This is a genomic window from Kocuria sp. KKT182 (assembly GCF_055635395.1).
On the sequence record NZ_CM145757.1, the window covers coordinates 2,473,195 to 2,528,277 of the forward strand.

The 55,083-nt window shown below is 73.8% G+C and carries 56 protein-coding genes (2 of these 56 cut by a window edge); 22 read left to right on the forward strand and 34 right to left on the reverse strand.

The genetic code is table 11. The features are described 5' to 3' along the window. Together ACZ2G1_RS11615 and ACZ2G1_RS11620 are read left to right on the forward strand one after the other, a co-directional pair. On the forward strand, positions 1-382 hold the 3' portion of the coding sequence (locus ACZ2G1_RS11615; protein ID WP_017834996.1) for a hypothetical protein. 257 nt of this gene lie to the left of the window's left edge; the window shows 382 of its 639 coding nt (coding positions 258-639); the start codon falls outside the window, past its left edge; it ends in the stop codon at positions 380-382. A gap of 79 nt (positions 383-461) precedes the next feature. After that, positions 462-620, forward strand: a complete 159-nt coding sequence (locus ACZ2G1_RS11620) for a hypothetical protein (RefSeq protein ID WP_017834997.1) — start codon at positions 462-464, stop codon at positions 618-620. 50 nt (positions 621-670) lie between these two features. Here the strand turns inward: ACZ2G1_RS11620 and ACZ2G1_RS11625 are convergent, their stop codons facing one another. The 4 genes from ACZ2G1_RS11625 to sigK form a co-directional block, all read right to left on the reverse strand. Further along, a complete protein-coding gene (locus tag ACZ2G1_RS11625; protein ID WP_017834998.1) occupies positions 671-1,624 on the reverse strand; it encodes a PI-PLC domain-containing protein in 954 nt (317 codons plus the stop codon). Between the two features lie 88 nt (positions 1,625-1,712). Next, positions 1,713-2,582 (reverse strand): hypothetical protein, encoded by an 870-nt coding sequence (locus ACZ2G1_RS11630; protein ID WP_052132781.1) that lies wholly within the window; start codon positions 2,580-2,582, stop codon positions 1,713-1,715. A gap of 129 nt (positions 2,583-2,711) precedes the next feature. Continuing rightward, a complete protein-coding gene (locus ACZ2G1_RS11635; RefSeq protein ID WP_470376834.1) occupies positions 2,712-3,482 on the reverse strand; it encodes an anti-sigma factor in 771 nt (256 codons plus the stop codon). Then, entirely contained in the window at positions 3,479-4,087 is a 609-nt protein-coding gene (sigK, locus tag ACZ2G1_RS11640) for an ECF RNA polymerase sigma factor SigK (protein WP_158279186.1), read from the reverse strand. Before sigK ends, ACZ2G1_RS11635 begins: the two co-directional genes overlap by 4 nt. Before the next feature lie 293 nt (positions 4,088-4,380). Here sigK and ACZ2G1_RS11645 point away from each other — a divergent pair, with 293 nt between their 5' ends. The 3 genes from ACZ2G1_RS11645 (at position 4,381) to ACZ2G1_RS11655 (ending at position 6,846) form a co-directional block, all read left to right on the forward strand. Then, entirely contained in the window at positions 4,381-5,151 is a 771-nt protein-coding gene (locus ACZ2G1_RS11645; RefSeq protein WP_470376835.1) for a hypothetical protein, read from the forward strand. Between the two features lie 21 nt (positions 5,152-5,172). Then, positions 5,173-5,877, forward strand: a complete 705-nt coding sequence (locus tag ACZ2G1_RS11650; RefSeq protein ID WP_470376836.1) for a class F sortase — start codon at positions 5,173-5,175, stop codon at positions 5,875-5,877. Positions 5,878-6,009: 132 nt separating this feature from the next. Then, the gene (locus ACZ2G1_RS11655; protein ID WP_017835004.1) at positions 6,010-6,846 is read left to right on the forward strand and encodes an alpha/beta fold hydrolase; all 837 of its coding nucleotides are present in this window, start codon (positions 6,010-6,012) and stop codon (positions 6,844-6,846) included. Positions 6,847-6,959: 113 nt separating this feature from the next. Here the strand turns inward: ACZ2G1_RS11655 and ACZ2G1_RS11660 are convergent, their stop codons facing one another. The 6 genes from ACZ2G1_RS11660 to ACZ2G1_RS11685 all read right to left on the reverse strand — a co-directional run bounded on the left by ACZ2G1_RS11660 (position 6,960) and on the right by ACZ2G1_RS11685 (position 13,794). After that, on the reverse strand, positions 6,960-7,322 hold the full coding sequence (locus ACZ2G1_RS11660) for an antitoxin (protein ID WP_017835005.1): 363 nt from the start codon (positions 7,320-7,322) through the stop codon (positions 6,960-6,962). Between the two features lie 61 nt (positions 7,323-7,383). Beyond that, entirely contained in the window at positions 7,384-8,781 is a 1,398-nt protein-coding gene (locus ACZ2G1_RS11665) for an FAD-binding oxidoreductase (protein ID WP_470376837.1), read from the reverse strand. Positions 8,782-8,987: 206 nt separating this feature from the next. After that, entirely contained in the window at positions 8,988-10,535 is a 1,548-nt protein-coding gene (locus ACZ2G1_RS11670) for a gluconokinase (protein WP_272026448.1), read from the reverse strand. Next, positions 10,535-11,557 carry a zinc-binding dehydrogenase gene (locus tag ACZ2G1_RS11675; protein WP_272026447.1) on the reverse strand — a complete coding sequence of 341 codons (1,023 nt, stop codon included), beginning with the start codon at positions 11,555-11,557 and terminating at the stop codon, positions 10,535-10,537. The genes ACZ2G1_RS11670 and ACZ2G1_RS11675 overlap by 1 nt, the downstream gene beginning before the upstream one ends. A gap of 81 nt (positions 11,558-11,638) precedes the next feature. Then, positions 11,639-12,406 carry a glucose 1-dehydrogenase gene (locus ACZ2G1_RS11680; RefSeq protein ID WP_115163304.1) on the reverse strand — a complete coding sequence of 256 codons (768 nt, stop codon included), beginning with the start codon at positions 12,404-12,406 and terminating at the stop codon, positions 11,639-11,641. An 8-nt stretch (positions 12,407-12,414) separates the two neighbouring features. Beyond that, positions 12,415-13,794 carry a GntP family permease gene (locus ACZ2G1_RS11685; RefSeq protein ID WP_470376838.1) on the reverse strand — a complete coding sequence of 460 codons (1,380 nt, stop codon included), beginning with the start codon at positions 13,792-13,794 and terminating at the stop codon, positions 12,415-12,417. Positions 13,795-13,918: 124 nt separating this feature from the next. On the opposite strand from ACZ2G1_RS11685, the gene ACZ2G1_RS11690 reads away from it, so the two are divergent. From ACZ2G1_RS11690 to ACZ2G1_RS11705, 4 genes are all read left to right on the forward strand, one after another. Further along, complete coding sequence (locus ACZ2G1_RS11690; protein ID WP_051063850.1) at positions 13,919-14,647, forward strand: FadR/GntR family transcriptional regulator; 729 nt, start codon at positions 13,919-13,921, stop codon at positions 14,645-14,647. A gap of 51 nt (positions 14,648-14,698) precedes the next feature. Next, complete coding sequence (locus ACZ2G1_RS11695) at positions 14,699-15,460, forward strand: YoaK family protein (protein WP_017835012.1); 762 nt, start codon at positions 14,699-14,701, stop codon at positions 15,458-15,460. 29 nt (positions 15,461-15,489) lie between these two features. After that, positions 15,490-15,993: a nucleoside deaminase gene (locus ACZ2G1_RS11700; RefSeq protein WP_109221561.1), complete on the forward strand. Its 504-nt coding sequence runs from the start codon at positions 15,490-15,492 to the stop codon at positions 15,991-15,993. A gap of 137 nt (positions 15,994-16,130) precedes the next feature. Next, positions 16,131-16,331, forward strand: a complete 201-nt coding sequence (locus tag ACZ2G1_RS11705) for an antitoxin (protein ID WP_017835014.1) — start codon at positions 16,131-16,133, stop codon at positions 16,329-16,331. A 56-nt stretch (positions 16,332-16,387) separates the two neighbouring features. Here the strand turns inward: ACZ2G1_RS11705 and ACZ2G1_RS11710 are convergent, their stop codons facing one another. The 7 genes from ACZ2G1_RS11710 to ACZ2G1_RS11740 form a co-directional block, all read right to left on the reverse strand. Beyond that, positions 16,388-18,892, reverse strand: coding sequence for an ATP-binding cassette domain-containing protein (locus ACZ2G1_RS11710; RefSeq protein WP_115163642.1), 2,505 nt, complete (start codon positions 18,890-18,892; stop codon positions 16,388-16,390). Positions 18,893-18,993: 101 nt separating this feature from the next. Next, complete coding sequence (locus ACZ2G1_RS11715; RefSeq protein WP_272026439.1) at positions 18,994-19,824, reverse strand: FAD:protein FMN transferase; 831 nt, start codon at positions 19,822-19,824, stop codon at positions 18,994-18,996. After that, positions 19,821-20,039, reverse strand: a complete 219-nt coding sequence (locus ACZ2G1_RS11720) for a hypothetical protein (protein WP_017835016.1) — start codon at positions 20,037-20,039, stop codon at positions 19,821-19,823. Before ACZ2G1_RS11720 ends, ACZ2G1_RS11715 begins: the two co-directional genes overlap by 4 nt. Positions 20,040-20,127: 88 nt before the next feature. After that, the gene (locus ACZ2G1_RS11725) at positions 20,128-20,541 is read right to left on the reverse strand and encodes a hypothetical protein (RefSeq protein WP_126349613.1); all 414 of its coding nucleotides are present in this window, start codon (positions 20,539-20,541) and stop codon (positions 20,128-20,130) included. Between the two features lie 237 nt (positions 20,542-20,778). Beyond that, on the reverse strand, positions 20,779-21,144 hold the full coding sequence (locus tag ACZ2G1_RS11730; RefSeq protein WP_272026433.1) for a hypothetical protein: 366 nt from the start codon (positions 21,142-21,144) through the stop codon (positions 20,779-20,781). Positions 21,145-21,400: 256 nt separating this feature from the next. Further along, the gene (locus tag ACZ2G1_RS11735) at positions 21,401-22,081 is read right to left on the reverse strand and encodes a YqjF family protein (RefSeq protein ID WP_470377726.1); all 681 of its coding nucleotides are present in this window, start codon (positions 22,079-22,081) and stop codon (positions 21,401-21,403) included. Positions 22,082-22,130: 49 nt separating this feature from the next. Next, positions 22,131-22,394: a hypothetical protein gene (locus tag ACZ2G1_RS11740; RefSeq protein WP_470376839.1), complete on the reverse strand. Its 264-nt coding sequence runs from the start codon at positions 22,392-22,394 to the stop codon at positions 22,131-22,133. 192 nt (positions 22,395-22,586) lie between these two features. Here ACZ2G1_RS11740 and ACZ2G1_RS11745 point away from each other — a divergent pair, with 192 nt between their 5' ends. Further along, positions 22,587-23,465: a serine hydrolase gene (locus ACZ2G1_RS11745; protein WP_272026429.1), complete on the forward strand. Its 879-nt coding sequence runs from the start codon at positions 22,587-22,589 to the stop codon at positions 23,463-23,465. A gap of 17 nt (positions 23,466-23,482) precedes the next feature. On the opposite strand, the gene ACZ2G1_RS11750 is transcribed toward ACZ2G1_RS11745, so the two are convergent. Further along, on the reverse strand, positions 23,483-25,171 hold the full coding sequence (locus ACZ2G1_RS11750) for an ABC-F family ATP-binding cassette domain-containing protein (RefSeq protein ID WP_470376840.1): 1,689 nt from the start codon (positions 25,169-25,171) through the stop codon (positions 23,483-23,485). 231 nt (positions 25,172-25,402) lie between these two features. Between ACZ2G1_RS11750 and ACZ2G1_RS11755 the strand changes: the two genes are divergently transcribed. After that, the gene (locus ACZ2G1_RS11755; RefSeq protein WP_470376841.1) at positions 25,403-26,362 is read left to right on the forward strand and encodes an AraC family transcriptional regulator; all 960 of its coding nucleotides are present in this window, start codon (positions 25,403-25,405) and stop codon (positions 26,360-26,362) included. Positions 26,363-26,367: 5 nt separating this feature from the next. After that, positions 26,368-27,342, forward strand: a complete 975-nt coding sequence (locus tag ACZ2G1_RS11760; protein WP_017835024.1) for a helix-turn-helix transcriptional regulator — start codon at positions 26,368-26,370, stop codon at positions 27,340-27,342. Here ACZ2G1_RS11760 and ACZ2G1_RS11765 read toward each other — a convergent pair. Both ACZ2G1_RS11765 and ACZ2G1_RS11770 read right to left on the reverse strand, forming a co-directional pair. Continuing rightward, positions 27,339-28,034 carry an SCO1664 family protein gene (locus ACZ2G1_RS11765; RefSeq protein ID WP_109269052.1) on the reverse strand — a complete coding sequence of 232 codons (696 nt, stop codon included), beginning with the start codon at positions 28,032-28,034 and terminating at the stop codon, positions 27,339-27,341. The two genes, ACZ2G1_RS11760 and ACZ2G1_RS11765, sit on opposite strands and share 4 nt — an antisense overlap. 10 nt (positions 28,035-28,044) lie before the next feature. Then, positions 28,045-28,689, reverse strand: a complete 645-nt coding sequence (locus ACZ2G1_RS11770) for an MSMEG_4193 family putative phosphomutase (RefSeq protein WP_017835026.1) — start codon at positions 28,687-28,689, stop codon at positions 28,045-28,047. A 130-nt stretch (positions 28,690-28,819) separates the two neighbouring features. Between ACZ2G1_RS11770 and ACZ2G1_RS11775 the strand changes: the two genes are divergently transcribed. Both ACZ2G1_RS11775 and ACZ2G1_RS11780 read left to right on the forward strand, forming a co-directional pair. Then, the gene (locus ACZ2G1_RS11775) at positions 28,820-30,235 is read left to right on the forward strand and encodes a magnesium chelatase ATPase subunit I (protein ID WP_035924417.1); all 1,416 of its coding nucleotides are present in this window, start codon (positions 28,820-28,822) and stop codon (positions 30,233-30,235) included. A 70-nt stretch (positions 30,236-30,305) separates the two neighbouring features. Beyond that, positions 30,306-32,294, forward strand: a complete 1,989-nt coding sequence (locus ACZ2G1_RS11780) for a vWA domain-containing protein (protein ID WP_095650067.1) — start codon at positions 30,306-30,308, stop codon at positions 32,292-32,294. Positions 32,295-32,315: 21 nt separating this feature from the next. Here the strand turns inward: ACZ2G1_RS11780 and ACZ2G1_RS11785 are convergent, their stop codons facing one another. Continuing rightward, on the reverse strand, positions 32,316-33,425 hold the full coding sequence (locus ACZ2G1_RS11785; protein WP_109244475.1) for a DUF808 domain-containing protein: 1,110 nt from the start codon (positions 33,423-33,425) through the stop codon (positions 32,316-32,318). Between the two features lie 224 nt (positions 33,426-33,649). On the opposite strand from ACZ2G1_RS11785, the gene ACZ2G1_RS11790 reads away from it, so the two are divergent. Further along, the gene (locus ACZ2G1_RS11790) at positions 33,650-34,369 is read left to right on the forward strand and encodes an alpha/beta hydrolase (protein WP_115163293.1); all 720 of its coding nucleotides are present in this window, start codon (positions 33,650-33,652) and stop codon (positions 34,367-34,369) included. Positions 34,370-34,487: 118 nt separating this feature from the next. Here ACZ2G1_RS11790 and ACZ2G1_RS11795 read toward each other — a convergent pair whose 3' ends face one another. The 6 genes from ACZ2G1_RS11795 to dnaB all read right to left on the reverse strand — a co-directional run bounded on the left by ACZ2G1_RS11795 (position 34,488) and on the right by dnaB (position 41,942). Continuing rightward, a complete protein-coding gene (locus ACZ2G1_RS11795) occupies positions 34,488-35,225 on the reverse strand; it encodes a gamma-glutamyl-gamma-aminobutyrate hydrolase family protein (protein WP_470376842.1) in 738 nt (245 codons plus the stop codon). A 505-nt stretch (positions 35,226-35,730) separates the two neighbouring features. Next, positions 35,731-36,768: an alcohol dehydrogenase catalytic domain-containing protein gene (locus ACZ2G1_RS11800; protein ID WP_470376843.1), complete on the reverse strand. Its 1,038-nt coding sequence runs from the start codon at positions 36,766-36,768 to the stop codon at positions 35,731-35,733. A gap of 39 nt (positions 36,769-36,807) precedes the next feature. Next, positions 36,808-37,755, reverse strand: coding sequence for a helix-turn-helix transcriptional regulator (locus tag ACZ2G1_RS11805; protein ID WP_290467679.1), 948 nt, complete (start codon positions 37,753-37,755; stop codon positions 36,808-36,810). A 185-nt stretch (positions 37,756-37,940) separates the two neighbouring features. Next, entirely contained in the window at positions 37,941-38,681 is a 741-nt protein-coding gene (locus tag ACZ2G1_RS11810; RefSeq protein ID WP_290467680.1) for an alpha/beta fold hydrolase, read from the reverse strand. Between the two features lie 23 nt (positions 38,682-38,704). After that, entirely contained in the window at positions 38,705-39,169 is a 465-nt protein-coding gene (locus tag ACZ2G1_RS11815) for an ester cyclase (RefSeq protein WP_470376844.1), read from the reverse strand. A 172-nt stretch (positions 39,170-39,341) separates the two neighbouring features. Continuing rightward, complete coding sequence (dnaB, locus tag ACZ2G1_RS11820; protein ID WP_109244488.1) at positions 39,342-41,942, reverse strand: replicative DNA helicase; 2,601 nt, start codon at positions 41,940-41,942, stop codon at positions 39,342-39,344. A 150-nt stretch (positions 41,943-42,092) separates the two neighbouring features. Between dnaB and ACZ2G1_RS11825 the strand changes: the two genes are divergently transcribed. After that, positions 42,093-43,523: an amidase family protein gene (locus ACZ2G1_RS11825; protein ID WP_290467681.1), complete on the forward strand. Its 1,431-nt coding sequence runs from the start codon at positions 42,093-42,095 to the stop codon at positions 43,521-43,523. A 166-nt stretch (positions 43,524-43,689) separates the two neighbouring features. Beyond that, complete coding sequence (locus ACZ2G1_RS11830; protein ID WP_470376845.1) at positions 43,690-44,664, forward strand: ABC transporter substrate-binding protein; 975 nt, start codon at positions 43,690-43,692, stop codon at positions 44,662-44,664. Here ACZ2G1_RS11830 and ACZ2G1_RS11835 read toward each other — a convergent pair. After that, a complete protein-coding gene (locus ACZ2G1_RS11835) occupies positions 44,661-45,776 on the reverse strand; it encodes a patatin-like phospholipase family protein (protein ID WP_109268905.1) in 1,116 nt (371 codons plus the stop codon). The two genes, ACZ2G1_RS11830 and ACZ2G1_RS11835, sit on opposite strands and share 4 nt — an antisense overlap. A gap of 475 nt (positions 45,777-46,251) precedes the next feature. Then, positions 46,252-46,560, reverse strand: a complete 309-nt coding sequence (locus ACZ2G1_RS11840) for a hypothetical protein (RefSeq protein WP_017835045.1) — start codon at positions 46,558-46,560, stop codon at positions 46,252-46,254. 98 nt (positions 46,561-46,658) lie between these two features. On the opposite strand from ACZ2G1_RS11840, the gene ACZ2G1_RS11845 reads away from it, so the two are divergent. Then, positions 46,659-47,276, forward strand: a complete 618-nt coding sequence (locus tag ACZ2G1_RS11845; protein ID WP_017835046.1) for a class I SAM-dependent methyltransferase — start codon at positions 46,659-46,661, stop codon at positions 47,274-47,276. Positions 47,277-47,381: 105 nt separating this feature from the next. Here ACZ2G1_RS11845 and rplI read toward each other — a convergent pair whose 3' ends face one another. The 5 genes from rplI to ACZ2G1_RS11870 all read right to left on the reverse strand — a co-directional run bounded on the left by rplI (position 47,382) and on the right by ACZ2G1_RS11870 (position 49,842). Next, the gene (gene rplI, locus ACZ2G1_RS11850) at positions 47,382-47,831 is read right to left on the reverse strand and encodes a 50S ribosomal protein L9 (RefSeq protein WP_017835047.1); all 450 of its coding nucleotides are present in this window, start codon (positions 47,829-47,831) and stop codon (positions 47,382-47,384) included. Positions 47,832-47,850: 19 nt separating this feature from the next. Then, on the reverse strand, positions 47,851-48,087 hold the full coding sequence (rpsR, locus tag ACZ2G1_RS11855; protein ID WP_017835048.1) for a 30S ribosomal protein S18: 237 nt from the start codon (positions 48,085-48,087) through the stop codon (positions 47,851-47,853). Positions 48,088-48,165: 78 nt separating this feature from the next. Continuing rightward, positions 48,166-48,816, reverse strand: a complete 651-nt coding sequence (locus ACZ2G1_RS11860) for a single-stranded DNA-binding protein (RefSeq protein WP_017835049.1) — start codon at positions 48,814-48,816, stop codon at positions 48,166-48,168. A gap of 111 nt (positions 48,817-48,927) precedes the next feature. Continuing rightward, a complete protein-coding gene (gene rpsF / locus ACZ2G1_RS11865) occupies positions 48,928-49,233 on the reverse strand; it encodes a 30S ribosomal protein S6 (RefSeq protein WP_017835050.1) in 306 nt (101 codons plus the stop codon). A gap of 186 nt (positions 49,234-49,419) precedes the next feature. Then, positions 49,420-49,842, reverse strand: coding sequence for a TM2 domain-containing protein (locus tag ACZ2G1_RS11870; RefSeq protein WP_133409643.1), 423 nt, complete (start codon positions 49,840-49,842; stop codon positions 49,420-49,422). Positions 49,843-50,088: 246 nt separating this feature from the next. Here ACZ2G1_RS11870 and ACZ2G1_RS11875 point away from each other — a divergent pair, with 246 nt between their 5' ends. From ACZ2G1_RS11875 to ACZ2G1_RS11890, 4 genes are all read left to right on the forward strand, one after another. Further along, a complete protein-coding gene (locus ACZ2G1_RS11875; protein WP_470376846.1) occupies positions 50,089-51,117 on the forward strand; it encodes an extracellular solute-binding protein in 1,029 nt (342 codons plus the stop codon). A gap of 89 nt (positions 51,118-51,206) precedes the next feature. Further along, positions 51,207-52,805 (forward strand): ABC transporter permease, encoded by a 1,599-nt coding sequence (locus tag ACZ2G1_RS11880; protein WP_470376847.1) that lies wholly within the window; start codon positions 51,207-51,209, stop codon positions 52,803-52,805. Further along, entirely contained in the window at positions 52,802-53,986 is a 1,185-nt protein-coding gene (locus ACZ2G1_RS11885; protein ID WP_470376848.1) for an ABC transporter ATP-binding protein, read from the forward strand. The genes ACZ2G1_RS11880 and ACZ2G1_RS11885 overlap by 4 nt, the downstream gene beginning before the upstream one ends. Before the next feature lie 23 nt (positions 53,987-54,009). Beyond that, positions 54,010-55,083: the 5' end (the start) of an AMP-binding protein gene (locus ACZ2G1_RS11890; protein ID WP_470376849.1), read on the forward strand. Its footprint extends 1,485 nt past the window's final position; the window shows 1,074 of its 2,559 coding nt (coding positions 1-1,074); it begins with the start codon at positions 54,010-54,012; the stop codon falls past the right edge of the window.

A 55,083-nucleotide genomic window follows, 5' to 3' on the forward strand; every position in this document is an offset into this window, starting at 1 on the left:
GCCCACCACCGTTTTCGCCGCGGCCGAGGGCGGCTACGACGTCGAGCTGGCCAACCCGAACGGCTCCGTGGACCCGGACCGCGCGGGCCACTACGACACCCTCGAGGACCTCGCGGCGGACCTGGACAGCCTCGAGGCCTGGCGCGTGCCGGCCGACGAGTACGTCCTGCCGGACGTCCCCGCCTTCTCCGCGGACACCCCGTGGGCGATCTGCCAGCTCTGGGCCGGCGGGATGATCGACCACTGGGAGCTCGCGGCGGACCTCATCCACTTCCCGTACGAGGAGACCGAGGAGGGCTTCGCCGCGGTCGAGCGCGCCCACCGGACCGGGCTGATCCCCGCCCAGCTCTACGCCGCGATCCGCGCCGGCCGCGCCGCGTAGCCGGATCCTCTTGTCGGGGCCCCGGGCCCGGCGTAGCGTGAGCCGGGACCATCACCCTGCTGAGCGCACGAGGAGCGGCATGAGCGAGACGACCCCGGACCCGGCCCGGAACAAGCCCTCTCAGGCCGAGGGGGACGTGCCGGAGGACCAGAGCGTGCAGTCGGCCGTCGACCCGGACGGCAACAAGCCCTCCCAGGCCGAGGGGGACGCCCCCGAGGACGCGCCGGGCGACGACTGATCCCCGGCACTGGTCCCGGGCGCCCCGCCGAGAGCGGCACGCGCCCGGGATCAGTGCCGGGTCAGCCCCCGGTCGTCCCGGGCGGAGGCGTTCTTCGGCGCCCACGCGGACAGGCCGAGGAGGTCGGCCACCTCGCGGTAGTGGCTGGTGGAGAGGATCCCGAAGCCGGCCTCGACCGCGCGGCGGTAGTAGTGCACGTCCAGGGCGTCGGCCGACAGGTTCTCGTCGTAGCGGTGCAGCTCCAGGCGCATGGGCACGTTCCAGCTCCGCATCCGCAGGCTCTCCTCCATGTCCGGGACGTAGTGGCCGGCGAAGCCGATCACCCGGCGGAGGTCGGGCACCTCCCGTCGGACGTCGTCGACCGTGGGCAGGCCGTCCGGGTGGGTCGGGACGAAGTAGACGAGGTCGGGGGCGATCCTGCGGTAGACGGCCAGCTCCGTCAGCCCGTGCACGCTCACCACCACCTGGCCCTCGGCCCGGTGCGTGCGGACGAGCTCGACGACGGCCTCCGGGGTCACGTTCTTGACGTCGAGCCACAGCACCGCCCCGGCCAGCACCGCCCAGGTGAGGAACTCGCCGGCCTCCCGGATGGGGAACCGGGTGACCTCGCCGTAGTTGTCCACCAGGTGCTGGCTGAGCACGTAGTCGGCCGACTGCTCGCTCACCGGGCCGGCGCCGGTGCTCCCGTGCCCCATGACGGCCTCGTGCAGGACCACGCACCGGCCGTCGACCGTGGTGCGCAGCTCGATCTCGATCATGGTGCGCGCCCGGGTGGCCAGGACGTTCTGGGCGGACTCGAGCGCCGAGCAGGGCCAGGACCCGTCGGGGTGGAACCCGGCGCGGCGGGCGAGCAGGAGGGGCCCGTCGGCGGACAGGCGGTCGTGGCGGGTGTAGGCGGCCAGTTCGGCCGGCGAGTCGAAGACGATCGAGTGCCCTGCTGCGCGCGCCGGCACGTCGGCTGCGACGTGGTCCGGCGAGTCCGGGCGGCGGTAGTTCTTCGGCATGGGAACTCCTGGGGGGATGGGAGCGCGGACAGCGGCCGTGGGGGGACGGCCGGCGGACGGGAAGCGGGGGAACTGCCCGTCCACGTGCTCAGGGGCCCTCGGCCACCCGTGCACGCTCCAACTCTTCCACGTCCGAGGCCGAATACGTGGCTGCGATCTGCATGTCGTTGCCCCCGCGCAGGACATTGCGGGTGCTGAGGCCCCGGAAGAGCGTCCTGGGGATGGGCCGGTAGGCGGTGCGGCCGTCTCCGACGGGCCGGACGCCGGTCCCGTGGCGCAGGGCGACGGCGTGCAGCCACACGTCGTCGGCCATCGGCGCGCACGCGGTGAACGCGGTGCCGAGCTCGCGCAGGGCGTCGAGCAGGTGCGGCGGGTAGAGCACGCCGGAGGTGCCCGTGGCGAAGGTGCGGACGGACGCTCCCGCCGGGGCGCCGGGGCTCCACGTCGCGTAGGGCAGGATCCGTCCTCCGCCGAGGCGGATCCGGTGGGTGCGGTGGGCGACCACGTCGTGCGGGTGCCGCGCGTGGACCGCGAGCAGCTCCTCGAGCCACGCCGGGCCGTAGAGCACGTCGTCGTCCGCGATGACCAGCGGCAGCTCGTGCCGCGCCCGGGACCGGACGTAGGGGTAGTACTTCTGGTGGGGTCCCCAGTCCTCGGTGCACCTCAGCTCGAGGCCCCGGCGCACCAGCCGCGCCAGCGGCGCGGGCGGGTCCGCCACGACGTCGGCCTCGCGCAGCCACAGGATCAGCCGCTGCGGGCGCACGGTGCCGTGCACCATCGACTCGACGGCCAGGTGCACCGCCCGGATCCGGCTCCCGTAGGACGTGAGGCTCACGACCACGGGCGCGTCCCCCCGCACGGGCGCGTCCGAGAAGCGGTTCCGGACCCGGAAGTACAGGGCGCTGCGGCTGGTGCGGAACGAGCGCAGCCAGTCGAGGACCAGCTCCCGGGACAGCACCCACCGCAGGGGGTGCCGGCGCCTCCCGCCCGGCCGGGGCCTCACGACGGGCGTGCCGGGGCCGCCCGGGCCGCGCCGCCGCCGGAAGGTTCTGCCTCGGTCATGAACTCATTCTGGCAGGAGCCGCGCTCAGATCTCCGCGGCGGCCAGCACCGGCAGGGTGGGCGTCTCGGAGCCGCCGGCGGGCTCCACGGTCATGGCCACCGCCCCGGCCCGGTCGATGTCGCCGTCCAGCCAGACCTGCACCTGTCCGCCGCCGAAGCGCACGTCCGGCACCGGGGTCTCGTCCTGCACGAGCCACAGCTGGTACTCCCGGCCCTCCCCCGGTCCAGCGAGGTCGGAGGCGACAAACAGCGCCGCGTCCGCCTGCGCCGAGACCACCAGGGTGGCCGGCCGGCCGTCCACGTCGAGCTGTCGGGTGGTGACGTCCGGGGCGCTCAGCAGCCGGTTCTGCCGGTCCTGCTCCTGGGCCACGAGCTGCTGCTCCCGCTGCTCGGTCTGCGTGCCGACGGCCCAGCCGCCCAGGGCCGCACCGGGCAGGAGCACGGCGGCCGCGGCGGCGGCCAGCCAGCGGCGCCGGGGCGGGCGCCGCTGGGCCAGGGACACGGGCGCGTCCCCGGCCCGGTCCTCGGCCCGTTCCTCCGGCCGCCGCTCCTGGGGCGTCCCGCGCACGGCCGCGAGGACGTCCCCGCGCAGCGCCGCCGGCGGCGGCTCGGCCACGGCGGCGGCGAGGTGCGCCCCGACCTCCCCGAACGCGGCCACCTCCTCCCGGCAGGCGGCGCAGCCGCGCAGGTGGAGCTCGAACGCGGCGCGCTCGCCGGGCTCGAGGGCGTCCACGGCGTAGAGCGCCGCGTCGGCGTGGACGTCGCCGGCCCGGTCGTCCCCCTGGATGTCCTTCACTGCCGCACCCCCAGTGCCGATCTCAGATTGGTGAGTCCGTCGCGGATCCTGGCCTTCGCCGTGCCCAGCGGGACGTCCAGGTGCTCCGCGACCTGCCGGTGACTGTACCCCCGGTAGTAGACCAGGCAGACGGCCTCCCGCTGGAGCGGGCTGAGCCCGCCGAGCTCGGCCCGCACCTCCTCGGAGTCCAGGGACTGCTCCACCTCGCTCCAGGTGGAGTCGGAGGGCGTCTCGGCCCGCCGGACCTCGTACTGCTGGTCCCGGTCCCGCTCCCGCTGGCTCTGCCGGATCCGGTCCACCGCGCGGCGGTGGGCCATGGTGCACAACCACGCCAGGACCGTGCCGCGGCCGGCGTCGAAGCGCTCCGCCTGCTGCCATGCCATCAGGTAGACCTCCTGGACCACCTCGGCGGCGAGCTCCGGGGAGCGGAGCAGCCGCAGCACGAGTCCGTGGACCGTGGACGACGTCGCGTCGTACAGCTGGGCGAAGGCGTCCTCGTCACCGCCCGCCACGCGGCGCAGCAGCTCGACCTGTTGTTCGGTCCGCCCGGGCACGGGGACCGGGGCCCCGGCTCTCCCGCTCCGGCCGGTCGGTCCTGGGCTCACGCGGTCTCGCTGTTCCCTCGGAGAGCGGCGCCCCGCCCGGGGTCCGGGCGGGAGCAGTGTCGCACTGCACCTTGCCACACCGGGTCGATGTGATGCCATCGACACACTCGTCGTCTCCATGACCGTTGTTCGTCGCGGGGCCGGCACCGGACGGGTCGGCGGTCCGTTCCGGCGCGCCGGAAACTTTTCTGCCCCCGCACCCGTCCGGGCCCGTTCCGGCGCCGAACTCACCGTGCGCACACCGAAAGTGCGCACCCGGCACGACCCCCCGGTACGACACAGGAGAGAATCTGATGCGCAAGTCCATGCTCCTCACAGTCCCCGCCCTGGCCCTCGGCGCGCTCACCATGGCCGCCGCGCCCGCCGCCGCCCACGACTCCGACATGTGGCCCGCCCAGGCGGCGCTGAGCACCCTGAACAACTCCGGCACCACCGGCGAGGTCATGGTCGACGTCCACGGCACCGAGGCCACCGTCACGATGAACGTGAGCGGCGCGGCCGAGACGTTCATGGACGGCCCGTTCCCGCACGCCCAGCACATCCACATCCACGGCCAGGGCACCTGCCCGGGCCCGGAGGCGGACGCGGACGGCGACGGCGTGGTCAACACCACCGAGGGCCACCCCTTCTACGGCATGATCGGCACCTCGCTGACCACCGAGGGCGACACCAGCCCCGACTCCGGCCTGGCCGTGGAGCGCTTCCCGGGCGGCTCCGCGTACACCTACGAGCGGACCCTGCAGCTGGACGAGGCCACCGCCGAGTCCCTGCAGAACGGCACCGCGGTCGTCGTGGTCCACGGCGTGGACCCGGCGAAGATGCCCGCCGCGGCCGCCGAGAAGATGAGCGACCTCGACCCGGCGCTGCCCGCGGCCGCGACCCTCCCGGCCGCGTGCGGCACGCTGACCGCCTCGCAGATGGGCGCCATGCCGGAGGGCGGCGCCGACACCGGCGTGGCCCAGGAGACGGGGTCCACCGCCCAGACCGCGGCCCTCGGCGGCGGCGTCCTGGCCGCCGCGGCCGGCGCCGCGTGGGCCCTGCGCCGTCGCGCAGCGCGCGGCTGATCCGACGGGACGGTTCCTGCTGTGACGGGATCGACCTCCGGTCGTCGCGGAGGCCTGCTGGCCTCCGCGACGACCGCCGTCCTGCTCGCCACCGGCTGCGCCGCGTCCGACGACGGCGCCGCGCCGGCTGCCGGCAGCACCCCGCCGACGGCCTCGAGCACCGCCTCGCCGTCGAGCACCTCGGCGCCCTCGGTCGCGGCGTCCGCCCCGTCCGCGAGGGGGAGGCAGACCGCCGCCGCAACGGACAATCCAGCGGACGGCCCCGCGGTCCTGGGCGCGTCGGAGCCGGTCTCCCTGTCCGTCCCGGCCACCGGCACCGAGTCCGAGCTGCTGCGCCTGGGCCTGCGCGAGGACGGCTCGCTCGAGGTCCCGCCCGAGGGGCCCGGCTCCCCGGCGAGCTGGTACACCGGGTCCCCCACCCCCGGCGAGCGCGGCCCGGCCGTGCTGCTGGGCCACGTCAACGCCACGGGCGGCGGCCCCGGGGTCTTCGCCGGGCTGCGGGCCCTGGAACCCGGCGACGCGATCGAGGTGGCCCGGGAGGACGGGTCCACGGCGGTCTTCGCCGTCGACCGCGGGGAGCAGTACGGCAAGGACGACTTCCCCACCCTCGAGGTCTACGGCAACACGGAGGGGTCCGAGCTGCGGCTGATCACCTGCGACGGCTTCGACCCGGCCACCGGGGAGTTCGACGACAACTACGTGGTCTACGCGTCCCTGGTGCCCTGAGCGGCGCAGCCCTGGGAACGAGCGCTGGTGCCCACCGCCCCGGCCTCGCGCGGAGAACGACCCTTCCCTAGGCTTCTGCGCAGGGAACGGCCGTTCTCTGCATCTGTCGCACCAGCGAGAGGAAGAGCCTCCATGGGTCACATCACCGTCGGCACCGAGAACAGCACCGACATCGAGCTGTACTACGAGGACCACGGCAGCGGTCAGCCCGTCGTCCTCATCCACGGGTACCCCCTGGACGGCTCGTCCTGGGAGAAGCAGACCGCCGCCCTGCTCGGGGCCGGCTACCGCGTGATCACCTACGACCGCCGCGGCTTCGGCCGCTCGAGCCGGCCGACGACGGGCTACGACTACGACACCTTCGCCGCCGACCTCGACACCGTCCTGAGCACCCTCGACCTGAACGACGTGGTCCTGGTGGGCTTCTCCATGGGGACCGGGGAGGTGGGGCGCTACCTCGGGACCTACGGATCCTCGCGGGTGGCGAAGGCGGCCTTCCTGGGCTCGCTCGAGCCGTACCTGCTGCAGACCGAGGACAACCCCACGGGCGTGCCCCAGGACGTCTTCGACGGCCTGGCCGCCGCCGTGACCGCCGACCGCTACGCGTTCTTCGCCGAGTTCTTCGGCAACTTCTTCAACACGGACACGTTCCTGGGCACGGACCGGCTGAGCCAGGAGGTCGTGGACGCCTGCCGGAACATCGCCGCCCGCTCCGGGGCCGTGGCGTCGGTGGCCGCCCAGCCCGCGTGGCTGACCGACTTCCGGGCCGACATCCCCAAGATCGACGTGCCGGCCCTGATCGTGCACGGCACCGCGGACAACATCCTGCCCATCGACGCCACCGGCCGGCAGTTCCACCAGGCCCTCCCGCAGGCGGAGTACGTGGAGATCGAGGGCGCCCCGCACGGGCTGCTCTGGACCCACGGCGCGGAGGTCAACGAGGCGCTGCTGGACTTCCTCGCCCGGTAGCCGCCCCCCACCCCCGGCGGGACGGCCCTCCGCCGGACGACGACGGACCCCGCCTGCCGTGCGCTCGAGGCGCGGCGGGCGGGGTCCGCTCCGTTCCCGGGGCCCGGGAACCGTCAGTGGCGGGGGCCCTCGTGGCCGGGCACGTCACCGGGGCGATCGGTCCCGGCCGGTCCTCCCGGCTGCCCGTCCGGGCGCTCGCCGGCGGCGGGGCCGCCCGTGGTCGGGCCGCCGGTCGCCGGGCCGCCCGTGCTGGGGCCGCCCGTGGCCGGGCCGCCGGAGGTCCGGTCGCCGGGGGCGCGGCCCCCGCCGAGGAACTGGCGGGCCTTCTGCTGGACCGTGTCCACGTGGCGCTCGTACTTGCGCCCGGTGCGCTTGTCCACGAAGCTGCCGGCCTGGTCGAGGACCTTGTCGACCTTGTCCGGGTTGCGCTGGGCGAGCTGCTTGGCCTTGGCCGTGAGCCCCTTGAAGTTCACCATCACGTCTCCTTCCGAGAGTGGTCACCGCGCGCGGGAGCGCCGCGGTGCTGCCGCCAGTCCATCACGCGGAGCTGTCCGCCGGCTGGCCGAGGCCGGGAGGCCGGCGCTCCTGGCCGACCACGTGCTGGAAGCGCAGCAGGTTGTCCGGGTCGTAGAGCGCCTTGGCCCGGACCAGACGGGCGTAGACCTCCTCGGACCACGCCCGGGCGTGCTCGGTCTCCCCGCCCGGGACCCCGTGCATGTTCACGAAGGCCCGGCCCGTGGACCACGGGGCCATGGCCTGCAGGATCTCGGCCAGCGCCCGGGGCGTCGCCGCGGCCACGTGGGGCGCGAGCCAGCCGATGAGCTCCAGGAAGAACGCCGCGTCCCGCCCCGAGACCGCGTCCTCGACGCCGTCGGTCCGGGCGAAGGCTCCACCCATCAGCCGGATCCCCACCTCCGGCAGCGGGCACCGGCTGCCGGGCCCGGCACTCTGCAGCAGCGTCATGACCGCGGCGGCGTCGAACTCCCGCAGGAACTCCCCGGTGAGCACGTAGAGACCCGGCTCGGTGGCGTCCATGTGCACCTGGTCGATGTCCCGGTAGTCCATGGGCCCCACCAGGTCCAGGACCGGCCGGGAGACCGCCCGCATCGGCTCGAGGACCCGGGCGCCCTCCTCCTCCGGACCGACCCAGCAGAAGCGCAGGTGCACGAGCATCCGCTTGTGCAGCTGCTCGGGGACGGTCGGGTCGTGCGGCATCCAGCGCAGGGCCACGGACGTCGAGGCGCGCTCCGGCAGGGTGGGCGCCCACCGGCTGAACGCGCTCAGCACCTCCTGGGCGTCGGTGCCGGGGTAGAAGATCCCGCCGCCGTAGAGCTCCTCCAGGGGGACGAGGCCCATGGTCATCGCGGTGACGAGGCCCAGGTTGCCCTTGCCCCCGCGCAGCAGGGCGAACAGCTCCGGCTCGTGCCGGGCGTCCACGTGGCGAAGCCGCCCGTCGGGGGTCACCACCTCGAGGCCCAGCAGGTGGTCGGCGGCGAAGCCGAAGATCCGCCCGAGCACCGGCAGCCCGCCGCCCAGGGTGTAGCCGACCGCCCCGGCGTCGCTGGCCGAACCGGTGAGGACCGCGAGGCCGTGGGGCGCGACCGCGTCGATCACGCGGCGCCACCGCACGCCGGCGCCGATCCGAGCGGTCCGGCGGCGGGGGTCGACCTCGATCTCCTGCATCCGGTGGGTCGTGACGAGCACGCCGCCCTCCATGGGCTGGTCCGCGCCGTGGCCCGTGGACTGCACCCCCACGGGCTCGTGGTGGGCGGCGGCCCACCGCATCACGGCCACCACGTCGGCGGCGTCGGTCACGCCCGCCACCGCGTCCGGGTGGTGGACGGCGGCCAGGTTGAAGCCGGCGACCTCCTGCGCGAAGCCGGCCTCGTCCGGCAGCAGGACCGGACCGCGGACCTGCCGGTGGAGTTCTTCCACGTCCGTTCTTGAGATCATCGCGGGCCCCCTCGGCACCGGCGATCCGCGGTGCGGGGCCGCTCGGGCCCGCAGGCGCCGCAGAACAGGTCCATTCTCCCACGCGGGCCCGCCGGTGCGCCCTCCGGAGCGTGCACGGAATCGTCACGGGGCGCCGGCCGGCACGGCCCGGACGGCACGGCCGGAACGGGGCGGGGCCGCGGGGAGGGTCAGTCGCGCTCGAGCGGCAGGGCGGGCGCCAGCCGGCGCAGGGACGTGAACGTGGGCACGAGGGCCTCGTAGAGCTGCTCGAACACCGGCTGCAGGGACGCGTGGACCGCGGCGTCGGCGGCGTCCGGGCGCACCACGGACTCGACCTCCACCAGGTCCGCGGCCACGTCGACGGACTCGATCAGCCCGAGCGCCTGCATCCCGAGCAGCGCGGCGCCGAACCCGGAGCCCTCGTGGCCCGAGGCGAAGGAGATGTCCGTGCCGAGGACGTCGGCGAGCAGCTGCCGCCACAGCGGGCTGCGGGCGAAGCCGCCGGTGGCGCGGATCTGCTCCACGGCCAGACCGGCCGAGCGCATCGACTGCAGGACCAGGCCGAGCTGCTGGCACACCCCCTCCAGGGCCGCGCGCACCAGGTGTGCGCGGCGGTGGGCGCGGGTCAGCCCCACGTAGGCGCCCTTGGGCAGGGAGCTCCAGTGCGGGGCGCGCTCGCTCAGCAGGTAGGGCAGCATGAGCAGCCCCCCGGACCCGGCCGGGACGCTCCCCGCGAGCGCGAGCAGCTCCTCCTCCGGCTCCTCCCCCAGGTCGGGGGCGAGGGCGTCCCCGGCCCAGCCCAGGACCACGCCGCCGTTGTTGATCGCCCCGCCGACCACCCAGCGCCCCGGGGTGAGGGCGTAGCAGAAGACCCGTCCCAGCGGGTCCACCACGGGACGGTCGACGACGACGCGCAGCGCGCCGCTCGTGCCGATCGAGCAGGCCGCCACCCCGGGCCGGACCGCGCCCAGGCCGAGGTTGGCCAGCGGGCCGTCGCTGGCCCCCACCACCACGGGCACGGTGGCGGGCAACCCGGTGGCCCGGGCGCCCTCGTGGGTGAGCCCGGGCAGGACGTGGGTGGTGGGCACGAGCTCGGGCAGCTGCTCGGGCAGGATCCCGGCGAGGGCGAGGGCCTCGCCGTCCCAGGCCAGCTCGTGGATGTTCATCAGACCGGTGGCCGAGGCCACCGAGTGGTCCACCACGAGCGCGTCGCACAGCCGCAGCAGCACGAACTCCTTGATGCCGGCCCAGAAGGCGACGCGCTCGCACAGCTTGGGCTCCTGGTCGTGGAACCAGACGAGCTTGGGCAGCGGCGACATGGGGTGCACCGGGGTGCCCGTGCGCCGGTGCAGGGCGAGGCCGCCCGCGCTCGCGCGCAGCCGTTCCGCCTGGACGCTGGCCCGGGTGTCGGCCCAGGTGACGAGCGGGGTGAGAGGCTCGCCCTCGGGCGAGAGGCCGAGCAGGCTGTGCATCGCGGCGCTGAAGGACAGCCCGGCCACGCGCTCCGCCCCGACCTTCCCGACCACCGCGCGGACGGTGTCCAGCACCGCCTGCAGGATCAGCTCTGGGTCCTGCACGGCGTGGCCGGGGTGCGGCTCCTCCAGGGGGTAGCCGGCCGAGGCGGCGGCGAGCTGCTCACCGCCCACGGCGAAGGCCACGGCCTTGGTGCTCGTGGTGCCGATGTCGACGCCCACCACCACGGGATCCGGGTGCCCGGTGCCGGCCGGCCCCGGCATCAGCGCGGCTCCCCGGCGGCCAGGGACACGAGGACCTTGCCGGAGACCGCGGAGTCGCGGGCCGTGGCGAAGGCCTCCACGGCCCGGTCGGCGGGGAACTCGTGCGTGACCACGTCCTCGATCCCGGGACGGTCGGCGAGCAGCCCGATCGCCTCGTCGATCTCGTCGTCGAACCGGAAGGACCCGCGCAGCTGGAGCTCCTTGGAGACCAGCGGGGCCAGGTTCACGGGCCGCGCCTCGTCCGGCACCATCCCCACCTGGACGACGACGCCGCCGCGGCGGGCGCCCACCAGCGCGGGGCTCACGGCCGCGGGCACGCCGGAGCACTCGAGCACCACGTCGAACGCCCCGGACGGGATCTGTTCGGCCCCCACCCGGACGGTGCCGTGCACGCCGAGCGCCCGGGCCCGCTCGAGCGGGCCCTCGAGGACGTCGGTGGCCACGACCTCGGCTGCGCCCCGTGCCAGGGCCGCCGCGGCGGTGAGCAGGCCGATCGGCCCGGACCCGGAGACGAGCACGCGCCGGCCGGTCACGTCCCCGGCCACGGTGAGCCCGTGCAGGGCCACGGCCAGCGGCTCGGCGAGCGCGGCCCGGCGCAGCGGCAGGCCGGCCGGGAGCACCCGGACCATGTCCCGGCGGACCAGCAGGTACTCGCTCATCCCGCCCTGGGTGTGCGGCCGGGTGGAGGCGCTGCCCAGGTAGGCCCCGCCGGGCCAGAGGTGGCGCCGGTCCTCGATCCCGGGCTGGGGCGTGCCGAACGTGGCCGGGTGGACCGTCACCGGGGTGCCGGGGGCGAGCTCGCCGGCGGGGTCCAGGTCCACCGTCCCGGAGACCTCGTGCCCGGGCACGAGGGGCTCCCGGACCACGTACTCGCCGTTGGCGCCCTCGGCCCAGTAGTGCAGGTCCGACCCGCACACCCCGCCGTAGGCGATCCGGAGCCGGACCTGCCCCTCGGCGGGCTCCGGGGTGGGCACCTCCTCGACGCGCAGGTCGTCCTTGCCGTGGATCACGATGGCCTTCATGAGCTCTCTTCCTGGTGCGTCCCCGGGCGCCGCGGTGCGGCGCGTGCCGGGTGGGACTGCGGGTGGTGCGGCGGACCCGGGTCAGAGGACGGAGGTCATGCCGCCGTCGACCAGGACGTTGTGCCCCGAGACGAAGCTGGAGGCGTCCGAGCACAGGTAGACCAGCGTGCCCACGAGCTCCTCGACCTGCCCCCAGCGCCGGGCCGGGGTGCGCTCGACCACCCAGTGGTTGAACGCCTCGTCCTCGATCAGCGCCTGGTTCATCTCGGTGGCGAAGTACCCGGGCGAGATCGCGTTGACCTGGATGTTGTGCCGGGCGAGGTCCGCGGCCATGCCCTTGGTGAGCATGACCACCCCGCCCTTGGTGGCCGAGTACGGGGCGATGGTCTGCCGGGCGAGCACCGACTGCACGGAGCCGATGTTGACGATCTTGCCCGAGCCGCGCTCCTGCATGCCGGGGACCACGGCCCGGGACACGTGGAACACGCTCGAGAGGTTCGCCGCGACGATGTCCTCCCAGTCGTGGGCCGCGAACTCGGCGAACGGGGCGCGGCGCTGGATCCCGGCGTTGTTCACCAGGATGTCCGGGACGCCGTGCTCGGCGAGGACCGCGTCGATCCCCGTCCGGACGGCCTCGGCGTCGGTGAGGTCGAAGGCCGCCGTGACCGGGGCGGTGCCCGTGCCGGCGGCGATCTCGTCGCGCACCCGGGCGAGGGCGTCGGCGTCGCGCCCGTGCAGGACCACGCGGGCCCCCGCCTCGGCGAGGCCCGTGGCCAGGGCCCGCCCCAGCCCCCGGGAGGAGCCGGTGACGAGGGCGAGCCGGCCGGTGATGTCGAAGACGTTTCGCATCCGGGGCCTCAGGCGATGTAGAAGATGACGAGGACGACGGCGAAGCCGAGGACGGACTCGAGGGCCTGCTGGACCGTCCAGGTCTTCAGCGTGGTCTTGACGTCCATGCCCATGAGCCGGCCCACGAGCCAGAAGCCGGAGTCGTTGACGTGCCCGGCGAAGACCGAGCCGGCGGCGGTGGCCAGGACCACGGCCGCGACCTCCACGGAGTTGAAGTTGCCCGCGGCCACGGCCGGTGCCATGAGCCCGGCGGCGGTGACGAGGGCCACGGTGGCCGAGCCCTGCGCCAGGCGCAGGACCACGGCGATGATGTAGGCCGCGAAGATGACGGGCAGCCCGATGCCGTCCAGCGAGGACGCCAGCGCGTCGCCGATGCCGGAGGCGCGCAGGATGCCGCCGAACATGCCGCCGGCGCCGGTGATGAGGATGACGGAGGCGACCGGGCCCAGGGAGGAGTCGATGACCTTCTCCAGGGCGGTGCCGTGCTCGCCGCGGCGGGTGCCGAGGACGAACAGGGCCACGAGGACCGAGATCAGCAGGGCGACCGGGGACTCGCCGAGGGCGGAGAGCACCTGGAACCACTCGGCGTCCTCGGAGACGGCGCCGGCGGCGCGCAGGAAGTCCAGGCCGGTGTTCATGAAGATGAGCACCAGGGGCAGCAGCAGCAGGGCGATGATGGTGCCGACCCGCGGCGGGTTGGCGGGCTGGTCGTCGTCGACGTCGCCGAAGAAGCCCGGGACGGGGAGGACGTACTTGGTGCCCACGCGCTTGCCCCAGAGGTACGCGGAGACGTACCAGAGCGGGAACGCCAGCAGCAGGCCGATGAGCAGGACCATGCCGAGGTCGGCGCCGTAGAGCTCCGTGGCGGCCACGGGACCGGGGTGCGGCGGCACGAAGACGTGCATGACCGAGAACGCACCGGCGGCGGGGATGCCGTACAGGAGCACGTTGTTGCCGCTCACCCGGCGGGCGACGGCGAAGATGATCGGCAGCATGACCACGAGGCCGGCGTCGAAGAAGATCGGGAAGCCCATGATCAGGGAGGCGATGCCGAGACCGAAGGGCGCGCGCTTCTCGCCGAAGATGTCCACGAGCTTGTCCGCGAGCACCCGGGCGCCGCCGCTGTGCTCCACGAGCTTGCCGAGCATGGCGCCGAGGCCGATGAGCAGGGCCACCGAGCCGAGCGTGCCGCCGAAGGCGGTGACCGCGGTGTTCACGATCATCCCCGTGGGGATGCCCGTGGCGAATGCCGTCAGCAGCGCCACCAGGATCAAGGTGAGGAAGGCGTGCAGCTTGAACTTGATCACCAGGACCAGGATCAGTGCGATGGCGGCTGCCGCGATCGTCAGCAGCGGCGCGGTGCCGAGGGTCTGTGTCCAGTCTTCCACTGAGTTTCTCCGTTGATCTCGTGCCTGCGGGCAGGCCCTGGGGTCTCGTCGTGAGCCACGACACACGCTAGGCTGACAGAAAGATCATACTTTTGGCAACAGGGTGGGCGCGACCGCGCCGCACATGACGGACGGAGCGTCCATGCACGGGGTGGAGCAGCACAGCGGGGTGCTGGACCGGCTCGGCGAGAGCATCGCCTCCGGGGCGCGGGCGCCGGGAACGGTCCTGACGCTCGCGGCCCTCGAGGAGGAGTTCGGGGTCTCCCGCACGCTCGTGCGGGAGGTGGTGCGCGTGCTCGAGTCCATGGGGATGGTGGAGTCCCGGCGGCGGGTGGGCGTCACCGTCCGCCCGCCGCGGGACTGGAACCCGTTCGACCCCCGGCTGATCCGGTGGCGGCTCGGCGGCCCGGGGCGCGACGAGCAGCTGCGGAGCCTGACCGAGCTGCGGACCGCCATCGAGCCCGTGGCCGCCCGGCTGGCCGCGGTCCGGGCCGACGGGCCCACCCGGCGGCGCCTGGTGGAGCTCGCCGCCCGGCTGCGGGAGCTCGGCGAGGCACGCCGCGGCACCGACCCCGAGTACCTGGAGGTGGACACCGCCTACCACGCGCTGCTGCTGGAGGCGAGCGGCAACCCGATGCTCGCCGCCCTGCAGGACGTGGTGGCCGAGGTGCTCTCCGGCCGCACGGCGCTCGGGCTCATGCCCCGCTCCCCGGACCCCGGCGCGCTCGAGGACCACGAGGCCACGGCCGCCGCCGTCGCCTCCGGAAACGCGGCCGAGGCCGAGGCGCGGGCGCGCGCCGTGGTGGTGGAGGTGCTCGAGGGGGTCGTCGACGTGACGGAGAACACCGCCTGATCTGGCCGATGGTCTGCTGGGCCCGGGCCGCGCCGTTCCTAGGCTGAGCGCATGGCCACACCCGTCACCGGCTACCTGTCCCGGGTCTCGGGGCCCCGCCGGAGCCCCCGTTACGACCTCCACCTGGCCTGCCTGCTGATCCTCGTGGCCGGCATGCTCAACTCTGCGGGCTTCGTGGCCGTGGCGCTCTACACCTCCCACATGACCGGCCTGACCGCGACCATGGCCGACCACCTCGTGGACGGGGACGTGGAGCTGCTGTCCCTCGGCGCGGTGGGACTGGGCGCGTTCGTGCTCGGCGGCATCTGGTGCTCGCTGCTCTTCACCTGGGGCCGGCGGCGCGGGCTCGGGTGCCGGTTCGCGAACGTGCTCGCCTTCGAGGGCGCGCTGATCCTGGTGTTCAGCCTGACCGCCGAGGCCGTCGAGGACGACCACCGCGGCCTCGTGCCCGTCGCCGTCCTGTGCTTCACCATGGGGATGCAGAACGCGCTCCTCAGCAAGGTCGCCGACATCCCCGTGCGCACCACCCACGTCACCGGGATGGTCACCGACATCGCGATCGAGCTCGGCAGGATGCTCTACCCCCACCGCACACCGGGTCCGGAACCGGTCCGGGCGGACCGCAGGAAGCTGCGGGTCCTGACCACCCTCGTGGGCCTGTTCTTCCTGGGCGGCGTGACCGGGACGGTCGGCTACCTGGCCGCGGGGTTCTCCTTCCTGGTGCCGGTCGCCCTGCTGCTGCTGGTCCTGGCCTACCGTCCGGTGGCCCGGGACCTCTCCCGCAGGCGCCCGCCCGCCCGCGCGTTCCTGTGAGCCGGCGCCCCCGCCCGTAGGCTGGGCCCATGGGCATCTCGGAGACCGACCGCGGACACCTGCGACGCTGCGTGGAGCTGGCCCGCGAGGCCCTCGACGCCGGGGACGAGCCGTTCGGCTCGGTGCTGGTCTCGGCGCGGGGGGAGGTCCTGTTCGAGGACCGCAACCGGGTGGCCGGCGGTGACGCGACCCGCCACCCCGAGTTCGAGATCGCCCGGTGGGCGGCCGCCCACCTGACCCCGGAGCAGCGCTCCGCGGCCACGGTCTACACCTCGGGCGAGCACTGCCCCATGTGCTCGGCGGCCCACGCCTGGGTGGGGCTGGGTCGCATCGTCCACGCCTCCTCCTCGGCGCAGCTCGGCCGGTGGCTGGACGAGCTCGGCGCCCCGCCCGCCCCCGTCGCGGCGCTGCCGATCACCCAGGTGGCCCCGGGGGTGCCCGTGGACGGCCCCTGCCTCGAGCTGGCGCCGGCGGTGCGCGACCTGCACCGCCGGCTGCACCTGATCCGGACCGACCCGCGAGGTGGCAGCTGACGGGCACCGCGCCCGGCCGCGTCGCCGTCAGCCGCAACCTCGGCGCGGGGTGGCCAGGGGCCCCGTCCAGGGACCAGGATGGAGGGGTACCCCCGGTGGGCCGCGCCCGCCGGAACCGTTCGACGAGAGGAACGATCATGGTGGACATGGGAGGATTCGCGGACAAGGCGAAGGACCTTGCGGACCAGCACCCGGACAAGGTGCAGCAGGGCATCGACCGGGGCGGCGACGCCGTCGACGAGCGCACCGGCAACAAGTACGAGGGCCAGGTGGACCAGGCCCAGGAGAAGGCCGGCGGCTTCCTCGGCGCCGACGAGAAGGACCAGCAGCAGAACTGATCCGCGCCCGCTGACCTCGGCCCCGCCCGCCTCCCGGCGCGCGGGGCCGCGGCCTGTCAGGCCAGCGCTGCGGCCAGGTAGGGCGCCGTGCGACTGGCCGGGCACGCGGCGACCTCGGCCGGGGTGCCGGCGCACACGATCCGCCCGCCGGCCTCGCCGCCGGACGGGCCCATGTCGATCACCCAGTCCGAGGACGCCACCACGTCCATGGCGTGCTCCACCACCACCACGGTGTTGCCGGCGTCCACCAGGCGGTTCAGCTGGCGCAGCAGCAGCTGCACGTCCTGCGGGTGCAAGCCGGTGGTGGGCTCGTCCAGGAGGTACAGGGTGTGGCCGCGGCGGGCCCGCTGCAGCTCGGTGGCCAGCTTGATCCGCTGCGCCTCACCCCCGGAGAGCTCGGTGGCCGGCTGGCCGAGCCGCAGGTAGCCGAGCCCCACGTCGAGCAGGGTGCGCAGGCTGCGCGCGGCGGCCGGGACGTCCGCGAGGAACTCCGCGGCGGTCTCCACGCGCATGCCCAGGACGTCGGCGATGCTCCGCCCCCGGTGGGTCACCTCCAGGGTCTCCGGGTTGTAGCGGGCGCCCTGGCAGTCGGGGCAGGGCCCGTAGGTGCCGGGCAGGAACAGCAGCTCGACGGCCAGGAAGCCCTCGCCCTGGCACGTCTCGCACCGGCCGCCGGTCACGTTGAAGGAGAACCGTCCGGCCCCGTAGCCGCGGGCCCGCGCCTCGTCGGTGGCGGCGTAGAGCTTGCGGACCGCGTCGAACAGTCCCGTGTAGGTCGCCAGGTTGGAGCGCGGGGTGCGGCCGATGGGCCGCTGGTCCACCCGGATCAGCCGGTCCAGGTGCTCCAGGCCCTCGACGGCAGCCACCCGTGCCCCGGCGGCGGGCGCGGCGTCGTCCTCGGCGTCGGCGGGCGCCGCCCCGCCGTGCACGTGCCGGCCGACCGTCTCGGCCAGGACCTGGCTGACCAGCGTGGACTTGCCCGAGCCGGAGACCCCGGTGACGGCGGTGAGCACGCCCAGGGGGATCTCCGCGTCGAGGTCCACCAGGTTGTGGCGCGTGACGCCGCGCAGCCGCAGCCGCCGCTCGACCGGGCGCGGCGTGCGCTCCGCCGTCGTGCCGCCCGGAGGGTCGTCGGGCGAGCCGTCGGAAGAGCCGTGCGGGGGGCCGTCCGGGAACAGGAAGGGGCGCGTGGCGGACTCCGCCACGTCGGCCAGGCCGGGCACGGGGCCGCTGTACAGCACCGCGCCGCCGCGGTCCCCGGCCTGGGGCCCCACGTCCACGACCCAGTCGGAGCGCCGCACCACGGCCATGTCGTGCTCCACCACGAACACCGAGTTCCCGGAGACCTTCAGCTCCTCGAGCACGGCCAGCAGCGGCTCGGCGTCGGCCGGGTGCAGGCCCGCCGAGGGCTCGTCGAGCACGTAGACCACGCCGAAGAGCCCGGAGCGCAGCTGGGTGGCGATCCGCAGCCGCTGCATCTCCCCCGGGGAGAGCGTGGGCGTGGACCGGTCCAGGCTCAGGTAGCCGAGTCCCAGGTCCAGGAGCACCTGCAGCCGGGCGAGCAGGTCCTTGGCAATGGTCACCGCGGCCTCGCTGCGCTCCCCCGAGGACACCGCCCGGGAGGCGGTCCCGGCGTGCTCCAGGGCGGCGGTGGGCCGGACCACCTCGGCCAGCTCGCCGAGGGACGCCCCGTTGAGCTCGGCGATGCTCCGGCCCGCGAAGGTCACGGCGAGCGCCTCGGGGCGCAGGCCGCTGCCGGCGCACGCGGGGCAGGGTCCCGTGACCACGTACTGCAGCACGCGCTCGCGCATCTGCTGGCTCGCGGAGTCCGCCAGGGTGTGCAGGACGTAGCTCTTCGCGCTCCAGAACCGGCCCTTGTACGGCTTCGCCACCCGGTCCCGCTGCGGGGTGATCTCCACGACGGGCTGCTCCTCGGTGAACAGGATCCAGTCGCGCTCCTCCCGCGGCAGCTCGCGCCAGGGGACGTCGACGTCGTGGCCCAGGTGGCTCAGGATGTCGCGCAGGTTCTTGCCCTGCCACGCGCCGGGCCACGCCGCGACGGCCCCGTCCCGGATGCTGAGCCCCGGGTCCGGGACCAGGGAGGGCTCGGTGACGTCGTGCACGGTGCCCAGGCCCGAGCACCGGGGGCACGCGCCGGCGGCGGTGTTGGGCGAGAAGGCGTCCGAGTCCAGGCTGCCCGCGGCGGAGTCCGGGTAGGTGCCCGCCCGGGAGAAGAGCATGCGCATCGAGTTGGACAGCGTGGTGAGGGTGCCCACGGTGGAGCGCGAGCTGGGCGCGCCGCGCCGCTGCTGCAGGGCGACGGCGGGCGGCAGCCCGGTGATTCCCTCGACCGCGGGGTTGTGCCCCTGCTGGATCAGGCGCCGTGCGTAGGGGGCCACGGACTCGAGGTAGCGCCGCTGCGCCTCGGCGTAGATGGTGCCGAAGGCCAGGGAGGACTTCCCGGACCCTGAGACGCCGGTGAAGGCGACGATCGCGTCGCGGGGGACGTCCACGTCCACGTGGCGCAGGTTGTTCTCGGAGGCTCCCCGGACCCGGACCATGCCGGTGCGGGTGGTGCCGGGGACGGTGTCGGGGGCCGGGTCGGTGTCGGGGTGGGTGCTCACCGCCTCCACCCTAGCCACCGGCGGGGCCGTGGGCGGACTCAGCGGGCCAGGTGGTGCTCCCGGCCGATCGACCAGGCCGTGTCCGCGGGGGCGGGGTCCACGCCCCAGGCGGACCACTCGTCCAGGCCGGCGAACCAGCGGGCCCCGTCCCGGCCGGCGACCACGAGGGCCGTGGCCAGCACTCCGGCGAGCCGTGCGTCCGGGCCGACGACCGTCGCGGACCGGGCGCCCGCGGCGGGCCGTCCCGTGCGCGGGTCCACGACGTGCGCCGGGCGCTCGGCGGTGCTCGAGGTCGACACCGCGCCGTTGCCGGGCAGCACGGTCCAGGTCACCGCGCCGGCGTCGTCGGGGTGGCGGATGCCCACGGTCCAGGGCCTCCCGGGTCCGGCGGACCCGCGGGTCACGACGTCCCCGCCGGCCTCCACGCAGACGTTCGCGCACCCGGCGCGGACGAGGTCGTCGGCGATCCGCTCCACGGCCCACGCCGTGACGTAGCCGGAGGGGTCGAAGCCGCCGCGCACGGCCCACGGATCGAAGCAGCCGTCGGTCAGCTCCCGGGCCTCGCGGCAGCGCCGGAGCACGTCCAGGAGGGCGCCCTGGGCGGCGTCCCACCGGCTGAGCCGGCGCTCGTCGAGCAGGCCGGAGCGGAGCGCCGTCACGAGCGAGTCGGGGCGGTAGGTGGAGAAGACGGCGTCGACCCACCGCATGTTGGCCACGGCCGTGTCCAGCGCGTGCTGCACGGCGGGCTCGGGGGGCAGCCCCTCCTCGCCGGCGCGGACGTCGACGGTCACGGAGGTGCCCCAGACGGGCTCCCGGTGGCGGTGCCACCGGCCCTCGGGGCGGCGCAGCTCGACGGCGGGGGCGCTCACAGCCCGGCCCGCTCGAGGAGCTCCCGGCAGACCGTGCGGTAGCCCTTCACGGCGGGGGCGGCGCCGCTCACGACGTCGACGCGCGCCGGCCGCCTCGTGAGGACCTCCTCCTGGAGGACGGGGACGGCGCGGTCGTGGAGCCGCTGCGGGGGGCGTGGGGGGAGAGATGTGCGGTCGATGACTTCGACTATAGGACCGGGGGTGGTGCCGGTCACTGGACTTTCGGGCAGAGTTCCGCAGCCGGGGACGCGGGACGGGCCCGCTCCTGCGCCGGCGCAGGAACGGGCCCGTCCACCGGTCCCGCTAGTCGGCGATCTCGATGACCTGCAGCGGCAGGTTCGTGCCGGTCCCGCAGAACTCCGCCTGGCACTCCTGGATGAACCCGGAGAGCACGGCCGGTCCCTCGTCGAAGGCCATGTTGAAGGCCACGGCCTGGTAGTCCAGCTCGACCTCGCCGCCCTCGCAGACCCACTGCTGGAAGTAGCTGCCGTTGGCGATCCGCCCCTCGGAGACCCGCTGGGTCACGCTGAGGGAGACGAAGATGTTGCTCCCCGCCGTGCACGAGACCTTGTAGGTGCCCTCGACGGCCGCCCCCTCGGCGATCCGCGTGGCGTCGCTGATCTCGTAGATCTCCATCGCCTGCGCCGGTGCGGCGGCGACGAGACCGATTCCTGCCGCGAAGGCGGCGGCCGTGACTGCCCTGGTGGTTCTTCTCATGGTTCTGTCCCATCCGGTGGAGAAGCGAGAAGCGCTTCGCGACTGGTGCCGGCCCGCAGCGCATTCCCCCGAACGCCCCCGGGCCCCGTGTCTGGTGCGACGTCACCAACGTAGGCGCAGGTCAGGGTGCATCGGCCACCGTGCGTGAAGATGACGGACACGATTCGGACACGGTGCCGGTGCCACCGCGGCCGCCGGGCACCGGCCCGGACCGGGAGGCGCCGGACGGGGCGCCGCTCAGAACGCGTCGTCGATGGGGACGGGGCGGCCGTGCCGGTCGTAGTAGTAGACGCCCTGCGTCTCCGGTGTCCCGTCGGCGGGGTCCTCCGGCGGCTCCGCCGGGAGGGCGCCGCCACCGCCCCGGGCGCCGAGCGCGAGCGCACCGACGGACACGAGCAGCAGGAGCACCACCGTGAGCAGCGGCCCCAGGGGCACGGCGCGGACGAGGACGGCCAGGACCACGGTCAGCGCGAGGAGCAGGAGCAGGGCGCCCGTGGCCGCGGGCTCGAACGCGCGACCGGGGCGGGCGGCCCCCGGCTCGGCCGAGGACCGGCCGGAGAAGTCGGGCAGCTGGGGCAGCTCGGGAACGAGCGGAGTGGTCACGGCGGGCCTTTCGCGTGCGGCTCCCCCGGTGGAACGGTCCCGGCGGTGAGCGGCTCCGGGAGCGACCTCGACCGGAGTCCCCCCGGTCGCTCCTGCGGGAGTTGGTTCCATCCTGGACCTCCCGCGCGCTCCGGGCCTGCCCACTCTTGTGGGGCTGTCGGGCGCCGGGCGGCACGATCCGGGGGACGGAGTCCCCGGACGGCCGCGGACGGTGCGCGGGCAGGTGCGGTCCGGCGGACGGTGCCGGGCCGGCGGATCAGGGGCCGTGCACCGTCCGGGGCCGCCCGATCCGGGTCCGGACGCCTGGTGAGAACAGCACGGACTCGGGCGGCCCGTCGACGTCGAGACCGGCCGCGGCCAGCAGGCCGTCCTCGAGGTGCGCGACCGCCGCGGGGTGCAGCGGCCACGGCTCGTGCGAGACGGGGACGTGCACCGTGCGGCCGGCGAACCGGCTGTGCAGACCGAACCGCGCGGTGAGCTCCAGCGACAGCTCGTCGTCGGCGCGGGCAGTGCGGTCCGGGTGCACGGCGAAGGAGGACGTCGTCCGTCCGCGGCGCCGGACGACGTCGTACCCGTAAGCGGGATCCGCCCCGTCGGGGGCGACGGCCCGGCACTGCGACCACACGTAGGGCAGACCGGCCGTGCGGGCGCCGAGGACGACCGCGAGCCGTGGCGCGTCGAGGGACAGGAACACCACGGCGCGCGTGCCGTCCGGCTCGCGGGAGTAGAGGCGCACGTTGATCTCGGGGAAGCTTCCCCAGTAGGGCAGGGGCACCGCGGCGCCGAGCCGGATCCGCTGCATCCGGAAGCCGACGAGGCCCGCCCAGGCGGAGCCGTCGACCACGTCAGCCCGGACGCCCGGCGGCATCCGCGCGGCCGCGGCGGACACGGGGATCCGCCAGTGCAGGAAGACGGCGTCCTCCCAGCGCTGGTCCATCAGGTGGGGGCGCGGCAGCCCCGGCGCCGCCGGCCAGGGAGCCGCCGGATCAGCCGTTCTCCTGCTCGTCATCCTGTTCCATGGGACCCTCGCCCTCCGTGGGACTGATGGGCCCGGTCGTGTTCTCCTCCTCGGTGGCGTCCGTGGCCTCGTCCTCGGCGGTCTCCTCGCCTCCGGCGGGGGCCTCCTGCTCCGTGCCCTCCTCGCCGCCGGACCCGGGGTCGTCGCACCCCGCGAGCCCCAGGGCGGCAAAGGACAGGAACCCGATCGCCAGCGTCCTGCGCCACCAGCTCTCGCCCGCAGCTGCTGTCATGACCCCTCCTCCGTGGTTCTGCATGAGCATCAAAGGTAAGCACGCTTTCCAAACCGGTGCAACAGAGGGGACAGGATTGACGGAAGATGCTCAGCGGAAATCCAGGACGGCGCCGGTACGGTCGGGAACGGGGCCGGCGCCTGCCGCCGGGGCGAACCGCCCGCGTCCCCGTCCGGGAACGAAAGGCGCACCGTGCGCACGAGCTGTCGAGGGGCCCGATCCGGCCGCGCCGCGGCGCTGGGCCTCGCCCTCGCCCTCCTCCTCGGCGCCTGCGGCGGGGACGGGGCCGTGCCGGCCGCCGCCCCGACGGCCGAGGCCGCCGCCGCGGGCCTGGCGGCGGACCTGGAGGAGCTCGCCGCCGAGGTGCCCGGGGAGCTCGGGGTCGTGCTGCTCGGCCCGGAGGGCGGGGAGGTCGTGGCCCGCAACGCGGACCGCCCGTTCACGAGCGCGAGCCTCTACAAGCTCTTCCTGGCCCATGCGGTCCTCGACCGGGCCGACCGGGGCGCCCTCGCCCTCTCGGACGTCGTGCCGGGACTGGGCCTCACGGTCGAGCAGGCCCTCGACGTGATGATCAGCTGGTCGGACAACGCCTCCGGTGCGGCACTGGGCCAGTGGCTCGGGTGGGAGCAGGTCGAGGCCTTCGCGCACGGGCAGGGCTTCACGGCCACGACCTTCGACCCCGACACCGGTTCGCAGGACGTCGTCGCGATGACCACCACTCCCGCGGACGTCGCCGCCCTCCTTAAGCGGCTGCGCCGCGGTGAGCTGCTCTCCGGCTCCTCCACCGCCCTGCTCATGGGATTCCTCGAGGAGCAGCACTTCGACTACGCCCTCTCCTCGGGCTTCTCCCCGGACGTCGGCTTCGCGCACAAGACCGGCCTGCTGGTGGACGTCTCGCACGACGCCGGGATCGTCGAGCTCGGCGGGCACGACTACGTCGTCGCCGTCCTGACCGACGGGTGGTCCGACTACGAGGAGTCGGCGCCCTGGTTCGGGGACGCCGGGCGGGAGATCGAGGCGTACGTGCGGGAGGACACCGGCACCTCCCCCAGCCCGGCCGCGGCACCGTAGGCGGGTGCTCCGGGCGGTCAGTCCGTCCCGGACCGCACCCGGAGCACCCGGCCCCGCCAGCGCCGCCGGACCCACCGGTCGTGCGTGGCCAGCACCACCGTGCCCGGGAAGTCCTCCAGGGCCCGCTCGAGCTCCTCGGCCAGGGCCAGCGACAGGTGGTTGGTGGGCTCGTCCAGGAGCAGCAGCGGGGCGGGCTCCGCGACCAGGGCCGCGAGCGCCACCCTCCGGCGCTGCCCGGGGGAGAGCTCCCCGAGGGGGCGGCGGGCGTCGCCGGCGCGCAGGAGGCCGAGCTCCTCCAGCGTCGGGGCGCCGCTGCCGTCCCGCAGCCGGGAGCGGAAGGCCGCCTCGGCCGGGCACGCCGGGTCCGGCCAGGAGTCGTCCTGGGCCAGGCGGCCGACGACGACGGGACCCTGCCGCTCCACGGTCCCGCCGTCGGCGCGCAGCTCCCCCGCCAGCACGGCGAGCAGCGTCGACTTCCCGGTGCCGTTCGGGCCCTCGACCAGCAACCGGTCCCCGGCGCGCAGCTCGAGGTCGGTCGGCGCCAGTCGCCCGTCCACATGTGCCCCGGTGAGCCGGACCAGCGGGACGTCGGCGTCGGCCCCGGTGTCCGCGCCCCGGTGGAAGCCCGCGAAGCGCAGGGGCGCCGGCGGGGGGCCGACCGCGGTGCGCTCGAGCTCGGCCAGCCGGTGGCGGGCCGAGCGCACCCGGCCGCCGATGGTCTTGGCGGCGCGGTCGCTGTAGAACTTCCGGGTGATCCGGCCCTCGGACTTCGGGGCCGTGGTGTGGAAGATCTCCCGGCCGGAGACCTCGGCGATCTCCCGCAGCCGCTCCCGCTCCTGCCCCTGGGCGGCGAAGCGCTCGGCCCAGCGGCGGCGGGCGAGCTCCCGCTGCCGGAGGTAGGAGCTGTAGCCGCCCGTGGACGCCGTGCCCTGCCGGGGCGGGCCGCCCGCGGACTCGTCGGGCCCCAGGGCGGGGTCGAGGTCGACCACCCCGGTGGCCACCTCGTCCAGGAACCACCGGTCGTGGCTGGCCAGGAGCACCGGGCCACGCCAGCCGGCCAGCTCGGCCGCGAGGAAGTCGACGGCGTCGTCGTCGAGGTGGTTCGTCGGCTCGTCGAGCAGCAGCGCCGTGGGCCGGGCGAGCAGCAGCGCCGCGAGCGCGAGGCGGCGCCGCTGCCCGCCGGACAGCTCCCCGACCGCCCGGCTCCTCGGCAGCCGGGCCAGTCCGAGTCCGCTCAGGACCGTCTCGATGCGGGCGTCGAGGGCCCACAGCCCGTGGCGCTCGGCGTCCCGGAGCACGGTGTCGTAGGCGTCCGCCGTCGCGGGGTCGTCGGGCGCCGCGGCGATGCCGGCGGCGAGCGCTGCCAGCCGGTGCTCCAGGGCGCGGACCTCTCGGACGGCTCGCTCGACGACCTGCTCCAGGGTGGTGGCGGCGGGGAGGTCGAGCTCCTGGTGGAGGAGTCCGGTGCGCTCGGGCCGGTGCACGGTGCCGGTGCCCGGCACCAGGAGCCCGGCCGCCACGTGCAGCAGGGTGGTCTTGCCGGCGCCGTTCTCCCCGATCAGGCCGGTGCGCTCACCGGCGGCGACGGTCAGGGACACGTCGGTGAGGACCCGGCGGCCGGGGTGGCTGACACCGATGCCGTCCAGGCGCAGGTGGGCGGGGCGGTGCGGGGCGGCGGTCGCCGCCGAGGGGGCGGTGGTGGTCACGGTGCGGTCCTGTCGATGCTGGGGGTCGGGCCCGCCGGGCGAGTGCGGCACCGGATGCGCGGAGCCCTCTGGGCTCGGATCGACGGTGCCGGCCGCGGACGCGGGCCGGGGCATCAGGACAGGAACATGGCCACCAAGGTACGCCCGGGCGGGCGCCGCGGGCAAGGGTCCCGGCGGACCGCCGGCGGTCCGCGGTCGACTCCCTCGGCGGTCGGGCGTAGCCTGCGGACCATGGACTCCCAGGTGCAGCGGGCCGTGTTCAGCACCCGCGACCCGGCCGAGGGCATCGCGGTGCTCGACGAGGTCTTCGCCATCCGGGGCGTGCGCCGCTCCCCGGACGGCAGTTTCGACATGACCCTGGCCTCGACCGGGATCGACTTCGTCGCCTACGAGCGCGTCCGGCTGAAGGGCTCCTCGTGCACCGGCCGCACGGACGGCGCCGGCGTGCTGCGGGTGTGCCACGTGACGGCGGGCGTGCTGAGCGCCACCAGCGCCGGCGACCGCTTCCCCCGCACCGGGCCCTTCCTGTTCCCGCAGCGCACCTTCAGCAGCTGGTGGGACGACCTCGAGGCGACCACCGTGTCCCTGGACCCCGCCGCGGTGGAGGACCACGCCCGGCGGCTGCTGAGGAACGAGGGCTTCCGGCTGGAGTTCACGGGGACCCGCCCGGTGTCGCCGGCCATGACCCAGTACTGGCGCGGGACGGTCTCCCACTTCGCCCGCGACCTCCTGCCCGACTCCCGGGCGATGAGCAGCCCCCTGATCCGCTCCGAGGCCGCCCGCTCCCTCGCCACCGTCCTGCTGCACACCTTTCCCGGGAGCTTCCTGGACCGCAGCGGGACGGCCACCGGGCAGACCCGCCCGGCTCCGGCCGGAGTGCGGCGGGCGGTGGCCTTCATCGAGGAGCACGTGGCCGCGGACGTCGGACCGGCCGACATCGCCGCCGCCGCCCGGATGAGCGTGCGCGGTCTCCAGGCGGCTTTCCGCCGGGAGCTGGACACCACCCCGATGGCCTACCTGCGCGACGCCCGGCTCGACGCCGTCCACCGGGAGCTGCTGGCCGCCGACCCCACGACCGGCTCGACCGTGGAGGCGGTGGCCGCCCGCTGGGGCTTCGGCCACCGCGGCCGCTTCGCCGCCGCCTACCGGGACCGGCACGGCCAGGCCCCCGCCACCACCCTGCGGAGCTGACCGGGATGCCCCAGGAGACGGAGCGGGCGCCGGGGACGCCGATCCGCCTGCACACGGCGACCACCGACCCGGAGGTGGCGAACGAGGCGCTGCAGCAGATCTACACCAGTGCGCGCATGGGCACGATCACCGACGAGTCGTCCTTCCTGTACCGCCAGGACGTGCTGGGCGACGCCGACCTCCAACTGGGCCGGCTCACCTTCCGCGGCAGCATCGCCGGCCGGATGGTGCTCGACGACATGTTCTCGGTCGTCGTGCCCCGCGCCGGGGGCGTCAACTGGAGCATCGACGGCCGGAGGGGCAGCGGGCTCGGGGTGTTCCTGCTGCAGCCGGGCCAGGAGTACTGCGGCGAGGTGGACCAGCTGCTGGTCGACTCGGTCACCATCGACCGGTCCACGCTGCGGGAGACCGCCCGGACGGTCCACGGGGACGAGACCCTCGAGGTCGCCTTCCACGGACCGCGCCCGCACTCCCCCGCCCGGGAGAGGCACTGGAGGAGCACCTTCGCGTTCGCGCAGCAGGTCCTGGCCGACCCCGAGGTCGCTTCCCTCCCCCTGCTGCGCGCGGATCTGCGGCGGCGGATGTCGGTGGCGACCCTGGAGGCGTTCGCCCTCGCCGGGGAGCCCGTGGCCCGGCGCGCGTCGGCCGCCGGGCAGCAGGCGGCCTACCGGGACGCGGTCGAGTTCCTGCACGCCGCCGCGTCCTCGCCGATCACGGTCGAGGACGTCGCCCGCCACGCGGGGGTGAGCACCGTGGAGCTCGTCCGGGCCTTCCGCTCCCACGCCGGGACCACGCCGGGGGCCTATCTGCGCGAGCTGCGGCTGGTGGCCGCCCACGACGACCTGGTGCAGGGCGACCCGGCCCGGGGTGACACCGTGCGCGGCATCGCCCGGCGCTGGGGCATGAACCACCCCGGCGACTTCGCGCGCCGCCACCGGCAGGCCTACGGCGAGAACCCGGCCGCCACCCTGCGCCGTTAGAGCAGCGGCCAGGGGATCCGGCGGCCGGTGACGTCGACCGGCAGGACCGCCTCGTCGAGGAGCCGGCGCACCCGCCGCCGCAGCGCGGCCACCTCCTCGGCGTCGAGGAGCTCGGCGAGCTCGGCGGGGACGTCGTCGGCCAGCGGGGCGATGTCCCGCAGCAGGTCCTCGGGCACGGGCTCGCCGGAGAAGTCCCAGACGACCGTCCGCAGCTTGAACGCCGCCGCGAAGCACAGACCGTGGTCGATCCCCCAGATCCGGCCGTCGGCGCCCCGCAGCACGTGGCCGCCCTTGCGGTCGGCGTTGTTGGCCACGAGGTCGAACAGCGCGATCCGGCGCAGGGCGTCGTGGGTGTCGGGGGCGGTGTCGTAGAGGGTGAAGTAGTGCTGCCGCGGGTCGTGCTCCACGAACCGCTGCAGGGACCCCGAGCCGAACGGGCCGTCCTGGCGCAGGACGGTGGGCGGGACGATGCCCCAGCCGAGGAACTCGCTCAGCACGTACGCGGCGCGCTCCCGCCGGTGCAGGCCGGGGCGGAAGTCGAGCAGCGGCCGCTCGCCCTCGAGCGGCTTGTAGATCCCCCAGGCCGTCTCCTCCTCGAGCGTGACCTCGACGAGCAGCGCCGAGTTGCTGCTCTCCCGGATCAGTCCGAGGAGCTCCAACCGGCCCTCCGTCAGGAGCACGAGCTCGCCCATCAGCGTCCGCTCACGACACCCTCAGGCCGGCCAGCGGCTGGTCCGTGGAGTTCACGGTGAGCACGGCCGGCGCCTGCCCCGGCGCGTACGAGATCGCCGAGACGGAGCACGGGCTGACCACGATCCGCTGGAACAGGTCCAGGTGCGTGCCCAGGGCGTGGGCGAGGGCCGCCTTGATGGGGTCGGCGTGCGAGAAGCAGACCACCACCCCGCCCTCGTGGGCGGCGCGCACCCGGTCCACGGCGCCCACGGTGCGCGCCTGCATCTCCGGGAAGCTCTCGCCGCCGGGGAAGCGGAAGGTCGAGGGCGCCCGCTGGACGGTCGACCACGCCTTGAGCCGGGAGAGGCGGGAGAGCTCCTCGCCCGTCCACTCCCCGAAGTCGCACTCGAGCAGTCCCGGCTCCACGACGGCCTCCCGGCCGGTCCGGGCCGCGGTCGGCGCCGCGGTCTCGCGCGTGCGCTCGAGCGGTGAGGTGTACACGGCGTCGACGCGCACGCCCGCGAGCCGCTCCGCCACCCGGTCCGCCTGGGCCCGGCCGCGCTCGGAGAGGTGCAGGCCGGGGGCCCGCCCCGGCAGGACCTTGCCCGTGGTGGGGGTCTCCCCGTGCCGCACGAGCAGGACGAGGGTGCTCCGTGGTGCCTTGCGAGTGACCATGATGCACCAGCGTACTGGCGGGGGCCCCGGGGCCACAGGGGCCCCGCGCCCGTCGTCGTCGGGCGCCGCCTGCGACGACGCCGGCCCCGGCCCGGGGGCGCCCTCTTGACGCCGGGGTTAGGTTGGCGCTGTGACTGATCGCACCGATCACCCTGACATTCGCACGCTCGGCGAGCTCCGCGCCGCCGGCGTGACCCACCGGACGCTGCGCGAGGAGATCCGCGAGAACCTCCTGCGCACGCTGGCCGAGGGCGGTGACCCCTGGCCGGGCCTGCACGGGCTCGGGCGCACGGTCCTGCCGCAGCTCGAGCGGGCCCTGCTCGCCGGCCACGACGTGGTGCTGCTGGGCGAGCGCGGCCAGGGCAAGACCCGCCTGCTGCGCACCCTCGCCGGCCTGCTCGACGAGTGGTCCCCCGCCATCGAGGGGTCGGAGCTCAACGAGCACCCCCTGGAGCCGCTGACCGAGGCGTCGCGGCGCCGGATCCTGCTCGAGGGCGACGAGCTGCCCGTGGTCTGGCGGCACCGGTCGGAGCGCTACGTCGAGAAGCTCGCCACCCCGGACACGTCCGTGGCGGACCTCATCGGGGACGTGGACCCGATGCGCGTGGCCGAGGGCCGGCGGCTCGGGGACCCGGAGACCATCCACTACGGGCTCGTGCCCCGCTCGCACCGCGGGATCGTGGCGATCAACGAGCTGCCCGACCTCGCCGAGCGCATCCAGGTGGCCATGCTCAACGTGATGGAGGAGCGGGACATCCAGATCCGCGGCTACGTCCTGCGGCTGCCGCTGGACGTCCTCGTGGTGGCCACGGCCAACCCCGAGGACTACACGAACCGAGGCCGGATCATCACGCCGCTCAAGGACCGGTTCGGCGCCGAGATCCGCACCCACTACCCGCTCGAGCTGGAGGACGAGATCGCCGTGATCCGCCAGGAGGCCGAGCTGATCGCCGAGGTCCCGGACACGATCCTGGAGACCCTGGCCCGGTTCACCCGCCTCCTGCGGGAGTCCTCCGCGGTGGACCAGCGCTCGGGGGTGTCGGCGCGCTTCGCCATCGCCGGCGCGGAGACGGTCGCGGCCGCGGCGCTGCGCCGCGCCACGATCCGCGGCGAGGCGGAGGCGGTCGCGCGGATGGTGGACATGGAGACGGCCACCGACGTCCTGGCCGGCAAGATCGAGTTCGAGTCCGGCGAGGAGGGCCGCGAGCGCGCGATCCTCGACCACCTGCTCCGCCGGGCCACCGCCGAGACCGTCCGCGGCCGCTTCCGCGGTCTCGACCTCGGCCCGGTCGTGGAGGCCTTCGACGGCCGCACGACCGTGTCCACCGGCGACGACGTCTCCGCCCAGGACTTCCTCGCCGGGCTGCCCGAGCTGACGGCCTCCGACGACGACGGGGCCGCGACCGCCTACGACGAGATCGCCGCACGCCTCGGCGCGAGCACGCCGGGCCAGCGCGCCAGCGCGATCGAGCTGGCGCTGGAGGGGCTCTACCTCGCCCAGAAGATCTCCAAGGACGCCGACGAGGCCGGCACCGTCTACGGCTGACCGCACGGCCGGCACCAGGACCCGCACCGGGTTCCGCACCGGGACACAGAGAAGACACAGAGGGGGCGTCATGCCCGCACACCACCGGTCCTCGAGGTACGGCCGGTACACCGGAGGACCCGATCCGCTGGCCCCGCCGGTGGACCTCTCCGAGGCGCTCGAGGCCGTCTCCGAGGACGTCATGGCCGGGTACTCGCCGGAGCACGCGCTGCGCGAGTTCCTCCGGCGGGGCGGCCGCGGCCGCGACGGCCTGGACGACCTGTCCCGGCGCCTGCAGCAGCGCCGGCGCGAGCTGCTGAAGCGCCACGGCCTGGGCGGCACGCTCGAGGAGGCGAAGAAGCTGCTGGACAAGGCGCTGCGCCTGGAGCGCGAGCAGTTCCTGCGGGACGCCCGGATGGACCCGATGGACCGCTCCTTCCGGGAGATGCAGCTCGACGGCCTGCCGAGCTCCACGGCCGCCGCCGTCAGCGAGCTCGCGTCCTACGACTGGCAGTCCGAGTCCGCCCGGGAGGCCTACGAGCAGATCAAGGACCTCCTCGGCCGCGAGCTGCTGGACCAGCGCTTCGCCGGGATGAAGCAGGCCCTGGAGAACGCCACGGACGCCGACCGGGAGGCCGTGGCCGAGATGCTCCGGGACCTCAACGAACTGCTCGAGAAGCACGGGCGGGGCGAGGACACCGAGGAGGACTTCCAGGACTTCATGGCGAAGCACGGGGAGCACTTCCCCGAGAACCCGCAGTCGGTCGACGAGCTGATCGACGCCCTGGCCCAGCGCGCGGCGGCGGCCCAGCGGATGCTCAACTCCATGTCCCCCGAGCAGCGCCAGGAGCTGATGCAGCTCTCCGCCCAGGCGTTCGGCTCCCCCGAGCTGATGGACCAGCTCGGCCGGCTCGACGCGAACCTGCAGGGACTGCGCCCCGGCGAGGACTGGGGCGGGTCGGAGGGCTTCGAGGGCCAGGACGGCCTGGGCCTCGGCGACGGGACGGGCGTGCTCCAGGACATCGCCGAGCTCGACTCCCTCGCCGAGCAGCTGGCGCAGCACCACCGGGGCGCCAACCTGGACGACATGGACCTCGACGCGCTCGCACGGCAGCTGGGCGAGGACGCCGCGGTCTCGGCCCGGACCCTGGCCGAGCTGGAGCGGGCGATGCGGGACAGCGGCTACCTGCAGCGCGGCGCCGACGGGGACCTGCGGCTCTCGCCCCGCGCCGTGCGCCGGATCGGGAAGGCGCTGATGCGGGACGCCGCGCAGAACCTGTCCTCCCGGACCGGTCAGCGCGACACCCGCCTCGCCGGTGCGGCCGGCGAGCCCTCCGGCGCCACCCGGGAGTGGCAGTTCGGGGACGCCGAGCCGTGGGACACCACCCGCACCATCACCAACGCGATCCGGCGCACCGCCGCCGAGGGCGGCGACGTCCGGCGCGGGCTGCGCCTCGACGTCCGCGACATCGAGGTCGCCGAGACCGAGGCGCGCACGCAGGCCGCCGTCGTCCTCCTCGTGGACACCTCGTTCTCCATGGCCGCCGAGGGGCGCTGGGTGCCTATGAAGCGCACGGCGCTCGCGCTCCACCACCTCGTCTCCACCCGGTTCCGGGGGGACCAGCTGCAGATCGTCGCGTTCGGCCGCTACGCCCGCGCCCTGCCGGTCGACGAGCTCACGGGGCTGCCGCCGGTGCGGGAGCAGGGCACCAACCTGCACCACGCCCTGCTGCTCGCCACGCGGTTCTTCCGCAAGCACCCCTCGATGCAGCCCGTCCTGCTCGTGGTCACCGACGGGGAGCCCACGGCGCACCTGCTGCCCGACGGCGAGAGCTGGTTCTCCTGGCCCACGGAGCCGGAGACCCTGCGCGCCACGGTCGAGGAGCTCGACCGGCTGGGACGCATGGGGGCCCAGGCGACGTTCTTCCGGCTCGGCGACGACCCGGGGCTGGAGCGGTTCCTGCGGCGGATGGCCGAGCGGATCGACGGGCGCGTGGTGGCGCCGGACCCGGGGGACCTGGGCTCCGCCGTCCTGGACGAGTACCTCAACGCCCGCGCCGGGGACCCCGACGATCTCTGAGCGGACTCCCGGCGAGCCCGGTCAGCGGGCCGCGGTGGAGCCCCCGTCGGCCGGCGGGGTGGGGTCGGACGGGCCGGACGGTCCCGCGCCCTCCTCCCCCGAGGACGCCGCCGCGGAGGACGCCGCTGAGGAGTGCTTCCCGTGGTGCTCGTCCTGCGCCTCGTGGGCGCCGTGGGCGGCGTGCTCGGCCTCGTGCTCGCCCTTGCCGAAGGGCAGCAGCTCCCAGACCAGCACCAGGATGGCACCCCAGGCCAGGCCCAGGACGGCGGAGAAGAAGGTGTTCGTGAGCCAGGCGAGCGCCGCGCCGAGACCGCCGGGGACGGCGTCGTGCACGAGCACCTCGACGTGGTGGACGGCCTCGTACGGGGCGTGCCAGCCCAGGTCGTCGAGGCCGACGAGGACGATGTGCCCGCCCACCCAGATCATGGCGGCGGTGCCCACGACCGAGATGACCGTGAGCAGCCCGGGCATGCCCTTCACCAGGCCGTGGCCGATCTTCTGCGTGGTCGGGGAGGACCGTCCGGCCAGGTGCAGGCCGAAGTCGTCCATCCGGATGATCAGCGCCACCACCCCGTAGACCAGGACGGTGATGCCGATGGCCACGACCACCAGGATGGCCGCCCGCGAGAGCAGCGGCTCGCCGGCCACCTCGTTGAGGGAGATGACCATGATCTCGGCCGAGAGGATCAGGTCGGTGCGCACCGCGCCCCCGACCATCGTGTCCTCCGCGTCCTTGCCCTTCTCGACCACGGGGGTCTTGGTCTTGGCCCCGTGGCCCGAGATCTTCGACCAGATCTTCTCGGCCCCCTCGAAGCACAGGTAGCTGCCGCCGAGCATGAGGATCGGGGTGAGCAGCCACGGCGCGAACTGGCTCAGCAGCAGGATGACCGGGAGGATGAAGATGAGCTTGTTGCGCAGCGAGCCCTTGGTGATGCGCCAGATGATGGGCAGCTCGCGGGCCGGGGAGACGTCCTGGACGTACTGCGGGGTCACGGCGGTGTCGTCGACGACGACGCCGGCGGCCTTCATGCTCGCCCGGCCCGCCGCCGCGCCGATGTCGTCCACGGAGGCGGCGGTGACGCGGGCCAGGGCGGCGACGTCGTCCAGCAGGGCCATCAGACCGCCGCTCATCGGAGGGCCTCCGGCGCGGTCTCAACAGGGGCGGGCGGAGCCGCGGTGGTGATCAGCATGATGACAGAGTAGGGCCTCGGACGCCCGGATGCTCCCGCGCGGGACGAACGGGCACCGATGTCCTGCCGTTCCGCGGAGCCGGTGCTGTGCGCCCGGCGCCGGGGGCGCTCCGGCACCGGACCGTCCAGCACCGACCAGGAAGCACCGACCAGGAGGCACCCCGCATGGACCCCGTTCACCCTGCCGCCGGACCGGCGGGGGCGCGACCGCCCGCGCCGTCGCCCGCTCCGCACGTCGTCGTCCTCCCCGGCGGCGGGTACGCCCGGCACGCGGACCACGAGGGCGAGCCCGTGGCCGAGTGGCTCCGCGGCCTCGGCCTCTCCGCCGGCGTCCTCCGCTATCCCGTGCACGCCAGGCACCCCGTCCCCGTGGACGCGGTGCACGCCGAGGTGCGCCGGGTCAGGGCGGCCGGGGCCGGGCGGGTCGTCCTGCTGGGCTTCTCCGCCGGCGGGCACCTGGCCGGGCACGCCGCACTCACCGCACCGGACTCGGGGCCCGAGCGGGTCGACGCCGTGGTCCTGGGCTACCCGGTGGTGTCCATGCAGCTCGACACGCACCGGGGGTCGCAGGAGGAGCTCCTGGGCCCGGGGCCCGCCGCCGAGGTGCGGGCGGCCACGTCCCTCGACCGGCTGGTGACCCGGGCCGCGCCGCCCTTCTTCGTGTGGCACACCGCCGACGACGCGTCCGTGCCCGTGCAGCACTCCTACCTGCTGGCCCAGGCGCTGGCGCGCCGGGGCGTGCCCCACGCCCTCCACGTCTTTCCCCGCGGACCGCACGGTCTCGGACTGGCCGGCGGCACCGGTGCGCCCGCGGCCTGGCCGGCGCTGTGCGCCGCGTGGCTGGCCGGCCTGGCGGAGGACGTCACGCCGCCCGCCGCCCGGTGAGGCCTGTCGGCCGCCGACGCACCCTCGAGCAGGCCCACCCGCCCGGGCTCCGGCCGCCGCCCCTCCGGTCCGCGCCGCGGCGCGGCGCTCCGCGGCGCGGACCGGAAGACGGACCGGCTCACGCGGCCAGCACGCGCGACCTGGGGACGCGGCGCCGCCCGGACCCGGCCTGCTCCACGAACGCGGAGAACAGCCGCCCCCGGTCCGCGGCCGAGCCGTGGGAGTCCTCCGGGTGCCACTGCACCCCGACGGCCCAGGTGCGGCCCAGGTGCTCCGTCGCCTCGACCACGCCGTCCTCGGCCACGGCGGTGACGCGCAGCTCGGGGGCCACGACCCCCATGGCCTGGTGGTGGTCCGACCGGACGGTGAGCCGCCGGGCGCCGAAGACGGCGGCCAGCCTGCTCCCGGGCTCCAGGGCGACCTCCTCCTCGGGGCACACCGGGTCCCCCGGCGCACCGCGGTGTCCGTGGCCGGTGCCGGGATCGGGGACGAGAGTTCCCCCGCAGGCCAGGTTGAGCAGCTGGGCCCCCCGTCCGATCGCCAGCAGCGGGGCGTCGCGGTCGAGGCTCTGCACGAGGAGGTCCACGGTGTAGAGATCGGCGCGCCGGTCGACCCCGTACCCGTTCGGCACGGGCCCGCCCGCCCCGTAGAGGGCAGGGTCGACGTCCCCTCCTCCGAGCACCAGCACCGCGTCCGCGGAGGCGGTGACGGCGGGGTCGGGCAGCTCCCGGGCACTGGAGTCGACCAGGATCGGCCGGGCCCCGGTGTTGACCAGGCACTGCAGCGCGGTGCGGGTGCGGCGGCGCATCAGGTCCCGGGTCTGCGGGGTGAGGCCCGGGAAGTTCAGCGACACCACGGTCGCCACGGTGGGCGCACTGGCACGGAGGCTCCACAGTCCTACGGGAGTCACCTCGTGCGCATTCAGATGAACGGCCTGTCGGTTCATGCTGTCATCTCCTGTTCGATCATGAGGTCCTCGCTCCGTGCCGGGTGGCGGGCGCACGCGGCGCCGCCGGGGCGGTCGGAGGGAGGAGGAGTTCAGGCCCGAAGCGTTTTCGGGGGCACCTGGTGAGTTGTTGCGGAGCTGAACGGTGGCGGTGGAGCCGACCGGGATGGGAGCGGCGGACACCGGGGTGAACGGCGGTCGCCCTTCACGCGATGCACCGGGGAAGTTCGCGTCCCCCGAGTGGTGCAGATCACTCTGCCCGAGGCGGAAGGGGGTGCGCCCCTCTTTTCCGGAAGAACATTGCCGATTCTTCACGATCCACGAAAATCGGCTGTCGGAATGCGGGGACGGGGCCCGGGCAGCGGCGGGCGGTCCCCGGCGCCGGGGTCGGTCCGCTCGCCGCCTCCGAGCGGGTCTACAGCCCGGGATCGATCATCGTCATGCCGGCGACCGTCGCGGTGTCGAACACCGGCAGCAGCGCCGCCGCCTCGTCGAGCCCGATGGTGCGCTCGATGAGCTTCTGGGGCTGCAGTGCGCCCTGCTCGATGAGCGCCATCATGGCCGGATAGTCGGCCGCGGCCATGCCGTGGCTGCCGAGCAGGTCCAGCTCCCAGCCGATGACCCGCGCCATCGGCACGCGCGGATGGCCCTCGACCGGCGGCAGCAGGCCGATCTGGACGTGCCGGCCCCGCCGGCGCAGGCTGAGGACCGCGTCGGCGCAGGTCTGCTCGCTGCCCACGGCGTCGACGGCGACGTGGCCGCCCCCGCCGGTGAGGGCGGCGACCGCCGCGGGGACGTCGCGCCCGTCCGCGCGCAGCGTGTGCTCCGCGCCGAGCTCACGGGCGAGGGCGAGCGCCTCCGGGTTGCGGTCGACCGCGATCACGCGTCCGCCCAGTGCCCGGGCGATCATCACCGCGCTGAGCCCCACCCCGCCGGCTCCGACCACGGTGACCCACTCCCCCTCGGCGAGGCGCGCCCGGTCGGCCAGGGCCCGGTACGCCGTGGCGAACCGGCACCCCAGCGCGGCCGCGGTGGCGAGGTCGACGTGCTCGGGGACGGCCACGAGGTTCGTGTCGGCCCCGTGCAGGGCGACGTACTCGGCGAAGGATCCCCAGTGGGTGAACCCCGGCTGCTGCTGATCGGGGCAGACCTGCGCGTTGCCGGAACGGCACCACTCGCACCGGCCGCAGCCGCAGACGAAGGGGACGGTCACCCGGTCCCCGGTGCTCCAGCGGCGCACGCCCGCCCCCACCGCGACGACCACCCCGGCCAGCTCGTGCCCGGGGACGTGGGGCAGCGCGATCTCGTCGTGCCCGGCCCAGGCGTGCCAGTCGCTGCGGCACAGGCCCGTGGCCTCGACCCGGACGACCACCCCGTCGGGCGGTGCCGTGGGCTCGGCGACGTCACGGATCTCCGGCCGGCCCCGGACAGCATCGATCACCACTGCGCGCATGCCCCCACTCTCCCACGCCCGTGCGGCACCGGTCAGCGGTCAGCGGTCCAGGGTGCGGCTCGGCGTCGTCCCGTAGACCTGCCGGTAGTACTGCGCGAAGCGTCCCGCATGGGTGAAGCCCCATCGGGCGGCGATCCCCTTCACGGTGTCCCCGCGAGCCGGGTCGCCGTCCTGCAGGTCCCGGTGGGCGGCGTCCATCCGCGTCCGGCGCAGGTACTGGGCCGGGGTCAGGCCCAGGGGATGGTTGGCCTGGAACGCCCGCACCAGGGCCTTCGTGGTCGTCCGGGCGGCGCGGGCGGCGTCCTCCACGGTGATCGGGTCCGAGGCGTGGTCGTCGAAGAACTGCGCCGCGATCCGGTAGCGGCGGGACTGGGCCTCCATGGACAGGTACCGCTCCTCCCGGTCCCCGAGCAGCGGGAAGCACTCCAGCAGACCCACGGCCAGGTGGCGGGTCAGGTCGGCGCGCACCATGGGCTCCTCGAAGACCGTCGACCCCAGCATGTCGGCACCACGGCGCACCAGGTCCGACCAGTACTCGCCGAGCCGGGCGCTGACCGGGGCGGACGAGCTGAAATCCACCGGGGTCTCGTGGCCGTAGACAGTGTCGGCCGTGGCCTGCACCAGCTCCACCGGCAGGTGCGCCATGGTCACGTCGACGTCCTGCGCCACCACCAGGGACGGGTGCTCGGGGCGGAACAGCACCGATGAGCCCGCAGCCGCGTCGCCGATCTCCGCGCGGATCTGCCAGTCGTACCGGACCCCTCGCACGTGGGCCACAGTGAAGACCTCGGTGTCCCCCCACAGGGACATCGTTCCGCCCACGTGCACCGCCGACATGGCAACCTGGCCGTCCCCGGCCCTCGACAACCGGTAGGAAAACGCCGGATCGGTGGAGCTGTAGCCGAAGCGCATGCCGGTCCGCTCGCCGAGCGCGGGCAGCACCTCGGGATCCAGGATCGTGAGCTCGTGGCGGAACACCTCACCCATGAGTCAGCACCGCCTCCCGCCCAGGGCCCACCCCACGGGGGCTCTGCTCCGAAGAACCATTCTCCAGATCCGCCGGAGGGCCCGCACCATTGTGACCCGATACTTCGGCGATCCGCTCGCCCATGCCGCCCAGTTCGCCCCGGACGGTGCCGAGGCGCCGGCCTCCGGGATGCCTGCTTTTCGCGTCAGCGCGCTGCGGCCAGGAAGCGGTGGAGCACCTCGTTGTAGGGCTCCCCGGTGCGCTGAATGCTGTGGCCAGCACCGGGCACGACCGCCCGCTCGGCCTCGAGCTCACGCTCGAGGACATCGCAGACGGCGTCGAAGACCGGGCTGTGACCGCCGGAGACGACCAGCTTCGGAAAGGGCGCCTCCCGGAGGGCGCCCAGCGGAATCCGGGCCTCGTCGGTGAGGCGTTCGTGCCGGAGGATCTGCGCGTTCTGCAGCAGCGCGGGCGGCAGCGGGTTCGGCGGGGTGACGGCGCTGCCGACGTAGCCGATGAACGCATGCAGGAACGCAGTGGGGTCGGCCGGGCCCTGGTCCCACAGCTCCCGCAGCCCCCGGGCGTAGTCGCGCACGATCGGGTCGTCGGGCAGCAGGCCGAAGGCCGGCGGTTCGTTGACGGTCAGGGACCGGACCATCCCGGGGCGCTGAGCCGCCGCCAGCAGGGCCACGACGCCGCCGTAGGAGTGCCCGACCAGGTGCATGGGCTCGGTGAGCAGCTCGGCGACGTCCCCGGCGTCGACCTCGAAGTCCTCGACCTCGGCCGGCGGGTTGGGGAAGTAGCCGCGCCGGTCCACCACGATCAAATGCCAGTGCTGGGCCAGGGGGCGCTGGGTGTCCCAGGTCATCGCCCCGCCGGTGACACTGCCGTGGACCAGCAGCACGGGCGGACCGGCGCCCCAGTGCTCGACGTGGATGCTCGGCATGGGCACCTCCCGTGTCCGCGTGGTCAGCTCAGGCCGAGCTGTTCCTGCTGGGTCGCGAGATCGTAGTAGCGCCGCTCCTCCACGATCAGGCCCTCCTCGTCCAGCCGATCGAAGAAGGCCATGGGGAATCGCAGCCGGCGCCCGGTCGCGGGGACGTCCCCGGTGGGCAGCGCCAGCGGTCCGTCGTGCGTGCCGGTCGTGGTCGCCTCGACCGCGGTCACCGGGCCGTCGACGACCGTGCTCGTGACCTCCATGCCCAGGTCCGGGAAGGCCCGGAGGAAGTCAGCGATGTCCCGCTCGATCGCGGCCCGACCCCGCAGGGGCTCGGGGTACTGCGGGTCGACGACCACGGCGTCCTCGGCGTAGAAGGAGACGAAGCGGGCAACGTTGTGAGCGTTGATCGCGGCGACCTGCTCGTCGAGCACCCGCCTGCTGAGCCCCCCGGGATCCTTCCCCGGGTCCGTCGCGTCTGCGGTCGGTGCGGTCATGGCAGGCTCCTCGTCTCCGAGATCCGACACCACTATGGTCCCCCCGGCCGGCAGCCCCGACAACGTCCGTTGGGCGATCGTTGGGGACCGATCCCGCGGAGCAGCACGGCCGCGCCGCTCCGCGGGCACCCCGAGGCGAGCAGCCGGGAGCACTCCTCGGCCTGTGTGCGGGTCAGAGCCCCTCGTGCGCCATGTTCGCGAACCGGGAGTAGTGGCCCTGGAACGCCACCACGATCGTCTTGGTGGGACCGTTGCGGTGCTTGGCCACGATCACGTCGGCCTCACCGGCACGCGGCGACTCCTTGTCGTAGACGTCGTCGCGGTGCAGCAGGATCACCATGTCCGCGTCCTGCTCGATGGATCCACTTTCACGAAGATCGGACACCATCGGCTTCTTGTCCTGGCGCTGCTCGGAGCCACGGTTCAGCTGCGACAGCGCGATGACCGGGACCTCGAGCTCCTTGGCCAGCAGCTTCAGGGCACGGGAGAACTCCGAGACCTCCTGCTGGCGGGACTCGACCTTCTTGCCGGAGCTCATGAGCTGGAGGTAGTCGAGCACCACGAGCTTGAGATCGTGCTTCTGCTTGAGCCGGCGGCACTTCGCCCGGATCTCCATGAGGGACATGTTCGGGGAGTCGTCGATGAACAGCGGAGCGGAGTCCATCTTGCCCATCGTGGTGGCGATCTTGGCCCACTGCTCGTCCTGCAGCCGGCCCTTGCGCAGGTCCTGCATGTTCAGCGTGGCCTCGGCGGAGAGCAGGCGCATGGCGATCTCGTTGCGGCTCATCTCGAGGGAGAAGATCACCGTGGTCTGGTTGTGCTTGATCGCCGCGGACCGCGCGACGTCGAGGGCCAGCGTCGAGTTGTGCGTGGGGATGAACGTCCGGCCGGCCAGATACAGGTGCGAGGGATGGTCGATCTCGATGCACCGCACCGGCACGGAGTCGATCGGCTCGACCGAGGTGATGAAGCGCTGAGAGCGTTTCGGCGTAGCCCGCGCGTCTCGCTCCTTGTGCATGATTTGTTTACGACTCAGGCCGAACACCTGATCGGACGTCGAGAACGTCAGAAGATAGGCGGTGGATGAGGCCTCGCTTCGCCCATTGACTCTCTTCTCGGCCCAACCTGATCGGTACCCCAGTGAATGGACCAGTTCACGCACGTCCTGTGCCAGCCGTCGGTTTGTCACCGCGAACTGTACGCATCCTGCATTGGTCACGGTCCCGTCGGTGTCCAACAATCCAGCAAGCAGTTCTCGGCGCTGAGTTTCACTGGCTCGCAGGTACGACATGGGGATGTGCTTGTCGCCGAGCACGCCCAGAGCACGCAGGCGGCCTTGGAAAGATGCCTTTTCCTGGTGACAGACCATGCACCGCAGACCTCCGGTACAGGTACCACCGCAGTCAATGCACGTGGCTCGCACCTTGGTCGCCAGCTCGCCCTTGAGCTTGCCGCCGCAAGTCTTGGAGCACGTTCGGACGTTCCTGTCCGTGTGAGTGAAGGGCTGATCGCAGATTTCGCACCGACCATGCAGAACCCGCTCTTCCGGAGGAAGGCCGATGGCATGAGTTATCCCTGCAACAGGATGAAGCTCGTACCCCTCCGCAGAGACACGCATGAGGATCTCCTCATCGGCGCTGGTGATACGTGCCGCCCTCGAGTGACCGTCACCGAGCCACGCGCCGAGCGTGTACGGCCCAACAGCCAACTCCTGTGGAGCCAACTGCAATGCCGTGACGTTCCTTACGCTGTGGTTGAGCCTGGCTTCCTTGGTGGTGCATCGCAATGTCGAACGAATGTCAGCCGTCGTCCGGATCGCGGCAAAGGTCTGCTGGTTCTTCGCCCGGCCGTAATTGGCGATTGCGGCCTGGGCCGATCTCCGGGACGAGCGTGTATCGGTCAGCCACTGGTGCTGCTCGTCGGCGACGATCTCGGAGCCGTCGTCGAAGCTCACGCGGTAGCAGGGACGTTCGGTCATGACCTCGGTGGCCGCGACCACACGGGACGGCGTGCCGTCCGCGGCGATAACTTCGTCCCCCACCTGGACCTCGCCCATGGTGGTCCACCCCGTGGGAGTGGGAATCGCAGTGTCCAGCGCGAGCGCCTTGCCCATGGCCGGCCTCGCCGCGATGACGATCATCTGGCCGCCCTGGAAGCCCTGGGTCAGCTCGTCGAGCTCGATGAAGCCGGTGGGCACGCCGCGCATGCCCTCGCCGCGGGAGCCGGCGGCCTCGATCTCGTCGACCGTGGACTCGATGACCTCCTTGAGCACCGTGTAGTCCTCGGAGGAGCGGCGCTCGGCCACCTGGTAGATCTCGGCCTGGGCGGCGTTGACGATGTCGTCGACCTCGCCGTCGGAGCTGTAGCCGAGCTGCACGATCTTGGTGCCGGCCTCCACGAGCCGGCGCAGCACGCCGCGCTCGCGCACGATCTCGGCGTAGAAGCCCGCGTTGGCCGCGGTGGGCACGGAGGAGATGAGGGTGTGCAGGTACGCGGGACCGCCGACGCGCTCGATCTCGCCGCGCTTGGTCAGCTCGTCCGCCACCGTGATGGCGTCCGCGGGCTCGCCGCGCCCGTACAGGGAGATCACGGCCTCGTAGATGGACTCGTGGGCGGGCTTGTAGAAGTCGACGCCGCGCAGGACCTCCACCACGTCCGCGATCGCGTCCTTGGACAGCATCATCCCGCCGAGCACGGACTGCTCCGCGACGTTGTCCTGCGGCGGGGTCCGGCCGTACTCCCGGTCGCTCCCGGACGAGCGCTCCGACACCATCGACACCTGGTCCACCTCTCCCCGCGCACTCCGCGGACAGCGGAGCGCGCACACGACGACGCCGCCCCGATCTTCCGGGCAGCCCCTCCATTCTCGCACCGACCGCGGACACCGCTTGCCGCCCGGGCCCGTCCGTGGACACCATGGATCATGACGCTCACCACAGACCTCAGCGGCCCCTGTTCGTGGGACATCAGGACCACCCGGGCGGAGCTGGCCGCGGGCCGGATCAGCCACGTGGAGCACCTCGACGCCCTGCTGGAGCGCCTGCCCACGGCGCAGCGGCTGGGCGCGGTGATCAGCGCGGACCCGGAGCTGGCCCGGGCCTTCGCCCACGCGCTGGACCGCCGGGAGACGCGGGGCCCGCTGACGGGGATCCCGCTGGCGGTCAAGGACATCGTGGACGTCGCGGGGTTCCCCACCACCGGCGGGACCCGGTCGCTGGAGCACGACGTGGTGGCGCGGGACGCCCCCGCGGTGGCCCGCCTGCGCGAGGCCGGGGCGCTTTTCGCCCTGAAGACCAACCTGCACGAGCTGTCTTTCGGCATCACCTCCAACAACGGCGCGTACGGGCCGGTGCGCCATCCGGCCGACCCGGCGCTGAGCCCCGGTGGCAGCAGCGGTGGCTCGGCGGTGGCCGTGGCGGTGGGCCTGGTCCCGGCCGCGGTCGCCGCGGACACCGGGGGCTCGGCCCGCATCCCCGCCGCCCTGTGCGGGATCGTGGGCTTCCGGCCCACCCTGGGCCGCTACCCGTCGTCGGGCGTCCTGCCGATCGCCCACTCGCGGGACACGATCGGCCCCATGGCCCGGACCGTGGACGACATCGTGCTGCTGGACGCCCTGCTCGCGGGCGAGCACCCGCTGGGCGCGCCCGGCGCGCGGCACCTGGAGTTCGACGACGAGGGCCCCGGCCCGCTCCACGGCGTCCGGCTCGGCGTGCCCGAGCTGTTCCTCGAGGACCTGGAGCCGGGCGTGGACACGGTCTTCGGCGCGGGCCTGCGAGCGCTGGAGGCGGCCGGCACGGAGCTCGTGCCGGTCGACGTCCGCCCCGCCCGCGAGCTGGCCGCCGCGGCCGGCATGACGATCGCCCTCCACGAGTTCCTGCCCGACCTCCAGTCCTATCTGGAGGCGCGCGGCACGGGACGCTCCCTCGACGAGGTGCGGGACGGGATCGGCAGCCCGGACGTGCGGCGGATCTGGGAGCTGGCGCAGGTGTTCCGCGCCGCCGACGACGACTACCGCGCGGCCCAGGAGGAGCGCCGGCTCGCCCTGCGGCTGTACACCGGGGCGATGCAGGCTCAGGGGGTGACGGCCCTGGTGCAGCCGACGTGCCCGCTGACGGCCCGGCCGATCGGCGACGACGAGACCGTGGAGCTCAACGGCCGGCGCGTGCCCACCTTCGACACCTTCACCCGCCACTCCGACCTCGCCGGCATCATCGGCACCCCCGGGATCAGCCTCCCCGCCGGGCGCACCGCGGAGGGCCTGCCGGTGGGCCTGGAGCTCGCGGCGGGGCCGGGGGCGGACGCCGTGCTGCTGGACCTCGCCCGCACCGTGGAGGCGCTGCTGCGCGACCAGTGAGCCGCCGAGGTGCTTTTCGGGGGACACCGCAACAATTCAGAGCTACAACCGTTGACGAGTCCAACGGTCGCCCTCTACGGTGAGGTCACCGATGTGCGTGATGCATCTCACAGCGGATTCGCCGGTGCCGGGCGCCGGCAGGACCGACCCGAGGAAGAGGACCCCCATGAAGCACCCGTTCGCCAGAGCAGCCGCCGTCGGAACCGTCCTGACGTTCGCCCTGACCGCCTGCGGCGGCGGGGGGACCACCGGCGGCGGCGGGGGCGGCGAGGAGCTGCAGCCGCTCACCATCGGCGTCATCCCCATCGCACCCTCCGCGCCCGTGCAGCTCGCCCTCGACGAGGGCATCTTCGAGAAGCACGGCCTGGACGTCACGATCGAGACCGCCCAGGGCGGCGCCGCCATGCTCCCGGCAGTCTCGGGCGGCTCCATGGACATCGGCGTGGGCAACCCGCTCTCGGTCATCCTCGCCAAGGACCAGGGCCTCGACATGAAGATCCTCAGCGGCTACAGCAGCTCCATGGCCGAGGGCGAGGACATCACCGGCGTGGCCGCCAACCAGGACGCCGGCATCGCGTCCTGGGCCGACCTGGCCGGCAAGCGGGTCGCGGTGAACACGATCAACGGCCAGGGGGACCTCACCATCAAGGAGGCCGTGAGCAAGGCCGGCGGCGATCCCGACGCCGTGAACTTCGTGGAGATGCCCTTCCAGGACATGCCGGCTCAGCTGGAGCGCGGGGAGATCGACGCCGCCTGGGTCCCGGAGCCGTTCCTGACCCAGCTGATCAACGGCGAGCAGACCGCCCTGGTCGGCTACAACTACCAGGACACCGTCCCGGGCCTGGACACCATGGTCACCTTCAGCAGCACGGCGTTCACCGAGGAGAACCCGGAGGTCCTCGAGGACTACAACGCCGCGATCGACGAGGCGCTCCAGTTCGCCCAGGAGAACCCCGACCGGGTGCGCGAGACCATCGTGAGCTTCCTCAACATGCCGGAGGAGGTCGCCACCGACCTGCGGCTGGAGGAGTTCGACGCGGAGGTGGACCGCGACGAGCTCGAGACGCTCGCCGAGCTGATGCTCAAGTACGACGTGATCGAGACCGAGGCGAACCTGAACGAGATCGTCCAGGCCGACTAGGACCGCGGCCGCGCCGGCGGGAACTCGTCGGCGCGGTCGATGGCCTCCTCGGTCATCCGCCGGCCGAGCTCGATGAGCTCCCCGGCGCGGTGGAAGTCCAGCAGCCGCCCGGCGCTCTTCGGCACGGTGATGAGCAGGTCGGGCGGGTAGCCGGCCAGCCGGTAGCGCAGCACCATGGACTGCAGCACCTCGAGGGAGAGCTGCATGACGTCGAGCGTGCGCAGCCCCGCCGGCAGGGCGCCGAAGCCGTCCTGGGCGAGTTCCTCCGCGGTCTCCTCGGCGGCGTCCACGAGCGCGTCCTGACCGACGTCCTGGACGGCGTCCCGGACGGCGTCCTGGACGAGGGCCTCGGCGGCGTCCACCGGGGCCGACCCGGCGGGGCGCAGGAACCGGGACGGGGTGCTGCGGCCGCGCGTCTCCGCGAAGCGCTCCAGGACGCTGCGCGTCAGCTCGCGGTCCAGGACGTGGGAGGCGCTGCGCCGGAACCGCTCCGCCCACTCCTCGGACGGCCGCACGGCGGACGTCTCGTGGGCCGGGACCCTGCCCTCCCCGGACTGCTGCCCCCCGGACAGGGAGACCGCCACCGTCACGTCCGCGCGGGTGGCGACGGTCGCGGCGATGGGCACGGGGTTCATGATCCCCCCGTCGGCGAGCAGCCGGCCGTTGAGCATGACGGGGGTGATGATGCTCGGCAGAGCGATCGACGCGCGGACGGCCACGTCCACCGGGCCCTCCTGGAACCAGACCTCCTTGCGGGCGAGCAGGTCCGTGGCCACCGCCGTGAAGGGGATGGGCAGGTCCTCGATGAGCCGGCCGGCGAGCAGCTCGCGCACCTTCGCCATGATCTTCTCCGCGCGGATCACCCCGGGCGCCGAGGGGGACGGGTCCAGCAGCCGCAGCACGTCCCGCTGGCTCAGACCCAGCACCCACTGCGCGTACGCCTCCAGCTGCCCGGCGGCGTGGAGGCCGCCCACGAGCGCCCCCATCGAGCTCCCTGCCACGGTCACGATGTCGTAGCCGCGCTCCTCGAGCACCTCGATCACGCCGATGTGGGCGTAGCCGCGGGCACCGCCGCTGCCCAGCGCCAGGGCCACGCGCGTGCGTGGGGACATCCGCCGCTCCTCTCCCGCCGGGGACCGGCCACTGCACTGGACCGGCCGGGTGCCCCGAGCCTAGCCCGCCGGCCGCGGAGGGCGACTCCCCGACCGGGTGCCGGACCCGTGGCCGGACCAGCTCGGGAAGGATGGAAGACCCTATCAGCCGACGGGGTTTTCCACCCTGTGGACAACCGGTGGAAAACGCCGTGGACGGCTGTGCACAGGTTGGGGAGAACCCTGTGGAAAGTTATGCACAGGGTTCCACAAATCCCGCTCTGACCAGGAGCGACGGTGATGCACACCCTGTGCAGGGCGGACCCGGACAGCACCGGTGCCGTCCACAGCACCGTGTTCTCCGACTCGTGTTCCGGCCCACGTCGGAGGCCGGTCCGTCACGAGCACCGCGCACCCCGGACCGCCCCGAGCACCACGTGGGCGCAACGGCCCGGCACGCCCTGTTCCTGGAGCCGGAGAAGGCCTCCGCCCGCCCTCAGGACACCGAGGCGAGCAGCGCCAGCCACAGCAGCGGGTGGCAGAGCACCGACAGCCCCAGCAGCACCAGGAACCGGACCCGGTCGGACGCGAACCCGATGGCCCCCGCGAGAGCCACCACCGCCGTCACAGTGGCCCCCACCGCCGCCGCGACGAAGCCGATCACGAAGAACGCCATGGAGGTCTCGGGCCCTGCGGAGTTCCCGCCCAGGAACGCCACGACAAAAGCCAGTACGGTGAAGAGCAGGCATCCCACGCCGAACCAGTACAGGGCGGACGGCGAGACACGGGAGATCAGGGACGGCATGCACCCATTGTCTCCCGGGGAACCCGACGGCACCGCCGCACCGGCCCGCGGGTGCCCGAACGCCCGACCGACGCACCCGACCCCTCCAGGAGATCCCCGTGGACGACAACCAGCGCATGTGGGAGGACCGGTACGCCTCCGGGGGGTCCTCCCCCGACGGCGCCCAGCCGCACCCCGAGGTGGCCGCCCTCCTGGACCGGCCGGCCCGGGAGCGCACGGGCGGCCCGCCGACCGCCCTCGACCTGGGCGCGGGCACCGGCCGCCACACCCTGGCCCTGGCCGCGGCCGGCTACGACCCCACCGCCGTGGACTTCTCCCCCAGTGCCGTGCGGACGATCACCGGGGCGCTGGCGGAGCGCGGCCTGCCGGGCCGCGCCCTGGTCGCCGACCTGCGGACCTGGACGCCCGAGCAGGAGCAGCGCTCCGGGCCCGACGCCGTGCCCCCGCAGTTCGATCTGATCGTCGCCGCGTACTTCCAGCACGACCTGGCGCTGCTGCGCCGCGCCGCCGAGTGGCTCGTCCCCGGCGGCCGGCTGCTGTGGATCACCCACGCCCCCGGCAGCGTCGAGGGCCCGCCCCCGACCGTGCCCCGGCCGACCCTCCAGGAGACCGTCGCCGTGCTCGAGGGCAAGGGACTGGACCTGCTGCGCGCCGAGCAGGTGCGCACCACCGACACCGCGCTCGACGTCGTCGTCGAGGCCCTCCGGCCCCGCTGAGCGATCCCGCCGGCCGATTCCGCTGGAGACGCCGGACATGCGGAAAGGGCCCCCGCGGCGCACCGCGGGGGCCCTTTCCGTGCTTGCACGGACCGGAGGAACCGATCAGGCGGGGACGACCTCGAACTCGACGTTCGCGTTGACGTCCTCGTGCAGACGCACGGAGGCCTGGTACACACCGGTGGTCTTGATGTGCTGGTTGAGCTCGACCTTGCGCTTGTCCACGGAGCCGAGGCCGGCGGCCTCGACGGCCTTGGCCACGTCCTCGGCCTTGACGGTGCCGAAGAGGCGACCCTCGGAGCCGGCCTTGACCGGGATGGTCACGGTGGCCGAGGTCAGCTTCTGCGCCAGGACCTGGGCGTCCTCGAGCGAGGCGACCTCGCGCGCGGCGCGGGCGGCCTTGATGCTCTCGATCTGCTTCTCGCCGCCGCGCGACCACGGGGTCGCGAAGCCGCGCGGGAAGAGATAGTTGCGGGCGTACCCGTTCTTGACCTCGACCACGTCACCGGCAGCGCCGAGACCCGTGACCTCGGTCGTCAGGATGATCTTTGCCATGAGTGTCTGTCCTCTCTGATCAGCGGCCGGCGCCGGAGTAGGGCAGCAGCGCGACCTCGCGGGCGTTCTTGATCGCCAGGGCGATCTTGCGCTGCTCCTGCACGGTCACACCGGTGACGCGGCGGGCGCGGATCTTGCCGCGATCGGAGATGAACTTGCGCAGCAGCGCAACGTCCTTGTAGTCGATCTCAGTGACTTTGGCAGCCTTGAGCGGGTTCTGCTTTGGTTTGGGCTTACGGAGTTCAGCCTTGGCCATCGTGGTGCTCCTTGTTCTTCGAGTGGAGCCCGCGGCTTGTCACCGCGGGATGGGGTGGATGGGAAAAGTGCGGAAGGTCTAGAACGGCGGTTCGTCGTCCTGGCCGCTGCCCCAGTCGTAGTTCCCGCCGGAGGACTGGCTCCAGGGGTCGCTCTGGGGTGCGGCCTGCGGAGCGGGCTGGCGTCCGCCGCCGGAGCGGCCGCCCTGGCCGAAGCCGGAGCCGCCGCCCTGCTGGCCGCCGCCACCGCCGCCGAACCCGGAGTCGCCCCCGAATCCGCCGCCGGCCGGGGCGCCGGCGCCGAAGCCGCCGCCCTGCTGACCGCCGCCCTGCTGGCCGCCGAAGCCGCCGCCCTGCCCGCCGGAGCGGGCGTTGCGGTTGACCTTCGCGGAGGCGTAGCGCAGGGAAGGACCGACCTCGTCGACGTCGAGCTCGGTGACGGTGCGCCGCTCGCCTTCCTTGGTGTCGTAGGACCGCGACTTGAGCCGACCCTGGACGATGACGCGCATGCCCTTCTGCAGCGACTCCGCCACGTTCTCGGCCGCCTCGCGCCACACGGAGCAGCGGAGGAACAGGGTCTCCCCGTCCTTCCACTCGTTGGACTGGCGGTCGAAGGTGCGGGGCGTGGACGCAACGGTGAAGTTGGCCACCGCCGCACCCGACGGGGTGAAGCGCAGCTCGGGGTCAGCGGTCAGGTTGCCGATTACGGTGATGACGGTGTCACCAGCCATGTGGACCTCCCGGGTCGAGGATGTTCGCGGTCGTGCGGGACGTGCTGGGATCTCTCAAGCATCTCACCGGGGGCCCGGTCGGGGCGCCCTCGGTGATCAGTTGTGAAGTCCTTACTCGGCGGAGATCTTCTGCTCTTCCGGGCGGATGATCTTGGTGCGCATGATGGCCTCGTTGAGGTTCAGGACGCGGTCGAGCTCCTGGGTGGTCTGCGGGGTCGCGGTGAAGCGGACGACCGCGTAGATGCCCTCGGTCTTCTTCTGGATCTCGTAGGCGAGGCGACGACGGCCCCAGATGTCGACGGTGTCGACGGTCCCGTTGTCCTTGGTGACGACCTCGAGGAACTTCTTGAGAGTCGGCTCCACGGCACGATCCTCGACCTCGGGGTTGATGATCACCATCAGTTCGTACTCACGCATGTTCGAACCCACCTCCTTCGGGCTGAGCGGCTGCGGTCCTTCCGCAGCAGGAGGTTCTGTAGCGTCGTCCGCGCGCCGGCACCGCACGTCGGGCGGCGGGCACACAGACCTCACAACACTACTACACCCGCGGCTCCGCGCCCAACGGGGCGGGCGCGGTCACCGCGGTGGTCAGGGAACGGGGGCTCAGTACCGGTAGGCGCTGCGGGCGATCGAGGCGTTCACGAGGGCCGTGCGGAACGGCATGGTGAAGACGTCCACGAACATCAGCAGCATCCACGGGATCAGGAACAGGATTCCGACGCCGACCCCCGCGAGGGTCCAGCCCAGGCCGCCGAGGAACAGGTAGATCAGGCCCCAGACCGGCTGGCGCAGATAGAACTTGTGGATGCCCAGCCAGCCCAGGAAGAGCCACAGGACGTAGGCCAGGACCACGGACTTCCCGCCCACCACGTTGACCACGGGCGGCCCGGGGTACGGGGCGCCGCGCCCGCCCCCGCCGAAGGGCTGCCCGCCGAACGGCTGCCCGTGGGGCGCCCGGGAGTACCCGGCGCGGCCGGGGTCGTTGTTCAGCGGGACGGGGCGGTAGTACTCGGGCTCGGGAGCCACGCGGGTCCTTTCGGGGCGGAGGGGTCTCGACGGGTGCCGTCCACGGTCAACGGCCTGACCAGTGCAACGGCCCGTTCGGGGCGGCTATTCCGGTGCGGGCCGCCACGGCGGGGAGCTGCACAGGGTGCCGCGGTGGCGGTGCCCCGTCCACCGGGAGCGACCCGAGGGGTCCGATTAGGATACGCTTTCGTTGCCAAATGATCGTCGCGCGGTCCCCGAGCGCCGCGCCCTCCGGAAGAGGCCCCGATGCGTCGTCGTTCCCTGTACGTCACCACCGGCATCCTGACCGCGCTGACGACCCTGGTCACGGGGTGCGGCACGCTCGGTCTGGGTGAGCAGCCGGCCGACCTGCAGATCTACTCGGCACGCCACTACGACCTCGAGGGCGCCTTCGGCGAGTTCACCGACGAGACCGGCATCAGCGTCGAGTTCATCACCGGTGACGACGCCGAGCTCCTCGAACGCCTCAAGGCCGAGGGGGACGACAGTCCCGCGGACGTGTTCATGACCGTGGACGCGGGCAACCTCTGGAACGCCGCCCGGCAGGACGAGCTGGCCGCACTGGACTCCGCGACCCTCGACGAGGCGGTCCCGGAGGACCTGCGCGATCCCCAGGGCAGGTGGTACGGCCTGGCGATGCGCGCGCGCACCGTGACCTACAACCCGGACAACGTCGACACCGCGGAGTTCGACCCCGAGGAGACCTACGCGGGACTGGCCGACCCGAAGTGGCAGGACCGGCTGTGCATGCGGGACGCCACCTCGGCCTACACCCAGTCCCTCGTGGCGAGTCTGATCGACCTGCACGGCCGGGAGCGGGCGCTCGAGATCGTCGAGGGCTGGGTCGACAACGGCGTGCAGATCATGAGCAACGACATCCTCCTGCTCGAGGCGATCGACGCCGGGACCTGCGACGTGGGCATCAACAACCACTACTACCTGGCGCGCACCCTCGAGGAGAACCCGGACCTGAAGGTCGACCTCTTCTGGGCCAGCCAGGAGGGTGCCGGGACGCACGTGAACATCTCCGGGGCCGGCGTGGTCGAGGGCTCCGACAACGCCGAGGACGCCCAGCGGCTGATCGAGTGGCTCGCGACCGACGGCCAGAATGCGTTCGTGGACGCGAACCACGAGTTCCCGGTCAACCCCTCCGTGGAGCCCGCGCCCAGCATCGCGGCCTTCGGCGAGTTCGAGCGGATGCCCCTGAACGCCGAGGCCTACGGGGACCTCAACGCCGAGGCCGTCGACCTGCTGGCCGAAGCCGGGTATCAGTGACCGAACCCGCCGTCCTCGCACCGACGAGGACATCGGCCCGCCGACCACGCCGGGCGCCCGGTTCAGGGCGCCCGGCGTGGTCGGCGCTCGTGGTCCTCGTCGCCGTGGTGGTGGCCACCCCGGTCCTGGCGTTGGTCGTGGACGGCCTGGGAAGCCTGGGCTCCGCCGCCCCGCCCCGCGACCTGGGCCGGATGGTGCTCACCACGCTCCTGCTGATGCTGGGCGTGGGCGCGGGCACCCTCGTGGTGGGCGGCGGGCTCGCCTGGCTCGTGACGGCCTTCCGCTTCCCCCTGCGGGACGTCCTGGTCTGGCTGCTGGTCCTGCCCCTGGCCATGCCGGCCTACATCCTCGGCTTCGTGTTCCTCTCCGTCTTCGACGTGGCCGGACCGGTGCAGGGGGCCCTGCGCTCCGTCCTGGGGCCGGACGTGTGGGTGCCTGAGGTCCGCTCGCTGCCCGCAGCCGTGCTCGTGATGTCCCTGACCCTCTACCCGTACGTCTACCTCCTGGCGCGCTCCGCACTGGTCGAGCAGACGACCGGGACCTACGACGCCGCACGGACCCTGGGTGCGGGCCGGGGGCGCGCGCTCCGGCGGGTCCTGGTCCCCCTGGCACGGCCCTCGCTCGCGGCCGGGCTGGCGCTCGTGATGATGGAGACGCTCACCGACTTCGCCACGGTGCAGTACTTCAACGTGCAGACGGTCTCCGTGGGGGTCTACCTGGTCTGGAAGGGCACCTTCGACTTCCACTCCGCCACCCAGCTCGCCGTGCTCGTGCTGCTGTTCGCCGTGGCCGTGCTGACCGGCGAGCGACTGCTCCGGGGAAGGGCCCGGTTCCACCAGCGGGGCGGCCGCGGCCAGGGCCTGCAGCCGCAGCGGCTCACCGGGTGGCGCGCGTGGGGCGCCACCCTGCTCGCCCTCGCCGCGCTCTCCGCCGGATTCCTCGTACCCGTGCTGCAGCTGCTGGTGTGGGCCGTCGGGGAGGCCGTCGGCAACCCCGCCTCCCTCTCGGACCCGCGCTTCGCGCAGTACCTCGGCAACAGCCTCGTGGTCGCCGGGATCGCCGCCGTGGCCTGCGTGGCGCTCTCGCTCGCCGTCGCCCACGGGGTGCGGATGGGCGGCGGCCGGGCGGTGGCCTTCGCGGCGCAGCTCACGACCTTCGGCTACGCCGTTCCCGGGGCCGTGGTGGGCATCGGCGTCCTCATCGCCTTCGCCGGGCTGGACACGGCGCTGGAACGGGCGGGCGTGCCCGGGGGCACGGGTCTGCTGGTGACGGGTTCGGTGCTCGGCATCCTCTACGCCTACGTGATCCGCTTCCTCGCCCCGGCCTACCAGGCCGTGGACGCGAGCCTCGCCAAGATCTCCCCCACCGTCACCTTCTCCGCGCAGAGCCTCGGCGCGTCCCCGCTCCGCGTCCTCACCCGCGTGCACCTGCCCATCGCCCGCCCGGGGGTCGCCACGGCCCTCGTCCTCGTGATGATCGACGCCGTCAAGGAGCTGCCCATCGTGCTGCTGCTGCGCCCGTTCGGCTTCACGACGGCCTCCGTGTGGGTCTACGAGCTGGCGCGCGAGAACTTCTGGGAGAAGGCCGCCCTGCCGGCGCTCGTGATCGTGGCGGCGGCGGTGGTGCCCGTGTTCTTCCTCGTCCGGCAGGCCCACCGGGCGGACCGCCGTGGAAAGGTGTCCTCATGACCGTGCAGACCACGAGCCCTCGGACCGCGTCCGGCAGCGACGGCGCGGTGCCCGCCCTGGTCCTGGAGGCGCTGAGCAAGCACTACGGGTCCTCCGTGGGCGTCAGCGGACTGGAGCTGACGGTCCCGCCCGGCGAGCTGGTGACGCTCATCGGCCCCTCCGGCTGCGGCAAGTCCACCACGCTGCGCCTCGTGGCGGGCCTCGAACGGCCGGACGAGGGCACGATCCGGATCGCCGGGGACGTGGTGGCGGGCCGGCACCGCTTCCAGGAGCCCGAGCGGCGGAGGGTGGGTCTCGTCTTCCAGGACCACGCCCTGTTCCCGCACCTGACGGTCGCCAAGAACGTGGCCTTCGGCCTGGACCGGCTCCCGCGCGCCGAACGGAGGACCCGCGTGGGCGAGGTCCTCGAGCTCGTGCGGCTGGGACACCTCGCCCACCGCTATCCCCACGAGCTCTCCGGGGGCGAGCAGCAGCGCGTGGCCCTGGCCCGGGCGCTGGCCCCCCGCCCCGCCGTCGTGCTCCTCGACGAGCCGTTCTCCAGCCTGGACGAGTCGCTGCGCGCGCAGGTGCGCCGGGACACCGTGGCCACGCTGCGCGAGACCGGGACCACCGCCGTGCTGGTCACCCACGACCAGACGGAGGCCCTCTCGGTCGGCCACCGCGTGGTGGTCATGCACGACGGGGTGATCGAGCAGTCCGACACCCCGGAGCAGGTCTTCGAGCAGCCCGCCACCCGGTTCGTGGCGTCCTTCATGGGGGACGCCGACTTCCTGCCCGCCCGCGTCCACCGTGCGCTGCTCACGTGCGAGATCGGCATCGTCTCCACCGTGCCGGGATGGGCCAACAGCGACGTCGACGTCGACGTCGTGCTGCGCCCCCACGAGGTGGCGCTGGAGCCGGACCCCGAGTCCCCGGCGCGGGTCAGTGCGGTCGAGTACCACGGCGCGTTCGTGCTGCACCACGTCCGGCTGGCCTCCGGCCGCACGCTGCGCTCCTGGCAGCCCCACAACGTGCGCCACCCCGTGGGGACCCCCGTCGCCGTGACGGTCACGCCCGGGACCACCCCCACGCTGCTCGTCGACGACCGGGCCGTCACCGCCCCGCCCCCGCGGTCCGCCGACGGGACGTCGAACCGGCGATCCCGCATGTCGGACGAATTAGGCAATACTTTCCTTCGCTAAAGATCTTCTCTACCGTAGTGCGGGTGAGCCTTCAACCTGACCTCGCCCGGGTCGCCTTCGCCGCCGATCTCGCCCGCCACGGGGACCGCCCCGCCGTCCTCACGGGCGAGCACGTCCTGAGCTACCGGGAACTGGCGGCCCGGGTCGAGGACCTGGCCGCGCGTCTCGGCACGGAGCGCCGGCTGGCCGTGCTCGCCGCGTCCAACGACGTCGACTCCCTCGTGGCCTACCTCGCGGCCCTCACGGCCGGTCACCCGCTCCTGCTGGTCCCGGCGGACAAGCCGGCAGCCGTCGAGGCGCTGGTGGCGGCCTACGACCCCGACGTCCTGCTGCGGAGCGCCGGGAACGGGACCCCGGTCGTCGAGGAACGGCGCCCGGGCACCCGGCACGAGCTGCACCCCGACCTCGCCCTGCTGCTGAGCACCTCCGGCTCGACGGGCTCTCCGAAGCTCGTGCGGCTCTCGCACGAGAACCTGGCGGCCAACGCCGAGGCGATCGCCGAGTACCTCGGCATCGGCCCCGACGACCGCGCCGCGACCACGCTGCCGATGTCCTACTGCTACGGGCTGTCGGTGCTCAACAGCCACCTCTGCCGTGGCGCCGCGGTGGTGCTGACGGACCTCTCCGTGGTCGATCCCTGCTTCTGGGACCTCGTCCGCGCCCACCGGGCCACGTCCTTCGCGGCCGTGCCCTACACCTTCGAGCTGCTGGAGCGCGTCGGCTTCGCGGAGATGGACCTGCCGCACCTGCGCTGCGTCACGCAGGCGGGTGGACGGCTCGCCCCGGAGAAGGTCCGTCACTGGGCCGGAGCCGGCGAGCGGGCCGGCTGGGACCTGGTCGTGATGTACGGGGCCACGGAGGCCACCGCCCGGATGGCCTACCTGCCCCCCGGGCTGGCGGCCGAGCGGGCCGGGACGATCGGGGTGCCGATCCCGGGCGGGGAGTTCCGCATCGAGCCCGTGGACGGGCTGCCGGACGGCGAGCTCGTGTACAGCGGGCCCAACGTCATGCTCGGCTACGCGGAGCGCCCGGAGGATCTCGCTACCGGGCGCACGGTCGAGGACCTGCGCACCGGGGACCTCGCCCGCCGCCACCCC

What these genes read in the sequence shown, in the direction of transcription:
- rplI (WP_017835047.1), bottom strand. Translation starts at nt 47,831, where the DNA reads ATGGCAAAGATCATCCTGACGACCGAGGTCACGGGTCTCGGCGCTGCC.
- ACZ2G1_RS11860 (WP_017835049.1), bottom strand. Translation starts at nt 48,816, where the DNA reads ATGGCTGGTGACACCGTCATCACCGTAATCGGCAACCTGACCGCTGAC.
- ACZ2G1_RS11810 (WP_290467680.1), bottom strand. Translation starts at nt 38,681, where the DNA reads ATGCCGAGCATCCACGTCGAGCACTGGGGCGCCGGTCCGCCCGTGCTG.
- rpsF (WP_017835050.1), bottom strand. Translation starts at nt 49,233, where the DNA reads ATGCGTGAGTACGAACTGATGGTGATCATCAACCCCGAGGTCGAGGAT.
- ACZ2G1_RS11645 (WP_470376835.1), top strand. Translation starts at nt 4,381, where the DNA reads ATGCGCAAGTCCATGCTCCTCACAGTCCCCGCCCTGGCCCTCGGCGCG.
- ACZ2G1_RS11765 (WP_109269052.1), bottom strand. Translation starts at nt 28,034, where the DNA reads ATGGGCGAGCTCGTGCTCCTGACGGAGGGCCGGTTGGAGCTCCTCGGA.
- ACZ2G1_RS11815 (WP_470376844.1), bottom strand. Translation starts at nt 39,169, where the DNA reads ATGACCGCACCGACCGCAGACGCGACGGACCCGGGGAAGGATCCCGGG.
- ACZ2G1_RS11725 (WP_126349613.1), bottom strand. Translation starts at nt 20,541, where the DNA reads ATGAGAAGAACCACCAGGGCAGTCACGGCCGCCGCCTTCGCGGCAGGA.
- ACZ2G1_RS11840 (WP_017835045.1), bottom strand. Translation starts at nt 46,560, where the DNA reads ATGCCGTCCCTGATCTCCCGTGTCTCGCCGTCCGCCCTGTACTGGTTC.
- rpsR (WP_017835048.1), bottom strand. Translation starts at nt 48,087, where the DNA reads ATGGCCAAGGCTGAACTCCGTAAGCCCAAACCAAAGCAGAACCCGCTC.
- ACZ2G1_RS11660 (WP_017835005.1), bottom strand. Translation starts at nt 7,322, where the DNA reads ATGGTGAACTTCAAGGGGCTCACGGCCAAGGCCAAGCAGCTCGCCCAG.
- ACZ2G1_RS11790 (WP_115163293.1), top strand. Translation starts at nt 33,650, where the DNA reads ATGGACCCCGTTCACCCTGCCGCCGGACCGGCGGGGGCGCGACCGCCC.
- ACZ2G1_RS11785 (WP_109244475.1), bottom strand. Translation starts at nt 33,425, where the DNA reads ATGAGCGGCGGTCTGATGGCCCTGCTGGACGACGTCGCCGCCCTGGCC.
- ACZ2G1_RS11670 (WP_272026448.1), bottom strand. Translation starts at nt 10,535, where the DNA reads ATGCCGGGGCCGGCCGGCACCGGGCACCCGGATCCCGTGGTGGTGGGC.
- ACZ2G1_RS11700 (WP_109221561.1), top strand. Translation starts at nt 15,490, where the DNA reads ATGGGCATCTCGGAGACCGACCGCGGACACCTGCGACGCTGCGTGGAG.
- ACZ2G1_RS11875 (WP_470376846.1), top strand. Translation starts at nt 50,089, where the DNA reads ATGCGTCGTCGTTCCCTGTACGTCACCACCGGCATCCTGACCGCGCTG.
- ACZ2G1_RS11805 (WP_290467679.1), bottom strand. Translation starts at nt 37,755, where the DNA reads ATGGGTGAGGTGTTCCGCCACGAGCTCACGATCCTGGATCCCGAGGTG.
- ACZ2G1_RS11680 (WP_115163304.1), bottom strand. Translation starts at nt 12,406, where the DNA reads ATGCGAAACGTCTTCGACATCACCGGCCGGCTCGCCCTCGTCACCGGC.
- ACZ2G1_RS11760 (WP_017835024.1), top strand. Translation starts at nt 26,368, where the DNA reads ATGCCCCAGGAGACGGAGCGGGCGCCGGGGACGCCGATCCGCCTGCAC.
- ACZ2G1_RS11740 (WP_470376839.1), bottom strand. Translation starts at nt 22,394, where the DNA reads ATGACAGCAGCTGCGGGCGAGAGCTGGTGGCGCAGGACGCTGGCGATC.
- ACZ2G1_RS11625 (WP_017834998.1), bottom strand. Translation starts at nt 1,624, where the DNA reads ATGCCGAAGAACTACCGCCGCCCGGACTCGCCGGACCACGTCGCAGCC.
- ACZ2G1_RS11825 (WP_290467681.1), top strand. Translation starts at nt 42,093, where the DNA reads ATGACGCTCACCACAGACCTCAGCGGCCCCTGTTCGTGGGACATCAGG.
- ACZ2G1_RS11755 (WP_470376841.1), top strand. Translation starts at nt 25,403, where the DNA reads ATGGACTCCCAGGTGCAGCGGGCCGTGTTCAGCACCCGCGACCCGGCC.
- ACZ2G1_RS11705 (WP_017835014.1), top strand. Translation starts at nt 16,131, where the DNA reads ATGGTGGACATGGGAGGATTCGCGGACAAGGCGAAGGACCTTGCGGAC.
- ACZ2G1_RS11620 (WP_017834997.1), top strand. Translation starts at nt 462, where the DNA reads ATGAGCGAGACGACCCCGGACCCGGCCCGGAACAAGCCCTCTCAGGCC.
- ACZ2G1_RS11830 (WP_470376845.1), top strand. Translation starts at nt 43,690, where the DNA reads ATGAAGCACCCGTTCGCCAGAGCAGCCGCCGTCGGAACCGTCCTGACG.
- ACZ2G1_RS11885 (WP_470376848.1), top strand. Translation starts at nt 52,802, where the DNA reads ATGACCGTGCAGACCACGAGCCCTCGGACCGCGTCCGGCAGCGACGGC.
- ACZ2G1_RS11695 (WP_017835012.1), top strand. Translation starts at nt 14,699, where the DNA reads ATGGCCACACCCGTCACCGGCTACCTGTCCCGGGTCTCGGGGCCCCGC.
- ACZ2G1_RS11800 (WP_470376843.1), bottom strand. Translation starts at nt 36,768, where the DNA reads ATGCGCGCAGTGGTGATCGATGCTGTCCGGGGCCGGCCGGAGATCCGT.
- ACZ2G1_RS11835 (WP_109268905.1), bottom strand. Translation starts at nt 45,776, where the DNA reads ATGTCCCCACGCACGCGCGTGGCCCTGGCGCTGGGCAGCGGCGGTGCC.
- ACZ2G1_RS11710 (WP_115163642.1), bottom strand. Translation starts at nt 18,892, where the DNA reads ATGGTCCGGGTCCGGGGAGCCTCCGAGAACAACCTGCGCCACGTGGAC.
- ACZ2G1_RS11770 (WP_017835026.1), bottom strand. Translation starts at nt 28,689, where the DNA reads ATGGTCACTCGCAAGGCACCACGGAGCACCCTCGTCCTGCTCGTGCGG.
- ACZ2G1_RS11735 (WP_470377726.1), bottom strand. Translation starts at nt 22,081, where the DNA reads ATGGACCAGCGCTGGGAGGACGCCGTCTTCCTGCACTGGCGGATCCCC.
- ACZ2G1_RS11690 (WP_051063850.1), top strand. Translation starts at nt 13,919, where the DNA reads ATGACGGACGGAGCGTCCATGCACGGGGTGGAGCAGCACAGCGGGGTG.
- dnaB (WP_109244488.1), bottom strand. Translation starts at nt 41,942, where the DNA reads ATGGTGTCGGAGCGCTCGTCCGGGAGCGACCGGGAGTACGGCCGGACC.
- ACZ2G1_RS11675 (WP_272026447.1), bottom strand. Translation starts at nt 11,557, where the DNA reads ATGAAGGCCATCGTGATCCACGGCAAGGACGACCTGCGCGTCGAGGAG.
- ACZ2G1_RS11780 (WP_095650067.1), top strand. Translation starts at nt 30,306, where the DNA reads ATGCCCGCACACCACCGGTCCTCGAGGTACGGCCGGTACACCGGAGGA.
- ACZ2G1_RS11655 (WP_017835004.1), top strand. Translation starts at nt 6,010, where the DNA reads ATGGGTCACATCACCGTCGGCACCGAGAACAGCACCGACATCGAGCTG.